Raw genomic sequence first — 57,671 nt, forward strand, 5'->3', positions numbered from 1 at the left:
CAACGAAAAATAAATCGGCCCTCAAAAAACAATCAAGGACAATTATCTAAAAATATCAGGTCTAACCCTAGATGAGACTTGACTTTACGTAGAAAAAAAGACGGTTTATAAAAACCGTCTTTTCTTTATTTCCAATTAGTCAATCACACGCTTAGCTGCTGATGGGTAAAAGTATGAGCTGATAGCTTGCTTTCTTACACCTTGACTTGGTGTTGCAGCATGAACGTATTGACCATTACCAACGTAGATACCTACGTGGTATGGAGCTGAGCTTGAACCCCAGAATAACAAGTCGCCCTTCTTAAGATGTCTCATTGAAACGCGCTTACCTCTGTTAACTTGGCTGTAAGTAGTTCTAGGCAATGACTTGTTAGCTGCGTTTTTATAAACGTATTGAGTTAAGCCAGAGCAGTCAAACGCAGATGGACCGGTAGCACCGTAAACGTAACGCTTACCAACTTGCTTTTTAGCAAGTTCAGCAACTGCTTCACGTTTTTCTGTTTTACTTTTGCTGGCTGCTTGCACAGTTTGTGTTTGGTTAGGAACATTAATAAAAGAAATTCCTGTGAAAAATACTGATAAAACTGCGGCAAACTTAACTAAACTACGTCTAAAACTCAATTGATATTTCTCCTTAATTAATTTTCGTCTTTCAATGTCTTATATATTACCGGAGAAATATTACAGTTCTGTTTTAAAACAAATACTATTAAATTAATCAAAATTACAGAAAATATCTTCTTTTGTAATCTTAATCAACTTGAAAAATTTTTCAGTTTTCTATATGCTTAGAACATTGATTACAGGAGTTGAACACAAATTATGGATAAAATAGATAGTTATGTACGACATTTTTTAATACTCATCGCTTTAATTCTAGGGCTTTCTCTAGTCTCAGAATTTCGTGACTTAATGTCTTACGCCCCATCAATGATCAATTTAGCTTGTCTATCTATTGCAACAGTTTGTACTTTTGCTTCAGGAATCACCGTCCAGTTTAAAAAGCTAAATATAGTAACAATCATCTTAGCAAGCCTTTTAATCTTGGTATCCATCTTCTTTTGGATTCGATTTTCTTCACTTGCTTTAATCATCAGCATTTTCATCGTTTACGGCATTATTACAATGCTAGTGTGTTTAACCAATTTAATCTATTACAAAAAAAGAGAGGTCGATTAAAACCTCTCTTTTTTATTCATGTATCTTATTTTTCTTCTTTTGTTTTGGCGTTAAGTTTAAAGCCATTGCAGCTAATACTACTAATGCTGAGCCTACCCAATCCATTGGCATCATCACTAAGCCAAAGCAAAGAACTGATCCAATCGTTGCAGAAAATGGTTCAAACGCATCAAGTAAACTTGCAGTTGAAGGAACAACATAACGCAAGGCATTAGCCATAATCTGAAACGGAATAATTGTTCCAATTATAATTACGGCACTAGTATAAAGCCATACTTGCGGCTTATTAGGAATAGCTTGAAATTGCGGATGAATGATTACCAAACTGATTCCAGCAAAGAGCATCCCCCAGCCCGTTACAACCATGCTGGATACCCTTTTAACAATATTAACAGGAATCAAAGTATAAGTAGCTTCTCCTACTGCCGAAAGCAAGCCCCAGAATAATGCAACTGGCGTAATAGCTAAATGATCAAATTGCCCATGTGTCGACAGTAAAAAAACGCCGATAAAGGCTGCAATTGCGGCCATGATATCTAATCTACGCATAATTTGCTTATGCGTAAAAGCTAAATATCCTAATACAAAGAATGGTCCAATAAATTGTAAAATTGTGGCAATTGAGGCGTTAGCTACCTGAATACACATGAAGTAGAACAATTGCACAGGTAATAATCCAAAGATCCCGTAGGCAAAAATCACTAGTGCATCATGCTTATTCTTTAATGTAGCAATTGGCTTTTGTTTAAGTGCCCCTGCCAAAATTAGTAGTGCAATTCCTGAAACGATTAATCTGATTTGTGTTAACCACATTGGCGTGATTTTAGGGCTAATATTGAACAAACCCTTAGCAAAAAGTCCTGAGATGCCCCACATTACAGCAGCTAATGCAGCTAGAAACGTCCACAATCTGCGCGTTTTTGGATCAACCATTTTTTAACTCCTCTTTTTCTTTTTGGGAGAAAGATTCAAAGCCATTGCGGCCAAAACTACCAAAATTGAACCAATCCAGTCCATTGACGTCATTACTAAGCCAAAGCAGAGTACTGAACCCACTGTTGCAGAAAATGGCTCAAAAGCATCAAGCAAGCTTGCAGTGGACGCCTTGATGAAACGCAATGAATTAGTCATCAATTGGAATGGAATCAAAGTTCCGATCACGATAACGGCAGCTACATCAAGCCAAACATGTGGCGTATTAGGAATATGTGGCATTTGTGGGTGAACCAAGATCAAGCAAATTCCTGCAGATAAAAGTCCCCAGCCGGTAACAACTAAACTTGAAACGCGCTTTAAAACGCTGATCGGAATCAAAGTATTGGTTGCAACACCGACAGCTGAAAGAAGACCCCAGAATAAAACGCTAGGTGTAATTGCAAAGTGGTTAAATCTACCGTGCGTTGCAAGAAGAACAACGCCGATAAAAGCAAAAATAGCAGCGATCACATCAATACGGCGCATCACTTGTTTATGCGTAATGGCAAGATAGCCCATTACAAAAAATGGCCCAATAAACTGCAAAATAGTGGCAATTGAAGCGTTAGCTTGTTGAACCACGATAAAATAAAATAATTGCACGGGTAATAACCCAAAAATACCATAGGCAATTATTACCCAGGCATCATGTTTATTCTTCATTGTAGCAATTGGTTTTTGCTTCAAAAAACCTGCTACGATGAGCAGGATAACACCAGATGTAACCATTCTAATTTGTGAAAGCCACATTGGCGTAATTTCTGAACTAACATTAAATAAACTTTTGGCAAATAAGCCTGAAATGCCCCACATCACACAGGCTAATCCGGCCAAAAATGCCCAAAGACGACGTTGTTTTTGTGTAACCATTCTTCTTAAATCCCCATCATTTAAACTAGCAACTTATATCATAACAAAAACGGACTAGCTTGAACTAGTCCGTTAATTTTTTATTCATTTTTTACCATATCTTTAGTTGGCATCAGCTGCATAAATGTTGCAACGATGATTAACACGCCACCCAGCATATCCATTAGGCCAAAGTCTGCGTGTAATAAAGTAACCGATAATATTGTAGCAATCAGTGGCTCGAATGCTCCTAGCATCCCTACCGTACTTGGCTCGATATATTGCACACTTGATAAGTACATTGTATAAGCAAGTAGCGTACCACCAATGATAATATACACAATTACTGAAATATCAACTGGTGTAAGTTTAGGCATTGGCTGAGTAAAGTAAATTGGTATGAAGGCAATTCCTGCTATTAGCATTGCTGCGCCAACTACTGGAATAGTGCCATACTTTTTAAACAAGTTTCCTGGCATTATTGTATTTACCGCTTCAGATAACGCTGCAATCAAGCCCCATAGACACGCCATTGGCGACAAGGCTAATTGATCAAAGCGTCCACCAGTTGCCAAAATAAACGTTCCACCTACCGCAACAAAGATAGAAATTATATCAATTCGTCTTGGTAGCATCTTACTTCTAATTGAAGAAAAAATGATAATAAAAACCGGTGCTAAAAACTGAATTACGGTAGCAGTTGGAGCATTGCTATATTTAACGGCTACAAAGTATGAAAGTTGAGAACTTCCCATTCCTAAAAAAGCAAATAATATAAGCATAATCACTGCTTTTTTATCATGTAGCATTGCCTTAACTTTATCTAAGTATTTATAGCAAGCATAGGCCATTAGTAATAAGCCTGAAAAAATCAATCTTAATCCAACTAGCCATGGTGTTTCTACATTAGTATTAGAAAACAAAAATTCTACGGCTGTTCCTGATGCTCCCCAAAAGCATGCACCAACTACAGCTAAAGTAATCCCGCGATAGCGCTGATTCACATTGTCACATCCCTTTAAATTTAATGTGACCAATTCTAACATAGCCCTAAGTGAAACTTCAATAGAAGTTAGAGCTTAGGTTGAAATGATAAAGCAAATGTTCCGGCGCAACCAAGAATCCCAATGATGACTGGCACCAACATTTCAATTCGAGCAGCTACAATAATCAAAAGTACAACAGCAGCTACTACACTGAAAATTCTCATTTGCTTTTTGTAGGTTAATACAATTCCAATTGCAGCAAGTCCTAAACAAAGAATTGCAAAGAACTCACCATAAAGAGCAATATTTTCACTCCAATTATTAAATCTTAAAAATTGCCCTGGCTCAAAAAGGTCATTTCCTAATTGAAAACAGAATGAAACTGCCACACCAATCGTTGCGCTGAAGGCAAGTGTTTCAAATACACGAATGAAAAACAATCTATTAAATTTAATACTAGTTATGGTCTCCCATAAAGTATCACGTTTTTTAAATTTAACAGTTGTATCGCCTTTATCAAAAATCCAACCAATTACAAAATATGCAAATATTACTATCCCTTGAATAACAACCATGTGCATGAAGACAGGAAAATCGTAAATTAAGGCCATTAATAGTGCGAAGACGTAAATTAATTCTCCAATTAAAATCTTATTTCTCCATCTACGCATACGTAACCAGTGAGCTAATTCCTTGTCATTCATATGGTCATCTACATGTCCATTCATACTCTCAACCTCCCTTTATCGTTGATTTGATTAAAATTATATTATGTTTTTTTGATATGTCTAGCCTTTTTTAATAAAAAAAGCAGAACTTTTAACAGTCCTGCTTTAAGCGTTTTTCTATTAATTTTCTTTTCTAAAAAATGGGCTTAACAGTGAAACTAATAGGCCGTAAATGAAGTACCAGCGGTAAATATTCGCTAAGTCTTGGTTTTGCATCCATAGAATTAATGCAATCACTGCAAGTAGTGCACCTAAGAAGATGGTTGAGCCCAAGTTTTTATCAGTAAAAAAGCTGGCCCCTGCACCTAAGGAAATTAAAGCAATTAAACCATAAACCACAACAATAACTGGTCCCTTAGTCAGCACATCAACATCAAGTAGCGTTGCATCAGTAAACATTTGCCAAACAAGAAAACCTGCTAAAGCAATTCCAGCTAGTAACACGATTAATCTAACAATAAACGAAACAAATTTATTCATAAATTTTCCCCTCTAACATGTTCCCATTGTATCAAAAAAGCGTTTGGATTTTCTCCAAACGCCTTTATTTTTAGGTAGATATTCTAGTCTAAACCACACTTTTTGAAAATATCGTCAACATGACGCAAGTGATAGTGATAATCAAATGCATCATCGATATCTTCTTTTGAAAGGTAGTTCATAATTTCGCTATTTTCTACTAATGGCTTAAATTGCTTTTGTTCATTCCATGATTTAGCAGTCAATTTTTGTACCATATCGTAAGCTTTTTCACGAGAAAGGCCTGCTTCATCAATCAACTTAAGAAGAACACGTTGTGAGTAAATTAAACCGTAAGTACGATCCATATTCTTAAGCATAGTTTCTGGGAATACATCCAAGTTACTCAAAATACGGTTGAAGCGGTGCAACATGTAATCAATACCGATAGTTGTGTCAGGCAAAATTACACGTTCAGCACTTGAGTGAGAAATGTCACGTTCATGCCACAATGCAACGTCTTCATAAGCAGTAACAATATGACCACGCATTACCCGGGCCATACCACAGAGGTTTTCTGAACCAATTGGGTTACGCTTGTGTGGCATTGCGGAAGAACCCTTTTGACCAGCACGGAAGTGTTCTTCAACTTCGTGAATTTCACTTCTTTGAAGGCCACGGATTTCAGTAGCCCAATTTTCAATACTAGTTTCAATAAGAGCAAGCATAGCAATGTATTCTGCGTGTAAATCACGTGGCAAAACTTGGCTAGTAATTGGTTGTTGCGTTAAGCCAAGTTGCTTCATAACGCTAGTTTCAATCTCAGGTGGAACGTTAGCAAAAGTACCAACGGCACCAGAAATTTTACCTGATTCTACCCCTTTGGCTGCATGTTCAAAGCGTTCAATATCACGGTTGATTTCGGCATACCAACGAGCAAGCTTTAAACCAAAAGTAGTAGGTTCAGCTTGTACGCCGTGAGTACGACCCATTTCAACAGTGTACTTGTACTTTCTAGCCTTTTCAGCAATGGTTTCTTTTAATTCATGCAAATCTTTTCTGATAATGTCATCAGCTTGCTTAAGCAAAAGTCCTTGTGCAGTATCTACTACATCAGTAGAAGTAAGGCCAAAGTGAACCCATTTCTTTTCAGGACCAAGGCTTTCAGAAACCGTACGAGTGAACGCTACAACGTCGTGATGCGTTACTTGTTCAAGTTCCGCAACGCGTTCTGCAGTAAATGATGCGTTCTTAGCGATCTTTTCTGCATCTTCTTCTGGCACTTCACCTTGTTCAGCCCAAGCCTTAGTAGCTGCGATTTCTACTTCAAGCCAAGCTGCGTATTTATTTTCATCAGTCCAAATTTTTCCCATTTCGGGACGAGTATAACGTTCAAGCATATATTACATTTCCCATGGATTCTTTAATACGATAGTTTGTTCACGGTCAGGACCAACTGAAACAGTTACCAATGGAACACCAGTAACTCTTTCAACTTCCTTTAAGAACTTCTTAGCGTTTTCTGGAAGATCTTCATAGTTCTTAACTTGGGTAATATCTTCATCCCATGCTGGAAGTTCTTCATAAACAGGCTTACATCTGAAGAGTTCCTTCAAACTTGCTGGGTAATAATCAATCTTCTTACCATCAAGTTCGTAAGCAGTAGCAATCTTGATCTTGTCAAAGCCTGAGAAGACATCAAGCAAGTTCAAACTTAAGCCGTTAATGCCTGATACACGCTTAGCATGACGAAGAGCAACTGAGTCAAACCAACCAACACGACGTGGACGACCAGTAACAGTACCGTATTCATGAGCAGTGTCACGAATTCTGTCACCAACTTCATCAAGAAGTTCAGTTGGGAATGGACCTTCACCAACACGAGTGGTGTAAGCCTTGCAGACACCGATTACAGTGTTCAAACGGTTAGCACCCATACCGATACCTGAGCAGATACCGCCTGAGATAGTGTTTGAAGAAGTTACGTATGGGTAAGTACCTTCATCAATATCAAGCATAGTACCTTGTGCACCTTCAAAGAGGACCTTTTCGCCATTATCAAGTGCGTCGTTAACTAATACTGAAGTATCAGTAACGTACTTCTTCATCTTTTGACCATATTCATAGTACTTGTCAAAAATGTCTTCAAATTTAAGTGCAGGTTTACCGTAAACCTTAGTAAATAATTCGTTCTTTTCTTTTAAGTTAGCGCGTAACTTTTCTTCGAAAGTATCTTTTTCAAGTAAATCACAAACGCGAATACCAATTCTTGAAGCCTTGTCCATGTAAGTTGGTCCAATACCATTCTTAGTAGTACCAATCTTGTTAGCACCCTTTGATTCTTCTTGGTATTCATCTTGCTTAATGTCGTAAGGCATGATGATGTGAGCACGGTTAGAAATTCTTAACTTGCTGGTATCAATACCATTCTTTTCCAAGTTTTCAAGTTCACCGAACATAACTTCTGGGTTGATAACTACACCGTTACCAATTACTGCACCCTTAGAAGCAGCAAAGATACCGGAAGGAATTAAACGCATCTTGAATTCTTTACCATCAATATCAATTGTGTGGCCTGCGTTGTTACCACCATTTGAGCGAACTGCCATTGTGGCATCTTTACTCAAAAAGTCAGTAATCTTTCCTTTACCTTCATCGCCCCATTGACTACCTACGACTGCAACTGCTGTCATTTGAAATTCACCTCATAAAAAAATCTCTATAAATATTACGTATGATAGTCTAGCAATTTAATAATTATTAGTCAATGTGAAATCCGAATTATTTTATTTTTATTTTTAGTCATAGTTCGATTTCTATATTGACAAAAACGTTTTTATCAAATATAGTATTTCTCGTTTGGTAAGCAAAAAATAAAGGGAGCAAATCAAATTGAGTAATTATTTTAGTATGGAAGCCTTTGATTATGATGATATCCAACTTATTCCTAATAAAGGTATCATCAAAAGCCGTCGTGACGCGGATACTAGCGTTAAGTTCGGAAGCCGAACATTTAAGATACCAGTTGTGCCAGCTAACATGGAAAGCGTCATTAACGATGATTTAGCTATTTGGTTAGCTCAAAATGGTTATTATTATGTAATGCACCGCTTTGAACCAGAAAAGCGTATCCCCTTCATTAAGATGATGCATGCAAAAGGCCTTTTTGCTTCTATTTCAGTTGGAATTAAAGATAGCGAATACGACTTTATCGATGAATTAGTTAAGCAAAATCTTAAACCTGAATACATTACAATCGACGTAGCTCACGGTCATTCAGTTTATGTAATTAAAATGATCAAGTATATTAAGGAAAAATTACCTGACTCATTCTTAACTGCTGGTAACATTGCTACACCAGAAGCTGTACGTGATCTTGAAAATGCTGGTGCAGATGCTACTAAAGTTGGTGTTGGCCCAGGTCGTGCTTGCATCACTAAGCTCAAGACTGGTTTTGGTACAGGTGGCTGGCAACTTGCTGCACTTCGTATGTGTAGTAAGGTTGCTTCAAAGCCTCTTATTGCTGATGGTGGTATTCGTCATAACGGTGATATTGCTAAGTCCGTTCGTTTCGGCGCTACAATGGTAATGATCGGCTCAATGCTCGCAGGACACCAAGAGTCCCCAGGCCATATTATTAAAATCAACGGTAAAAACTACAAACAATATTGGGGCTCAGCTTCTGAAGTACAAAAGGGAGCTTACAGAAACGTAGAAGGTAAGCAAATGTTAGTACCATTCCGCGGCTCAATTAAAGATACTTTGCGTGAAATGCAAGAAGACTTACAATCTTCAATTTCTTACGCAGGTGGTCGTGATCTTAATTCCATTAAGTTAGTCGACTACGTAATTGTAAAAGACAATATTTTTGACGGTGACAAATAATAGCGGACATTAATCGAATAGATTACATTTTCGTTATTTTCCTGTTAATATTTTTAAGATAGTATAGTTTTATTGTCATTTTTTCGATAGAATAGTATAGGTCTAGTTACTGGAGGGTAGACAGTAACTAGGCTTTTTTTATTATTTTTACCAGTTATTCCTTATTTTTCAAAAAATATAAAAAATATTGGACATCATCTATATTTATGTTATACTAATTGAGTTGATAGACGCGCCCATAGCGCAACTGGATAGAGTGTCTGACTACGAATCAGAAGGTTGAAGGTTCAAATCCTTCAGGGTGCACACTTCGGGAAGTGGCTCAGTTTGGTAGAGCACCTGGTTTGGGACCAGGGGGTCGCAGGTTCGAATCCTGTTTTCCCGATATATATTAAAAGAAGCATTTCCTAGGAAATGCTTCTTTTGTTTTATTCTTGTTTATTATTTGCTTTTCTAAAAATCACACGCGTATCTGAGCCAATGTAATCAAGTAAAGCTAAATCATACGTTTTAACTTGTCCTAAAACATTAACCTTTTGGTCACATGGCAAATCTCGTTTAGTAATTTCGATTTCGCCTTCATAATGTTGATACAAGTTATTATCGATCGTCACACTACCCTTTGGCCGTGCATAAATATTATCTTGTGGCTCAGTAGGCAGACTTCTCTTTTCCCTACTTTCTTTAAGTCTTACGACATCACGTGCAACATCTGGTCTATTATGCCAATCATTTTCAAATAATTCTGGAATCTCGGTATCAAGGTGCAACGTAATCGCATCTTCTTTTTCATAATTAGTAATAGTCTCAATTGCATCCCTAGTTAGTTGTGGATCCCCTACAAAGATGTAATCACAGTCATACTTTTTCAATTCCAAAATCGCAGCTAATGGATTTTCATATCTTTGCTTCTCTAGTGTTGGCAATCCTGCAAAAATTGGCCCACGCAATTTGCCATTACCTGCAATAAAAGCAGCTGTCTTCAAATTATACTTGTGTAGCCACTTATTTTTCTCATGCATCCAATGCGCTTCAAGTCCTGTTTCAGGCCGTGGGTAGAAATTATGACCTGCAGTAAGCTTTTCAAAGTTAGCATTGCTGTATTTCAAATTATCGATGTCATCTTGCGTAATCGTGCTGGCATTAAGAACTACCGGCATCTCCTTAGATAACTTGGCAATCAATTCAACTGAAAAGCCTTCGTCTACTCTAATACCAGTTAAATTCAAGCTCTTGATTTGTTGAACACTGTTAGCATTAATATCCAAATTTTGCAGGATAGTTTCTGACACATCCGCAATAATTTTTAAGTCTAAATTTTTACACCAATCAGTTAAGTTGGCTAATCTTTTTAAAATAGTTTCACCATCGGTATCTGCTGCCTCAAGTTGAGTAAATACACATGTAAAACCACTGTTTCTCATCGCTAATAAATAATTGTAATCCTCAGACGTTAAGTCATGTCCAAGATAAACTGAAAAACCTAACATTCTTATCCTCTAAATTCTTTTAAGTCTATATGTAAAACGCTTTCTAAATTATCATAGCACAAATTTTTCTTGCTTTTTTGTTCAAAATATTGTTAAATACATATAAATAAATTAAAAAGCTATGAAAAAGACGAGTAAATAATCTAATTCTTTACAGTGAATTAGTGCTAGTGCGAAACTAATAGACCCTGGATTATTGAAAAACACTTTTAGCAGCTCACCGAAATAATAATTCTTATAGTAGGTTGAGACGTCTCCGGTACGTTACCACGCCGGTGGAGCATGATAGTGCTTCATGAGGAGGTCTATTATAGACAACATGGGTGGTACCGCGGAAAAAGCCTTTCGTCCCTAGCAATTAGGGAGCGAAGGGCTTTTTCTTTACTCTCAACTAAAAACAAAAATTATTTTTAGAAAGAGGATTTTTATGGAACTTATTTTACCTGAAGATTACCGTCCAACTTTAACTGTTCGTGATACCGAAGCTGCAATTGTCTACATTCGAGAGACTTTCCAAGATAAGCTTGCTTCTATTTTGGGTGTACAAAGAATGTCTGCACCAATGTTTGTTGAAAAAAACACCGGTTTAAACGATAACTTAAACGGTGTTGAACGTCCTGTTGCCTTTGACATGAAGGCTATGCCAAAAGACGACACAATCGAAGTTGTTCACTCACTTGCTAAATGGAAGAGATTAGCTCTTAAGAGATACGGCTTTGGTATGCATGAAGGCCTCTACACTAACATGAACGCTATTCGCCGCGACGAAGATTTAGACAACTTCCACTCCATTTACGTTGACCAATGGGACTGGGAAAAGATCATCCGTAAAGAAGAACGTAACACAGATACTTTGGAAATTACCGTTAACAAGATTTTTAAAGCAATTAAAGAAACTGAAAAATTAGTTTCAGCTCGCTACCCTGGTTCTACTTACCGCTTAGGCGACCACGTTTCATTCATTACTACCCAAGAATTGGAAGACCGCTGGCCTGACCTTACTCCAGAAGAGCGTGAAGACAGAATCGCTAAGGAAGAAAAGGCAGTCTTCATTATGAAGATCGGTGACAAATTAAAGCGTAGCGGTAAGCCACATGATGGTCGTGCACCTGACTACGATGACTGGCAATTAAACGGTGACTTAGTCTTCTGGTATGAACCATTACAAAAGAAATTGGAAATTTCTTCAATGGGTATCCGTGTTAGCGAGGAAAGCCTGCGTGAACAACTTAAGAAGGCTCACTGCGAAGATCGTGCTAAATTACCATTCCACCAAATGCTTTTAAAGGGTGAATTACCATACACTATCGGTGGTGGTATCGGACAATCACGTTTGTGCATGCTTTTACTTGGTAAAGCTCACATCGGTGAAGTTCAAGCCAGCATCTGGCCTAAAGAAATGGTTGAAGCTTGCGAAGCAGACCATATTCATTTGCTATAATAACCGCACAAAAAAAGTGCATTAGCTATCAATTAGCTGATGCACTTTTTTATTTGTCTATTTTACTTACGTTCTCTTCTTGAAATCCAAGACATAATCAATGGCAAAATTACAAAGCCAAAAATCATCATTGCGATAGCGTACCAGTTAACGCCAATAACTTTACCTGCCGCATTGGTTACACCAAATTGTGCTTGCCAGTTATATTCAACTAGTAAGAAGACCACAATAATGATTGATAAAATTGGCACAACAACGTCAGTCCAAACGTTCTTATCAGCCTTTAAAACTTCTTCCTTGGTCTTGCCACGATAGAACTGAATAACCGCAATAGGTACGACAATAAAGCCTAAGAATCTAACCATCGCACTTAAAGTGATCAAGTTTACCATATTATATTCAAATGCCATTGGAATTAAGATTGCTAACCCTACTGAGATGAAGAAGGTTCTAATTGGAAAGTTATTCTTCGTTCTCTTAGTAAGTGCCTCAGACATTTGACCTTCGCGAGCCATCGCTTCCAAAATACGTGGTGCGTTAAAGCTGGATGCAACGTTGATACCAAACATAGATATAAGTGCACCTACCAAGATAACGTCACGCAAAATTTCATTATTAAAAATAGCAGCTACAGCAACAACCTGCTTGGTGGTCATAAGAGCCTTAGGATTGAGCACCATGGCAACTGCTACAACGCCGATATATACAAGCGCAATAATCAAGATAGCTAAAGGAATCGCACGTGGCAAATTCTTTTCAGGATCCTTCATATCATCTGAACCTGAAGCAACTGATTCAAAGCCGGTAAATGCATAAAAGGCTGACACAATAGCCATTACAAAAGTAGTTGTAGTCAAAGTAGGTACAATCTTTTGGCCGTTTTGAGTAATTTGATCAACTTCTGACAAATTACTTGAAGCACCTGTGGTAATCAATAATATTACCCCGGCAATAATAATTAAAACTAAGGCTGCAAGTTTGCCAATAGTAGCTAAGTTCATAACCCACTTCACTACACGTTGACCAAATAAATTGATAATCGTAATGATTGCCATTAAAATTAAGAAACCAATCGTTACATTCAATGCTTTATTTGGATCGCCACCAAAAATAGAAATTGTTGACTTGATAACTCCGACAGCCATTACGCCCCATGCAACGCTGGCAGAGAAGTAACGAAGCACGCCCATATAAAAACCAACCTTATCACCAAAGGCAGCTTTTGAGTAGGCATATGCAGCACCTGATTTAGTTACATATTTTGATGCGGCCGCAAATGAAATCGCCAAAATAGAAGCAAAAATTGCGGCAATAAAATAAACGATTAAAGCTTTTGAACCAGCTTGTTGAACTACGCTACCTGGTGTTAGGAAAATTCCTGAACCAATGATTGCGTTAATAGCAAGCAAGACAATGGACCAAAAACCTAATTTATCCCCTGTTTTCTCATTCATTGTTTAAACTCTCTTTTTTATTTTGCGTTATCAACTACAAATTTGAATAAATTATTCATGAAAGCAACGTCAGGATTACGGTGCAGCATTTCTGGATGCCATTGAACCGCAATCACGTTGCCTTTTTTGTTTTCTAATCCTTCAACTACGCCATCTGGAGCAGTGGCAGAAGCAATAAGATCTGGAGCAACATCCTTAATCAATTGATGGTGGAATGAATTAACTCTGAATTCTGTTTTACCTAAAATTTCAGCTAATTTACTGCCTGGATCTACCTTCATCCCGTGAGTTGGCAAACTAGGAGTATGTCCTTGCATATGCTTTAAAGTTAAGCCATCACGGTATGACAAGTCTTGATAAAGCGTGCCACCATGTGCAACATTGATGATTTGAGCACCGCGACAGATACCTAGTACAGGAATTCCATTTTCTTCTGCTAGTTTTAATAAACACATATCAAAGTGATCACGTTCAGGCCAAGTTGCGCCAATCTTTTGCAAAGGCTCTTCTCCATAAAAGCGTGGATCGACGTCGTGTCCACCTGAAAGAATCAAGCCTTGAACATTGTTGAGCTGCTCTCTAATTACCTCGTCATCTTCAGTAAACGGAATGATGTATGGTACACCTCCATTTTGAACAACTGAATCAACGTAATCCTCATTCACATAACTACGACGATACCCGGGAAATATTCCGCCATTGTCGATAATTACTGAGCCAGAAATACCAATAATTGGTTTATTCATACATGCTCCTCCTCACTTACTTTTTGTATGGGACTATTATACCTATTTAATATGCAATTGTACACTTAAAATATTCTATTCTACTATACAAACTTTTTAAGCTAGATTTAAAAATTATTTGCCCAGCTACTTACTTATCCCACGTTGACTATTAAAAACAGGGGGGTAAAATTAACATAATATTAAAATATTTTTAAACTACTTTGGAGGAAAATCTATGACAACAAAGGAGCTATTGAAAACAAACATCCCGCGCTCTATTTGGATTTTGTTTGTATATGTGCTCTACGCAATTGTGGGAACGCTTGGAACCTACCTTTTTAAGTATTCCTTAAATGCCCTTACAACCAAAAACCTAAATAGTTTTATTTTCTGGGAAATATTAACAACTGCAACAGAATTAGCTACTGCTCTATTATTGCCAATTGCAACTGTTGCCTTTACTCGCCAGATTCAAGACTATTTGCATGAAATTAGAAAAGATATCATGCATTATTACTACAACGGCGATGATGAAAAAGTATCTACAATGCAAAATGATCTGACCAGCAATTTAAAAATTCTATCAACAGACTTTGCTACGCCATTGATCACAATCTTTAGTGGCTTACTTTCAATTATTTTTTCAATTGGCATCTTGATCAGCATGAGCTGGATTTTGATTGTAACTACGGCAGTTTTGGCAGTAATTACCTTATCTTTACCTAAACTCCTTGAGAAAAAGATGTCTCAAGCAAATGCAGTAGTTAACCAAAAAAATGAGTATCTGCTTAATGCAATTGCCCACTGGCTCGGTGGACTTCAAGAATTGCGTCGCTACAACGCTTTTGTTCGCTTAAATAAAAAACTAAAAGAAGCAAGTAATCAATACGTTGAAGCTAACAAAAATAATATATTGTACCGTAATTTGTCCGATGTCATTAACGGTCTGGGCAATACTATTGCTCAATTAGGCATGGTTTTAATTGCCGCCATTTTATTTTTTAACCACACTATTTCTTTTGGTGATTTTGGGGTAGCTTCTAGCTTTGCCTTTACCATTTTTGGTGGTATTTGGGACATCACGGATTCTCTTACTAAAATCAAATCTACTAAGACTTTACGTGAAGAAACAGCTAAGTTGCGTCAAGCAAAGTCCGTTACTACTCCTACTCCAGCCTACGGAGTTACCGCTACTAATTTAGTTGCTAAATACGACAACGGTGAAACAATTTCTTACCCTGACTTCACAATTAAGCCTGGTCAAAAAGTCCTGCTCACTGGTGATTCAGGTACAGGAAAATCCACCTTGTTTAAGCTCCTACTTAATAAGTTATCTCCTAAAAATGGTCAAATCGTCTTTTTAGATAAAGACGGAAAATCTATTAAAACACCTGCTCAAGTTGGCAATCTTCCTCAAGATCCCGTTGTCTTTCCCGCTTCAATTCAAGACAACATCACAATGTTTAATCAAAAATTGAAAGACCAAGTTAAAACTGCAGTTGATCAAGTTCAACTGACTAGTGATTTAGCTAAAATGCCTGCCGGCCTTGATACTCAAGTTAATTTGAAAACTGAGAATCTATCGGGTGGGCAACGGCAGAAGGTCGTACTGGCTCGCAGTCTGCTTCATGATCAGCCATTTGTTTTGATGGATGAAGTTACTAGTGCAATCGATCAAGCAGGTACCGAGAAGATTTTGGACAATTTACTCAAAACTAAAAAGACGATCTTAATGATCGCCCACAACTTTACGCCTGAAATGAAAGCAAAATTTGATCAAGAAATTAAGTTAACAGCAGTAAGAAAGGAGGCAGCCGAATGAATTTCAAGGAATATGTAAAAGTTAATCCATTTAGATTTGTTGTCTTTGCGCTTTCCACATTTCTAATGGCAGTTATAATCATTGGAATGTGTTACTTTACTCAATTAGTAGCTGATATTGTTTTGACTAGGAATTGGCGCAGCTTTTTAATCATTCTTATACTTGACGGAATTTGCGGTATATTAGCTTATGCACTTCAGGGTCTTGCACTATATTCAAACACTATTCAAGAACAAGAACTTAACGACAAAGTTCGTCAGCAACTCGTTCAAAACTACTACAATGATGGCAAAATGCATAAAGTTAGCGAAATGCAAAACCGCTTAACCAACGACCTTCAGTTAATCAACAATAGTTACTATGAAATGCTGTTTAATCTGATCTACGGTATTGGACTAGTTATCTCAACTATTGTCTATTTAATCTTATTAAACTGGCAATTATTGCTCGCTATCTTGATCTTAGTAGCAATCACACTATTTTTACCTAAGCTTACTGAAAAGCCACTACAAAAGGCAACAGAATTTATTTCAGACAGCAACAAAGTATATTTAGACAGTTTAAACGATTGGTTATCAGGTCTAGATCAAATTCGCCAATTTTTAGCTGGAGCAAAATTATTCTCAGTCACAGAAAATGCTTCAAAGAAGCTAGAAGACGCTACCGTTAAACAAACTACTTATACTCAATTACTAAAAGCAGTTAACGGTATCGTAACTGCAATTTTCGGATTACTGCTCTTCATTTTAACTGGTTATCTCATTGTTAATGGTCAAGCATCAATTGGTGTGCTTTTAATTATTGGTAACTTTAGATTCTACTTAAATCAAGGTATCCAATTGATCACCGTTTCTCGCGGCCAGATGAAAGGAACTGAAAAATTAATTAATGAAGTTGATCAAGAACTTGTTCCAGTTTCTTCTAAGCAAAAATTAGATTTGGCAACTCCTACGGCTTTTTCAACTCAAGATTTGCAACTACAGTTCCCTAATGGTGAAAAGCTCACTTACCCAGATTTACAAGTTAAAACCGGCGAAAAAATTCTTTTAACTGGTGACTCAGGCGCTGGTAAGTCTACTCTCTTTAAATTGATCTTAGGCGAATTAAAGCCAAGTTCTGGAGAAGTTGATTTTCAAGATAAAAATGGGAAAACTATCATTCCTGATTTAAGTAAAATCGGCTACATCCCTCAAGATCCTGTTGTTTTCCCTGCCTCTATTAAAGACAACATCACAATGTTCAACAAAAAACTTGATTCTAAGGTAAATGATGTCATTTCTTCTGTTAACTTCAGCGATGATATTGCCAAATTCAAAGATGGCGTCAACGAGCAATTAAACCTGGACAAACTCAATATTTCGGGTGGACAAAGACAAAAGATCGTTTTGGCGAGAGCAAAAATTCATAATAGTGAGATCATTTTAATCGACGAAGGTACAAGCGCAATTGATCAAAAAGCCACAATGAATATCTTGCATAATTTAGTTAAAACACCAGCCACCATCGTCTTTATCGCCCATAACTTCAACGAAGAAATGCGACAATTATTTGATCGTGAAATTCATTTAGTCAAAAATTAGGTCAAACAAAAACAGCACCACTGTGCTGTTTTTTTGTTTATTATGCTTTTTTTCGATGCTTAATCACATAAGCTAATGCTGCCACAATCAAAACAATTGCTCCGACTGTTACTGATAAACGAGTCTCAGGGTTAATGAACATGAAGACTACAATTAAAGTCAACATGAACAATGCAAAGTAATTTGAATATGGATATAGTGGCAACTTAAATGGGTGATTTTCCATCAAATGTGGATTTTTACGTCTGAATCGGAGTTCTGCAAGCAAGATAACGAACCAAGCTACCATCCCTGGTAAAACTGATGAACTATATACCACAACAAAGACATTAGCTAAGGATTTGTTAAAGAACTGAATTAACACATTAAGCATGAAGCCAATGAAAATACCACCAGTAATTCCGATAATTGCGTGACTTGGCACAATTCTCTTAGATACATATTTGAATGTCTTAGGAGCTTCACCTTCGTGAGCTAGCTTATAAAGCATACGACTTGATGAATAAATACCAGAGTTAGCACCTGACAAAGCAGCAGTTAAAACAACGAAGTTAATGACTGATGCGGCTGCAGTAATTCCGACTTTGGCAAAAGTATTAACAAATGGTGAACCGATATTGCCTAGTTCATTCCATGGATAAATCGTTACGATAACGAAAATGGCACCGACATAGAAGATTAAGATTCGCCATAAAACGGATTTAACACTTTTAACAACAGCTTCTTGTGGGTTGGCTACTTCACCTGCAGAAATACCAATTAATTCAATTCCTTGATATGAACCAGCGATAATTGCCATGGAGAACAAGAAGCCCTTTACACCACCAGTGAAGAAACCGCCATTTTTCCATAAATTAGAAAAACCAACTGGGTGTCCACCATTACCAAAGCCAAACAAGATGACCATAAAGCCCAAAACAATCATCAAAATAATTGTGACTACCTTGATCATTGCAAACCAGAATTCTAGTGTTGCATAAGCCTGGGCACTAGCTAAGTTAGCTAAAAGCAAGAATAGAATGATGACTACACCGGCGATCCAGTCGCTTGTTCCCGGCCACCAGAAGCGCAAATATTCAGTCGTCGCAACAACTTCTGAAATACCAACAACAATATATTGGAAAACGTTAGCCCATTCTGCTAAATATCCTGCAATTGGATGAACGTGCGTTGAAGCATAATCCGCAAAAGAACCTGTACCTGGATCAACGTATAACATTTCCCCAAGTGCACGCATTACGATATATAAGATCAGCCCTACAAACATGTAAGCAAGTAATACTGATGGACCAGTCCATTTAATAGTTGAAGCTGACCCCATGAACAACCCAACACCGATCGCTCCCCCGAGCGAGATCATTTCCATTTGTCCGGCCGTCATCGACCGCTTTAATTCAGGCGCTTTTTTCGCCATACACAACTCCCTTTCTTAGTATTTCATTCCCTAGGAAATACTTTTATTTTTTCGTACAAAGCTATAACTAATTGCCAAAATCACTACAAAAATAATCGAAATAATTAATGCCAATCTTGTCGATTCAATGAAGAATAGCAAGATTAAAATTGCTACATAAAAGGCTATTGTAAGCCAGCTAGTAAAAGGATATCCAGGCATTCTAAATTCACCAAGATTATCCTTATTTTGCTTACGGTACACAACATGCGCAGCCATAATCATGATCCACACGATAATGAAACAAATCGTTGATACAGTCGATACCACATCAAAAATCTTGGCTGGCATGACATAGTTCAATATTACCACTACAAACAAAATTGCTGATGAGGTCATCAGTGCATTCATTGGAATGGCCTTTTTAGTCAGGTTGCCCAAATATTTTGGAGCATGACCATTACGAGCCAGTGAATATAATGAGCGACTAGTTGAAAAAATCGCACTGTTAGTAGCAGACATAGCAGCAGTTAAAACAACAAAGTTCAAAATTCCAGCTGCAGCTGTAATGCCGATCCCTGTAAATACTTGTACGAATGGACTAGACGTAGTTTTAATTTGATTCCATGGATAAACTGACATGATAGCCAGCATTGATCCCACATAGAAAAGTCCAATTCTTACTGGCAAAGTATTAATTGCTTTAGGAATATCTTTATGAGGATCAGCCGTTTCACTAGCAGTTTGACCCACAATTTCAACGCCAACAAAGGCAAAGACTACCATTTGAAATGAAAGTAAGAATCCCCAGATACCTGTTGGGAAAAAGCCACCATGACTAACTAAATTAGTTAATGAAACGGTACCGCCTTTAACCTTAGTCTGTAAAACGATCATTACAGCACCTGTAACGATCAACGCAACGATGGCAATTACTTTGATCATCGAGAACCAGCTTTCTAGTTCTCCAAATAATCCTACGTTTACCATGTTAATTAACATTAATAAAACGACGATTACCAATGGTCCTACCCATTGAGGCAACCATGGAAACCAATAACGCAAGTAAATTCCTGTAGCGGTTAAATCGGCCATAGCTAAGCTAAGCCAACAAGCCCAGTAAGCCCAGCCCGCTACAAATTCGGCGCGCTTACCTAAGTATCTTTTAATTGATTCTAAAAACGAGTGACTATCAGGATCAGCTAAGATCAATTCACCTAGCGCACGCATCATAAAGAACGTAATAACCCCAACGATTAAATACGACAAAATAATTGAAGGGCCAGCACTATGAATGGCTGATCCTGAACCTAAGAATAGGCCTGTACCAATGGCGCCCCCTATTGCGATCATTGTAACGTGTCGACTCTTCAAGCCCCGTTTTAGTTTTTTATTCTCGTCCACAGTGTCACCTTCCCTAAGTAGAAAAAAAGAGCGGCCGGTAATGAAACGGACGCTCCATCAAAATTCTTTTTGTTTTGAATTATAAAGCCAACTTACTTTTTGTGCAATTCTTTTCTATCATAATTATTCAAGTAAGCGGTAAAAATTAAAATTGCAATCGCGATTAGCATGAAAATAATTACGCTTATTTCCTGCATCCCCAAAATTGGGAAACAAGCAATTATCTCAATTACCATCAAGCCTGTGGTAATCCAAGTTACTTTTCCGCGATAAAACTTAAGCCAATTGATCACTGCGTAAACAACATCCAAAACAGCCAATAGCAAAATGCCATAGACAAATAAATATTGTCCCCAAAGTGGTAGCGACCAGATCAATGCGCCATTTGTTTCTAGTATGATAATCAACATAAATGAAATAATGCCGATTTCAAAACTAAGAATGATGCGCATGAATACTAAGAGCAGTTCCATGTTGCTATGATTCGCATCTAAATTAAAGTAAATTAGCCCCAAAACAGCAGGTGAAGCTAGCAAAACTAGAAGTAGTGAAAACAATGTTCCATTTCCCTGATTTACGCCAAGCGGCTCCCCTGACAAAGCCTGCGAAATTGTAAATACAATTGTCACTGTTAAAGCCGCAAGCATCACTACACGTAGCCAGTACTTTTTATCAGCTAGCCAAAATGAAACAGCAGCTATTAAATACGTAATCCCATAGATAGTTGCACCAACAGTTGAATGACTAGGCCAGTTTAAAGTGAATGCTAATACGCCCGAAGCCAAAGCTAAAATTGTCAAAACTATCTTGATAATTAAATCAAATGTTTTCTTGTTCATATTCCTATCTCTTTACTCGAATTGTATTAGTTTCATTATAACAAAAAGGATATTTCCGAAGAAACATCCTTTTTTCCTAGTACACTTTAAACTCGTTAAGTGGCCAATATCTTAATTTAACTACAGCCACAATATTCTTCCTCTTAATCGTTCCGATATAACGACTATCCTTTGAAACGCTGCGGTGGTCACCCATTACAAAATATGTTCCTTTAGGAATTCGGTTATATTGATTAATGTATTTCAATTGTGACTTGGTGTAATATTGCTGGAATTGTCGCGACTTAGCAAGTGAAGCCATCGTGAAATTCTGTGTAGCAGCAAAGCTAGTATCTGTTGCGGAATCTTCCATCTTTCTGCCTTGAGTCAGCCATGGTTGATTTAGCTTTTTACCATTGATATAAATCTGGTTGTTCTTGCTGACAATTTTTTCACCAGGAAGACCAATAACTCGCTTAATGTATAAAGCGCCCGGTTCATCTGGTGCCTTAACGATTACTACTTCGCCTCGCTTAATTGCGGCATGACGAACGGAAATCAAACGTTGTCCATTTTCAAAACTTGGTTGCATTGATGGACCGGAAACTGTATCGTTGCTCAATACAAAACGGAAGAGCAAGAAAAAGATCCCCATCAAAACAGCCCAAATAATTACTATATCAAGGACAAATCTGCCCCATGATTCATTTTCTTCTTTTTCTTTAGCCATAAAATTCTCCAATAGTTTTTGTACTTAGAATACTGCTAATCACAGAATTTAGCAAAAGATGATACCAAAAAAAGGATATTCCCGAGGGAATATCCTTTTTATTAATTAACTAATCAAATTAGTCTTCTTTTTTGTCTTCAGCTTTAGCTTCGTCTTCCTTAACCTTTTCTTCAATCTTTGGAGAAATGTCGTAGATTGATTTGCCGTTCAAGTACAAGTGCTTGTCATCAGCAGTAAATTCAATCTTCTTAGTGTCAGGTTCTCTTAAGATCAACTTAGCAGCTGGAGTTTCAAGGTTTTGTTCAACAACTCTTCTAAGTGGACGAGCACCGAACTTCTTGTCGTAACCTTTTTCTGCCAAGAATGCCTTAGCTTCGTCTGAAACTTCAACAGTTACACCCTTCTTAGCAAGTACGTGTGACATGTTCTTCAAGTAAATGTTGATGATCTTGCCCATGTCTTGTTCAGTAAGTGAGTTGAATGGAACGATTGCGTCCAAACGGTTCAAGAATTCAGGTCTGAAGTAGTTTTCAAGAGCTGAGATTAACTTGTCTTGGTCAACCTTGCCGTCTTCAAGAAGCTTGTCTGAGAAGCCTGCGTTTGAAGTCATGATCAAGATAGTGTCCTTGAATGAAACGGTTCTACCTTGTGCGTCAGTCAAACGACCATCATCCATAATTTGGAGAAGTGCGTTGAAGACTTGTGGGTTAGCCTTTTCAATTTCATCGAACAAAATCAATGAGTATGGTTGGTGACGAACTTTTTCAGTTAATTGTCCACCTTCACCGTAGCCAACATAACCAGGTGCTGAACCGATTAACTTGTTAACAGCCATTTCGTCTTGGTATTCACTCATGTCCAAACGGATTAAGTGTTCCTTGTTACCAAATAATTGGATAGCTAATTGCTTAGCAAGTTCAGTCTTACCAACACCAGTAGGACCAGTAAGTAAGAATGAACCAGTAGGACGATCGCTGTCTTTGAAGATTTGCTTACGAGCAATAGCGTCAGTAATTACATCGATTGCTCTGTCTTGGTCAATAACGTTCTTCTTTAACTTCTTAGCAAGGTCTAAGTTCTTTTGAGCTTCGTCAGCGTGGAGTTCACTCATAGGAATCTTAGTCTTTTGTTCAATAATTTCGTAGATATCTTTTTCAGTTACTTCTGGAGTATTCTTGCTGTCTACGTTCTTAAGTTGCTTTTGAAGGTCAGCAATCTTGTCTTTAATTTCGCTAGCCTTGCTGTAGTCTTCAGCTTTAGCAGCTTCTGACTTCTTAGCTTCAAGAGCACTAATTTGGTTCTTCAAGCTCTTTTCGTCAGTTGGTTGTACAAGCAATGCCTTCTTAGCACCAGCTTCATCCATCAAGTCGATGGCCTTGTCTGGTAAGTAACGACCTTGAATGTATCTTTCTGATAATTCAACAGCTAATTTAAGACTGTCATCAGTGTATTTTACGTGGTGGTAGTCTTCGTATTTCTTCTTCAAGCCTTCCAAGATCTTGATAGCTACATCAGTACTTGGTTCTGGAACTTGAACTGCTTGGAATCTACGTGAAAGAGCTGGGTCTTTTTCAATTCTTTGGAATTCACTTGTAGTAGTAGCACCGATTAACTTCAATTCACCGCTTGCAAGAGCTGGCTTCAAGATGTTAGCAGCGTCACCATTGTTGTTTTCAGAATCAGTTGAACCTGCACCAACAATGTTGTGTAATTCGTCGATGAATAAAACGATGTTTGGATCGCTCTTAGCCTTGTCGATAACTTTCTTTAATCTTTCTTCAAAGCTACCACGAAGACTTGAACCAGCAACCATGTCGTTAATGTTTACTGAAATAACGTGCATGTTAGCCATCTTAGCTGGAACATTGCCAGAAGCAATTCTTTCAGCCAAACCTTCTACGATAGAGGTTTTACCAACACCAGCAGGTCCGATTAAAACAGGATTGTTCTTCTTACGTCTTGATAAGATTTCAATGACGTTATCAATTTGTTCATCACGACCAATAACTGGGTCAAATTTGTTGTTCTTTGCTTCTTCAACTAAATCTACACCAATTGGCTTTTCATTTGGGTTTTGTGGATTTTGTTGAATAGTTTGTGGAGCAGATCCCATATTACTTGAGTAGTTGATTGGAATAGAACCTGCGTTGCCATTCCCGTTGCCGCTTCTTCTAGTGCCGAAGTCGTCATTAAAGAATGAGCTGTTCAATTCGTTAAATAAGTTGTCAAAATCATTGTCAAAGTATGCCATCTATGCAAACACTCCCTATAAATAAATTTAAGTCTTTTAGCACTCGATGCTCTTGAGTGCTAACTCATTACATTTATTAGTATAGCAGGTTATCCACAGAATGCAAGCTTTTTTCTAAAAGTTTTCCACATTTTCTTTATTTTTTGTGATGTACAAAAATAAAAGTACAATAATCGCTGGTATATCAACGTTTATTGCACTTCACAAATTATAAAGAATTTCTTAAGATAATCAGTTTTTTACTAATTTATGTTGAGTTTTCAAGACAGTTATCCACAGATAATAAATATAAACTTTACCTTATGGCACCTACATTATTGCTTTTTTTGATTATCTTGTCTAGGGTTTTGGGTGTTATTAAATCTTCTTTTTTCTAGCAAATATTGTTTGATTACTTGGACAACTTGTTCGTTCTGCGGCAAGTCTGAGTGATCGGCTTTTGAACCAGTTACTGTCATTGCAGTATAGCTTTTTACCTGATTTTGGAAAATGTATTTACCTGCTGCAACACTGGCTTCTGGCACAATACCATCTGACTCATAATTTTTACCACCAGAAAGTGAATAGACTACTAAGCTCTTAGGTAATCTCCGTTTATTTTTGATAAAGTCTTCTAGCATCTGCGTTCTATAATTTAGATTATTTTCACTAAAGTTGTACGGCGTACCAAGCGTCATAAGGCGCTTCATTTTGATTTCATCAGAATAGCTTGAATAGTAATGCTCTAGCCAATAAGTCCAAATTAATCCACCATTTGAGTGACCGAACGCCTTAAAATTATTGAAATTATAATTTTGAATCAAGGCATAAAAAGCCTGATCAAGCCACCCCGCCTGTTTTTTGATATTGCTGTAACCATCATGATTATTTTGAAAACCAATAATGATAAAGGGTTCATTATCATTTCTATCAATTGAACCAGAATATGACAGCTCACCTTTTGTGGAAACTTGAATTTTTAAAACACTGTGTTTATTTGGCGTATTGCTATTTAATTGTTTAACCAGTTGATTAAAGCGCTGAATTGTCGCACTAGAGCCCGGTACCATAATTACTGGTGACAAAGCTGACTTTTGTCTCTGCGCTCTTGCACGGTTATCTTCTTTCATCCAATTGTAGCCAGGAATCGATAAGACAATCACAACTAACAAAATAAATGCTAGCCATTTTAAGTTGGGATTTTTTAGCAATCTACTTATTCTTTTGTTCATAAACCTTTAGCCCTTTCTCAATTCTCTGACTCAATCTCAGAATAGGAACTAGCATCAACACATCAAGGATAAATAAAACAATTGAAAAGATCAGATTCATCCAATTACCATTTGAGCCAAAAAAGGCTACTAGAATTCCCGGGGTTCCCTTTAACACTGGGTAAACACACGGGGAAATAAGATGTAGCCAAATCGCTAAAGCCGCAAGAGAAATGTTGATCACTGGAATAATTAAAAATGGTAAAAAGAAAATTGGATTTAAGATAACTGGCATCCCAATTGATAAGCCCCAATTAGAATTAAACATTACTGGCAACAAATTTATTTTAGCAAGATTTTCATCTTCTTTATTCTTGCGCTCTGTTAAAAGAATAATCACAATCAAGGCCAAAACAATGCTGGCGCCACCCATTGTTGCATATGGATAAACAAGTGAACTACCTAAAAATCTGTGTGGCACGTTCCATGCTTCACCATGCTTTAAGGCGTAATTCAAGTTAGCAGTAGCTGCTGGAGTCATTGCTGATCTAGATATAGAAGCTAAAGGATAACCTATTCCCAGCCAGCTCAACAACATAACTGCTATTAATAAAGGAATAATTTCTAACAAATTATTTGATCTTTGTACTTGTGCAACCAATGATTTAAACGTATCTGAGCTTAAAATCTTGATCTGCAATTCATAGATAGCTACACCTAAAATCATGCCGCACAAAATAGAAACACTAGCTGGCAAAAGTGCATTCCACGCTCTATGCTTTATGCGCCGCGTATGTTCATACTCTATTGGCTCATGATCTTTACCTAGCCAGTGGAAAATTTGTCCAACACCATAACCGACTAATAAAGCTAACAATAGGGCATTAACTTTAAGTAAATTCGACGAAAATGGTGAATGATCTTCTATATTATTTCCTATATTACTAGCGTAAGCACAAAACATAATCACAATTACAGCTGTCATCCCTGCCAGTGTTGAGTCTTTTTTATATAAACGTGCTGTATAACGCGCAGAAAAATAAGCAGCATAGAGTCCGAACAAACCAAAAGTTACTCGAGTAAAGCCACTGCTGATAAATGCACCCGCATACCAAATGTGATCAGACATTGTTTCATCAAAATTGAAGATATTATAGATAAAACTATCTGGTGAAAATACTGCATCTTGAAGCAACTTAAAATATGCCCCGATAACAGCAATCGGCATCAACATGACCAATGTTCTTTGAAACACTCTAAATATTGATAATCTTCTTATTTTTAGTAGTAAATTTGCTAGCTTATCTACCATAGTATTTTCCTTTATTTCGCTATCGCAATTATGATTTAATTAAGTTAATTAAAGACATTATACAATTATGCTAGAAAGTTGCTAATCATGGCTTACATAGAAATTAAAAACAATACTAAAACTTATCAATCTGGCGATACAACTATCTATGCTAACAAGGATATTTCTTTCTCTGTTGATAAAGGTGAACTAGTCATTATCCTTGGCTCATCTGGTGCAGGAAAGTCTACTTTGCTTAATATTTTGGGCGGAATGGAGCCTAATACGAGCGGAGATGTAATTGTAGCTGGGCAAAATATCGCTGGTTATAACGCCAAACAATTGACCACATATCGGCGAAACGATATCGGCTTTGTTTTCCAATTCTACAACTTAATTCCTAACCTAACTGCTAAAGAAAATGTGGAACTTGCCGCACAAATCGTACCTGACGCAATGAGTGCTGATGAGGCTCTAAAGCAAGTCGATTTATCAGATCGAACCAATAATTTTCCAGCGCAGTTATCTGGTGGTGAACAGCAGCGTGTCGCAATTGCACGTGCGATCGCCAAGAAGCCTGCCCTTCTTTTATGCGATGAACCAACTGGTGCTTTGGACTACCAAACAGGTAAAAGAATTTTAAAAATCCTGCAAAACATGAGCCGCAAGCATGGCTCAACCGTTTTAATCGTTACTCACAATGCCGCTATTGCGCCAATCGCTGACAAGGTAATTCGTATCCACGACGGTAGCATTAAAGACATTCACATTAATAAAAAGCCTGCTGATATTAGTACGATCGAATGGTAGGTGATCACAATGCGTAAAACTATTTTGTGGAAAGATGCTTTTCAAGCTATAACGCATTCGCTTGGCCGTTATATCGCGATCATCTTGCTTATGGGGCTGGGAACTTTTGCCTTCATCGGATTAAAGATGACTGGGCCTGACATGCGAGCAACTGGTAGCGACTTTTTTGCCAAGCATAATCTTGCCGACGTTACAGTTACTTCTAACTACGGAATTAATTCAACCGACCGGATGACGATCAGAAATTTACCTGAAGTTAAGCAAGCAAGTTTTGGCTATTTCCAAGATGTAAAAAATAAACGCAATAATGATACGTTACGCGTTTTTTCTGAATCAAACAATATTTCCAGCTATGAATTAATTAAGGGAAAGTTTCCAGCTAATAAAAGTGAAATCGCCCTATCTTATTTGCTTAATAAGAAATACCGTATCGGACAAAAAATCACTTTTACTAAACCTGGTATTTTGAAAAACAAAACCTATAAGATAGTAGGATTTGTTAAATCAAGCGAGTTTTTGGACAAGAATCAGATTGGACAAACCAACATCGGCAATGGTCGTCTGACTGGAATTGCAGTTACGACACACAATGCATTTGCGTCTCCTGTTTATCAAGTTTCACGTGTAACTTTTAAAAACACTCAAAATTTGAGTCCATTTAGCGTGACCTACCGTAATCGTGTTTACCGCGATCAAAACAAATTGCAGGATGCTTTAAATAAGAATCGTGCTGATAAATACCAAAAGTACGTCCAGCTTTATCAAAATCAGTACCGTAAAAAAGCAGCTGAACAAATGATGAAGCGTGGCATCCCTGTTAATCCGGCTATGATTAAAGTGCCTAAAAATAAGATCAAAATTTCTTACCCTAGTTACACTATTAACAGCCGTGAAGAAAGCCAAGGTTATGCATCTTACAGAGCCGATTCCGAGCGTGTTGAAGTCTTAGCTAATGTCTTCCCTGTCTTCTTATTCGCAGTTGCCGCATTGGTCAGTTTGACCACTATGATGCGCTTTGTAGAAGAAGAGAGAACAAATATTGGTACGCTAAAAGCACTTGGTTACGGCAATGGTGCTATCGCAATTAAGTTTTTGCTCTACAGTACGTCAGCAGCTATTATCGGCGTCGCACTTGGTGCCAGCCTAGGTTACACATTTTCGCCTAACCTAATCATTAAGGCTTACTTAGCAAGTTCAACTCTGGGTACCGGCTATCAACTAAACTTTGCTTGGAGTCCACTACTTATTTCGTTAGCTATTGCGCTTATTTCAACTACTGTAGTGTCAATGTTTACGCTCCAAAAGACTTTAAGAGAAAAGCCTTCAGCATTGCTTTTACCTAAGCCACCTAAAAATGGCTCAAGAATCTTGCTTGAACGCATCCCTTGGATTTGGAAGCACATGAACTTTTCATCCAAGGTTACTGCCCGCAATATTTTCCGCTACAAGAGCAGAATGCTGATGACAATCTTCGGCGTTGCAGGTTGTACGGGGCTTTTGGTAATGGGCTTCGGTATCCGCGATTCTCTTCAAGGTATTGGCGGCATTCAATACTCCACCATTCAAAAAAATGATGTGATTGCCTTAAAGAATTCAAATGTTACCAAAAAAGATCAGCAAAAATTAGACAAACTTTTTAAAGAAAAAGATATCAAGCAGACAAATGAAGTTCAGTACCAGCAACTGACAAAGCATATTAAATCATCTGGTTCAACTGAAAACGTAATGTTGATTGCACCAAAATCAACAAAAGAATTCCGTAAATCAATCAATTTAAGAGAACGTCAAAGCAAAAAGAAAATATCTTTGCCAAATGATGGTGTAGTTATCTCCGAAAAATTAGCCAATATTTTGCATGCTAAAAAAGGTTCAACAATTACGCTAACTAACAGTCACGGTAAAAATTATCGCTTCAAAGTCAGTGCAATCTGTGAAATGTACTTAGGTCACTACATTTTCATGAATCAAAAAGAGTACCGCAAGACGATTGGAAGCTATCATGTTAACGCCTACCTAGTCACAATGCGCAAACGCAGTTTGATTAACAAAGTTAGTCGCCAACTAGTCAAAACTGCCGCAATTGAAACGGTAGTTTCTAACTCATCAAACAAGAATCTTTTAGGCAGCTTCACTGGCAGTTTAAACGAAGTTATCTTTATCTTGATTTTGATTTCGGGGATGCTGGCTATCGTCGTAATTTACAACTTAACTAACATCAATGTAGCAGAAAGAATTCGTGAGCTTTCTACAATTAAAGTGCTGGGCTTCTACGATAACGAAACCACGATGTACATTTACCGCGAGACAATCATTTTATCTGCAATTGGTATTATCGTGGGCTTTGGCTTCGGTTGGTGGCTACATCACTTCATTATTACTAATTTGCCGCCAGATATTGCCATGTTCGACCCGAACATGTACCCACTTAATTTTGCAATCTCTGCACTAATTCCAGCAGTTATTACTGCGGCTTTAGCAATTGTAGTCCATCACAAAATTAAGAGCATTAATATGCTTGATGCCTTGTCATCAATTGATTAATGATATAATACCCCTATAGAAAAGGTGAATGAAAAATGGCAAGAAAACACTTTGAGTTAAACAACGATGTCAGTAAATTAATTAACAAATACGAAGAAATCAATGATGTTGATTTCAGCGAATTAGTCAACAAGGCTTTGAAATTTTATCTTGTTAACCAAATGAACTATAAAGATGTCAAAGATGCTTTGCGGGATGCAGACGATGAAGTATCTAAGTACATCGATGAAACCATGCGCTCAAGTATGGGAGATATAAATGGAAGATTTTAAATCTAGCCTAAATAAAAATGCATTGCGTTTGCAATGCATTTTTTGTTTCTATTGATAATGCTTGTAGCGGTAATAACGATAGCCAATCTTTTTACCAAATATTGTCTCTGACGTTCCCATCATATTGGCCAATAAAACGTAGATTCCTAAGAATACTACACCGAAGATTGCTAAGTAGATAAAGCTTCCCATTCGGCCTAAATTATTGAAGCGGTTGCCGATGAAGATCTGGTAAATAAATAATAAAACTAGATAAATTTCATTAGATACGATAATTGGCAATAGACTCCGCAATTTAACACCATAGGTTTTATCCAGTTTGTGGTAACTAAGTAAAATTACGATTAAGAATGCAATATCGGTAGAAAGAATTGCCCCATCTGCACTCATCATGAATGTCATTGGCACCTGTAAAACGACTTTAACTAAAATGCCCCATATCATGTAGATCACAGCCAATTTATTCATGTTTAAAGCCAAGAGTAAAGTCAACGAGTTCATGACCAAACCAGCTAACAAACTTTGAACAATGTTTTCTACCAAGTAATATGCACCAAGGCTATCATGTGAAAATAGCACTGAATAAACTGGCGATGAAGCAAATGCACCAAGTGCTACTACTGGAAGCAAAACAAATAGAAGCAGTCTGTAGTTCTCTAGGAGCAGTTTTCTAATGCTTTCTACGCTATCCTTAGATTTATACTTAAGCCCTGCTAAAAGCGGCAGACTCGTCTCAGAAACGGCTGTAGCAAGTGAAATAATCACCGTAGTGATCTTACTTGGGTTGGCTGAAAAAATTGTGTACAAATAGCTAACATAGTTAGTACTCATGTGGTTGAAGTTAATCAAAATTTGTTTGAACAAAAGTTGGTCAACTAATTGCGTTACCGTAATAAAAGAACCAAGCAAGACAAATGGAATTGAAGCATACCATAAATTAAGCAAACTCCGTGAAACGTTGTTTAAAGCGCGTGGTTTGCTTTTTTCGATTAGGTCCCTATAATGATCCCATTGCTTACGTGTGTACGCAAATAGGTACAAATAACTGGCAATAGCGCCAACACAAGCACCGAATACACTAAAGTAAACGGCAGTTACGTAATCATGGTGGAAGACTTCAATAATTAAAAACGTAGATAAAAGAATAAAAAGGATTCTGGCAAATTGTTCCCATAATTGAGAAATACCATATGGCTTCATATCATTATTTCCCTGGAACCACCCTCTTACCATACTCATTGATGGCAAGATTACTACTGCTGGAACCAATACTCGAATAGAGATAGTAGCACTAGCTACAGAATCTACCGGACTATTTTTGGCAATGATTGGTGCTGTCACATAAAGCAAAATACCACAGCCCAGTCCCATAATCAGCATGATAATCAAGCCCAGTTTTGTAATATACAAACTATCCTTGTATCTATTTTGAGAATTTAATTGTGATACTTCCCGGGCAATAACTGATGGCAGTCCTGCAGTACCAATAGACAAAAAAAGTGCATACGGCGTGTATGACGAATTAAAAAGAGCCTGTGCATTTAATTGATTATGATAGCTGCCTAGCATAATCAGCCATGGAATTAAATAAACGACACCTAGAATTCTCGATACGATACTACCGAAAGATAGCCAGAAAGAGCCGGATAAGATTTTTTTATTCAAGAGAAAAGCCTCAAATCTACGTTAGTTTCATATTGCCTTCTTATTATACGTGGAATTTTATTTTTTGGGGAATAAAGTGAACAAAAGCCGAACTTTTTTAGAAAAATTTAGCTTTATTTCGAGTTCAAATAATACAAATTGATTACATTATTTACTATAGTGTTACTTCTAGTTTAATTTACCGTTAGTTCTATTGACCCATTACGTTATTATTATTATCCTTAAAATGTTTCTATAAAGATAAGCTATTGAATTAAAAATATTTATAAAAAATATTCGGGGGAATAAAGTTGTCATTAAAGAAGAGATTTATTACAAAATTAGCACTTGTTGCTGCATTATCAACTACTTCAGTTGCTGCAGTTAACACCATGAATGCGCCAAAGGCTGTTAAAGCTTCAACTACTTCAGTTGCTGCACGTTCACTTGGTATTGATGTTGCTAGTTACCAAAGCGCTGATTTGTCAGCACACGCAAGATCAGGTGCTAAGTTTGCCGTAGTTAAGGTAAGTGAAGGTACCAGCTACAGAAACCCAAAGGCAAGCAGCCAAATTGCTAGTGCACGTGCACAAAACATGATGCCTATGGGTTACCACTTCGCTACTTTCAGTGCTAACAGCGCTGCCGCTAAGCGCGAAGCTAACTACGCTATCGCTTCAGCTAAGGCTGTTGGTCTTGCACCAGGTTCATACCTTGCTTGTGACTACGAATCAGGCGACGGCAACAACATCAACATGGGTAAAGGCGTTACTGCTAACGCAATCATTGCCTTCATGCAACAAGTTAAATCAGCTGGCTACAAGCCACTTTTGTACGCTAGTTCATCAGTTTTGAGAAACAACATTAATACTAACGCTGTTGTTAACCAATTCCCTAACTGTTTATGGGTTGCTTCATACGCAATCTCAGGTCGTATCGACAAGCCAAACTTCAGCTACTTCCCATCAATGAAGGGCGTTTCAATTTGGCAATTCACTGATAACTGGCGTGGTCTTAACGTAGATGGTAACATCAATATTTTACCACTTACTTCATCAGGTAATGCCGTTTCACAGGCTCCTAAGAAGAGCACCACTAAGGCTCGTGTATTAAAGCACACAGCTCACGTTTACGATAAGAATGGTAACCGTAAGGCAAACCGTAAATCTTTAAAGAAGAACACTACTGTTACTACTTACGGCAAGAAGAAGACCATCAACGGTGTTAAGTACTACCGTATTGGTAAGAATGCTTACGTTAAGGCAGCTAACCTCTACTAATAATTAATACCTATAAAAAAGACACCAGGTAAGAAATTTACCTGGTGTTTTTTGCGCTCAATTTTATTTCAAGAATCTGTCGCCAGCTAATTTGCGATAGAAGTTAGCCTTAGCAGTTTGGTAATATGGGATAACCCATAATAAACCGATACCGGCAGGAATACTACCTAAGATGAACCAACCAATGAAGCTTAAATCAAAGATGAACAAATCCATCTTATGGCCATTCATTAGTTCCTTGCTGGCATTAATACCATCTGTAGCACCAACTGACTTGCCGCTAGCTACCATATCGTTAACGATGTATGACGTCATTGAGTATGAGTAGCTCTTAACGATTCCTGGAATGATCAACAACAAAGTCCACAAGAATGTGAAAATACTGGTCATTACGAAGTTGATGCATTCTGGGCCAAAACGATTACCAGTGAAAACTGAAAAAGCAGCAGTATAAGGCTTTTCTTCAGTTGTATCTTCATTATCTATTAAGTGTAAAAATGAAAGTCCCACACTTATTGCGATGAAATCAGCAACCCAACCTAAGATGCCACCTAATGGACTAATCAATTGAAAAAATACGTTGTTTCCGCTGTAGTCAATATACATGCCGTCGACCTTGTGACCAGCTGCAGACAAAATCCATACAACTAATTCATTAATCAAAACGATAATAACTGCCCAAGTCCAGTTACCACGAAGAGTAGCTTTGGCATTATCCTTTAATTCTTTTCGTGTAGTAGTCATTATTTTTCTCTCCACCTTTTTATAAAAACTCTTATTCAAGTATATACGATTATTAATAAAAAGAGCATCAAAAAAAGCCTAATTCCACCAACAACGGAACTAGGCTCACACAGTGTTGACCGCCACCTCTGACCACATATAGAAGATAACATTTTCGCTACCGGAGAAAATGACTACTACCAGTGGCGGTACATGAAGATTTTAGCATTCAAAAAAATAAAAAACAAGCGATATGGCAATAACAAAATTATTTAAATTATTGTGCATACTCCAGATATCAAAGCAGCCGCCATAATTACATATGTAGCAATCAATTGCCAAGAACTATTTGCTGGTTTATTTTTCTGCTTTCTCATTTTTTCAGCTCTAAGCCAGCTGGCAATTGCTGCAATCCAGAACAAGATGCTGCCAATGATTGATATTATGCGGCCAGTACTACCCATATTACTTAGATCACCAAATAAATTAATGATTGGAACAATAATAAAGACTGCACCAATAAAAACTCCGCTCCACATAGCAAGTGGTGCTGTTGCTGGTTGATATTTTAATTTCTTAATATCTTGTGAGTATCTATAAGTCAAATATAATTCCAATATCCCTAAGCCAACAAAAACTACAGCAATAATTATATCTTCCATTTTCTTTGCACTTTCTATTTTTGTAACCTCTTTCATTCCCCCCATTATAGTCTTTTTTGGCCTTAGTGATATATATAACTATAATTTTTTACTAAAAAAAGCCTGACCCCGAATCGAATCGGAATCGGAATCAGACCTCTTTTTATTGATACTGCAAACCTTGCACGTCAGCTAGTTCAAATGAATTTCTTTATCAAACATGCCACGCATTTTTTCATTAAAATTGTGTGCAATGAAAATAATAGTAGCTTTACTTTTTACCAATTTTTCCAAAATATCAATTGTACTCTTCTGATCAATTGCGCTAGTTCCTTCATCAATGAGCATAATATCACTATCATGAATTTTAGCACGGGCTAAAACTATCTTTTGTCTTTGACCGCCAGAAACATTAAGATGATCCAAATTAATTTTTTCTTCTAGCCCTTTATCAAATTTCTTAATGTCCTCACCTAAACTTATATCTTGGACAGTTTGCTCTACTCTATTTCGTAGTCCATCGTCAAACATAGTAATATTATCAGAAATAGTAGCAGGGAAAAGCCTTGGCGTTTGCGCAATATAACCTATTTTAGATAAATTAGGAGTAATTTCTTTTTGATTCTTATCAAAGTACAAAATCTTACCAGTTGTAGGTTTTAATTCACCTAAAATCAACTTAAAGAGAGTGGACTTACCTGTGCCTGAATCACCTATTAAAAGTGCCTTTTCTCCTGTTTTAACAGAAAAATCAGGGAAAGAAATTTTCTCACCATTTGAAAAGGCAATGCTTAGATCTTTACTACTAATAGCTGTTGCTAAACCTAAATTATCTTCTTCTTTCTTAGGGATCACTTTACTATCATTTTTAATCTTTTCGTTAAGAGGCTCAGTTGATTTCATTTGTCCTCTGTTATTGCCTAAATATTGTAATCCTGTTGCCATGTAGAACTGCAAATTACCAACTGTGGTAATTGTCCCAAAAACTACTAATTTATTAGCAATTAATACAGCAGTAAAAGCAAAAAGAGCAAGCATTAGCAAACTAGAAATCACGCCATTCATTACGGCTAATTCTTGATTAATTTTAGTTTGCTGAACTTTAGCATTCTGAACTTTCTTTGCAGCTTCATTCATCACTTTAAATAAGTGACCACCAGCCATATATCTTTGTAAAGTATTCAGTCCACTTAGCCATTTTTCGGCAACATCCAAGTATTTCTTATTTGAATTTGAAATATTTGAAAATGCTGCTTGAATTGGTCTTTCAATTAATTGAGGTAAATAAATAGAAATACCTACTAGGACCACAGTTACTAATAATAGACTCCAATGTATCAACAACAGAACAATAATTGCAAATAAGATGTAACAACTCATTTGAATACTACTAAAGAATTTCTTTAGGTAGTTCTCATTAGTATTTTTCAAATCAGTAGTTAACCTATTTTGCATCCCAGATACAGTGTGATTTTGATTATCAAAATAGTAATGCTTAATAGTGTTAGCCCGAACCTGGTGATTATATCTTTGAATTTGCTTAGTTGCTAAATAACTACTACTTGACTGACTAATGCCACTAATTAATAGAAGAATAAATTCTCCTAAAGTTAGCCAAAGCCATAGAGCTAAATTTTTATTAGCCAGAGCCGTTACCTCATACATCAATAAATAAGATTGTCCAATAGCTGTTAAGGGAATTAGAACATTAAAAATTATCGTTAAGATAAAACCAAAAGGATTGATTTTATATAATTCCTTAATTGTCATTGTTCTTTTCCCCCTTTTCTCAAGTGAATTTCACGATCAAACATTGCACGTAAACTTGGATCAAAATTATGTGCAATCAAAATTAAAGTAATATCTGATTTTAAAAGCTCATCTAAAATTTTCTTAGTAGCTTTACTATCAATTGCACTTGTAGCTTCATCCATTAAAACAAATTGACTCTTGTGAATTTGAGTTCTTGCCAAAACAATCTTTTGTTTTTGACCACCTGATAAATTATCATTATCCAAATCGACTACAGTGTCCAAACCATCAGCGAATTTAAGTACATCATTGTTTAATTGAACTTTTTCAACGAAATTCTTAACTTTATTATTTAAAGTTGAGTCAAACATAGTGATATTGTTCTTAATCGTATCTGGAAAAAGAGTTGAATCTTGAGCAATATAGCCTATTTTACTTAGGTCTGGATTAATTTCTTTACCAGCCGAATCCCTAAAAATTACAGCTCCAGAGTTTGGCTTCAATTGTCCTAAAACCAACTTAAAGAGAGTTGATTTACCTGCCCCACTATCTCCTGTTAGTAAGACTTTTTCTCCATGCTTAACTTTGATGTCAGGATATTGAATCAATTCACCGTGTTCATATTTGACTGATGCATCTTTGACTTCTAATTCTGCTAAGTCATCATCAAGCTTTGCAGTATTTTTAACTACGTCTTTTTCTAAATCTTTAGTTTCTTGGTTAATTGATTTAATTGAATTAAATTGAGTTATTGATTGTTCATAAACCCAAATAGCGTTAAAAATTTGACTAACGAAATCCCCTACTACTAGAGCAGCACCTATTGTTATTTTTCCTTGGAAGAACAAAACGCCTGCCCATAATGAAATGGAAATTTGAGACAATGTATTGGCAAGATTACTAATAAAAAATGAGAGTGAATTAATTTTCGCACTATGAATGTTACTATCTTCAAAATTCTTATCAGCTTTATTCATAGTTTTAAAAAGTGAAGTAAAAGAATTGTATCGTCTCAATTCTTGAATTCCACCTAGCCAATAATTAATCGTCTTCAATAATTTGCTATTTTCAATGGAAATTTCTTCATTAGCCTTATCAGTGGCTTTTTCCATAATTCGTGGAGTAAGCAGATTAATCACTGCTAAGATGACTGTCAAGATTACTAAAGTCCAGTTTAATTGAAACAAGATACCAATAGTAAAAATTAAAGTAAGACTATTACTGATAATAGTCAGGATTGGAGTAGCATAATTATCTGTTAAGATATCAAAATTATTTCCTAGTTCATTTTGCATTTCATCCAAGGTTTGATCATTCTGATTATAGAAATGAGCTACAATTTTTTGTCTAATAATTCCAATGTAATTCTGAACTTGACGTGAATACATTGTTTGAGTAGCAGAATCTAAAACAACACTAATAATGCCTGCTGAGATCATTATTACAAAGAAAATCAACGATGACTTCAAATTGCCTTTTACCAAATAATCTGTTGCTGGCTTAAACAAATAACTAGCTGCAGTATTCAATGCTGCTACCAAAATTAATAGTATAAAGGTTAGTAATGCCCTCCCTTTATTACTTTTAATTAACCCACTTAGTGTCATTCTTCTACCTCCCCCGCAAATATGAATCACACATATTTTCATAAAAAAAATCGAAGTTTTTAACTTCGATTATTTAAATATTAATTGTTGATAGTGCACTTGTAACTGAACCAAGGTCCACCGTCTACAACATCTTCTACTTCAGCCATTTCTTGTAATTCGTTTAATTCTTCCATGATAATACCTCCATAAAATAAAATATTTTTTTAGAAATATTAACTTGGTAGCTTAGATAGGTAAGTTGCTTAATTAATATTTGATTTTATTATATGAGGATTTTATAATAAGTCAACATTTTTTTCATAAAGAAATTATTGATTTGTAATTTAAATTATAGTATTTTAAGTAAAAGTTCAGCTTATATAAGGAGGAAACAGTATGACATTAGCTATGTTTAATGATATAAACTTATTAAATTTACAAAATGATGTTTTTCCTACAGATATATTGCCAGATAACCCTATTTCATCTTCTTTATCTCATATTACTCGTGATGCAAAACATTATTATCTTCAATTTAATTTCTCTAATAAACAATTGCCTCATCAAGGTTTTAAAATACATGTTTCTTGTACTGAGCAAAACTTTCAAAATATATTGAATATGGTTTATCAATTTTGTATTCAACACAAAGTAACCTTCAAATATATCTCTAATTATAGAAATTTACTTACCAATCTCTCTGGTAAAAGTTCTATTTGGAGTAGTGGAAAGTTTATTACTATCTATCCTAAAGACGTTCATACTTTCAAAAAGATAATTGCTAAGCTTTATTCATTATTTGCTTTGCATGAAATACATGAAGGAATTGCAATCTTATCTGATAGACGTTTTAAGGATTCAAATGTTTTATTCTATCGCTATGGAGTAATTACAGGTCCAGATACAAATATTTACAAATTGAATTCCAAAGATGTTGAATATAAAGACTATGTCCATAGTAAATACAGATTACCTGAAGGTCTGAAAGAACCCTTTCCTAACAACATAGATGACAAAAAGGAAAGTAAATTGCTATTTAAGACAATCATTCCTTTAAAAGCTGTGCATTCACGGGCATCCGGTTCAACCTTTATAGCTATTGATAAAACAAATAATCAAAAATTTATTCTCAAAGACTCTAAACCTGGATTTTCAGAAGGAGGAATTAGTGCTATTGCTTCTTTAAAACAAGAAAAGCAAAATTTAAAGAAACTGGCAAAATTTAAATTTATTCCAAATTACATTACTTCTTTTAAAGAAGATGAAGATTTTCTGCTTTGTGAGCAAAAAATGAGTGGAGTAGATGTAGATGCATTTAGAGCGAGTGGAGATAAGAATTTTCTAAGTTCTACTAAAAGAAAAGAATTATTCAAACTTTACCAAAATACAATTATTAATTTAATATCTAACCTTCACGAGCTACATCAAAACAATATTTTCTTAGGTGATATTTCTAGTACAAATATATTAATTGATGAAAATACTCAAAGCTCTAGTTTTATTGATATAAGTCAAAGCTTCAATGTATTAGAAAATAAAGGAAAGACACTTTCATCCTTTAGGACACCTGGATTTTACAACCAAAATATATCTAACCTTCCTCCTCTTGAGCAGGATAATCAGCAATTAGGTTACCTGATAATTTCTATGTTTTGTCGAGCAAATATGTTTTTATTAGTAGATAAAACCGGTGAAATGACCTTTAACTTTTTTAAGGAATATGCTTCTATAAATAAAATCCCACGTCTTTTTGTAGAAACTGCAAATAAACTTATTAAGAATCCAAGTCTGAACTTATCGAAATTAATCGATAGCCTACAACATGGAAATGATACACCGTTTATTACCGAAAAAACTTTATCAACTCAACATATAAAAGATTTCGAGTCTAGCCTACAAAAGACAATATATTTATCTCAAATAAATAAAATACCTTTCAAAGAAATAGTGCCAGTGGAACTTTCTTCAAGTGATGATTTTATTTTTGGCGATAAATTATTGGCATTAAGAATCAAAATCTTGCAAAATAAGGACGTAATCCTTCCTGATAAAGTAAAAAGTAAAGTATTTGCCTCAGTAAATCGTCTAAATTACTTGTTAACTAATGATACAAATAATACATTTATCAAAAAGTTAGATATTGCAAAGATATTTTCTTTACTTCTTTGTGCTATTTCACAAGCAACTACTAATGACGAACCAGATATAAGTAAATTAATTGATAATATTAATAATTTATACCAGTATAAGTCACCTACGGAAGGGATCTTTTACAGACCTAATTTACTTTCTAATCATTTATCACCATATTTATCTAATGGTTCAGCGGGTATGCTAGTAATCCTTCTTAGTTTTAAACGTAGATTTCACAAAAATATTTATGATGATCAAATACATGATATTATCAATACCCTAACTGAAAACTTTATGCCCCAAAATGCTTCATTAATGCGGGGATTAAGTGGAATAATATTTTCGCTCTTACAATACGCAGATATTTGTCACGATAAGCAATATAACAATTTTATAAAAGAAAATATTGAAACATTGCCATATTACTCTTGTAAATGGAACGATCAAACTTTGATTGTTAATCCTTCTTTTCGAAATTTAGATATTTGTTTCGAAGATGGAAACAAGGGGATTATCTATATCATTAATCTAGCTAAAAAATTACATATTATAGAGTAGTATCCATACCAAAAAAAGGCCTGACCCCGAATTGAATCGGAATCAGACCTCTTTTTTAAAATTCCAACATCATTGCCATGATGCGGTTAACTTTTTTCTTAGCTTTACTAAACTCACCAGGAGCAGTGTGATTATCTTGGATAATAATCATATTCTTCCCGTCTTTAGTACTACGCATGAAGGTGTAATAACCTTCGCCTGCACCATTAGCTGACTTGTAATTCTTCAAGTTATACAAGCCACCATTATAGAATGTAGGAGCTTTACCCTTAAACAGGATTTGCTTGCTATGTTTAGTTAACATATTGCCATGCAAAATATATTCAATTGTCTTAGCCAAATCATGGTTTGACATCACAATTGATCCAGCACCTAATTCATTATGTGCATCCCTTACTGCAGTCTTATGATTTACCTTAACGTATTGGCCATCCTTCATCTCATAGCCAGGCACCCATTTAGCGGCGCGCAATTTAGCTTTATCTGACCACAAGAATTCGGTTTGCTTTAAGCCAAGCGGCTTGATATAAGTCTCACGGAACAATTGCTCATAAGTCTTATGCTCAAGCTTAGATAAAATACCACAGAGGTAAATGTAGTTAACTGAAGTGTAGTGCCATTTACCAAGTTTTTTTGCATCAAACACAGTATATTTCTGATCATGTTCAATATTCTTTTTATCAGAAATAAATACTTTTGTGCCTAACTCATGACCCCTCTGTAAATCAAGTCCTGAAGTCATATCTAGCAAATTGCTAATCTTGACTAAAGCCGCACCATCAACATTTGGATAATACTTAGAAAGCTTATCATTTAATTTAAGCTTACCTTTCTGCACCTCACGCATCAGCATTGCAGCCGTCATGGACTTTTGAACAGAATTTATTAAGTAGCTAGTGTCAGTACTATTGTTTGTTGCATAGTTCAGCACAGGCTTCATATTGCTTGTTACTAATACGGAGCCCTTAACGCCTAATCTATTAATAGCCCGTCGCACTACTTCACTTTTAAACGGTCTTTATTAGATAAGTTAACTCTCTTAACGTTGTCTTTATTCTGCCACTTCTTTGAGTAGTAGTAGTTAGACATATCGTAGTTGTAACGCTCGTTAGGCAACTTCATAAATGGTCTAACGGCTTGATCAACTGCTACCCAACCTTTCCAACCAAGGTGAATAGTATCTTCCATGAAGTACTTTTCATTGCCACGTCTAGAAAGATCAGCAATATTTTCAAAGCCTTGACTAGTCAATTGTTTTTCCATCTTAGCAACTGATTCTTGGTACATCTTTGATGACAAACCAGTGTACTTCATCCACTTACCATTGATTGGTGGAATGATGAACAAAACATTAGTATGTTGCTTAGCAAATTGTTCAAGCATTAATTGGAAGTCAGCGTATTCAACAGACTTGACGTAGTCAAAGTTACGTTGACTACCCTTAAGGTTCTTCAATACTTTCTTAGGTAAACGAGTTCTATAGAAAGTATTGTCGATTCCCAAGTTGTTTGAAGTAGTATGTGCCGCAGCTTGTTCTTCAGCTACCTTATTCAAAGCAGCAACAGAATAAGCACTAGGTAAAACTTTAGTCTTATTGTGGATCTTATTTACACGATCACGCAATTGGAATGAACTAAAGAAATTGTCTTCGTTACGCAACATTCTGCGACGATTTTCTAAGTAAAATCTTTGGAAGCCAGTTAACTTTTTACCTGCAGCAATTTGCTTAAGACTATTTCTGATTTCACCCTTTACGTCTGGCATATCAAGCAGACGCGTAGCGGCGTAACGATCAGTCTTATTATTCTTAGCATTTAACAAGAAGTTACATGCTTGAAGTGGTGAATAATACAAAGCAAAGGCATTAGGATCTTGGCCCTTCTTAGTAAACCATTGTGGTGAAATGATTACTACAGCCTTCTTGTTCTTAAGCTGTTTAGCTGTACCTTGCATCCCTAAGAATTGTGCCAATGATTGACTACCTGGTCCACCAAGTAAGAATGGACGATAATTTCTGTGGTACTTTTCTGCGATTACACTAGGGTGAAGTGGATCGAATCTAGACAATTCACTTGAACCATAGAAAGGTACATAACCATCGTCAAAAGCTTCTTGCTTCATTGTGCTGCCTTTAAAGACAGTAGTGTTTTGTGAAGCTGCAGCTTCATAAATGGTTTGCTTAGAAAAAGTTCTTTCCCAGGGAATAAGAAATACAACTATTAAAAGGATAAAAGCGCAAAGGACTGGGCCAAAGATTTGCCACAGCCGGCGTTTATTACTCATTTTCTAAGCTTTCCACCTTTGCAACAATCTTGTTAGGAGTGTCCCATTCAGCACGGTTAAATTCTGATACAGGAACATCGATGTCAAACTTTTCTTGTAAGCTCAAAAGCATTTGTACACTTGCCATTGAGTCCATCAAACCATTTTCAAAGATGTTTTCATCCATTTGGTCTGATAAATCTTCACCAGTTAAATCATTTAAAATGTCTAATACGCCTTGTTTAGTGTCCATAATTAATACCTCTCAAAAAAATCTACGCTATTCTTTACTTCCAGCCAAACCATAATTGGCTAAGGAATCCTGAGAAAATCAAGAAACTGAAACATACCACGTTGAAAGTTAAGAAAATGGCGAACCACTTAGTGAACTTGTTATGTGGAATTTGCTTCTTGTGTTTTCTCTTAAATCTTAGCCACATATCGTTGACACAGATAGCAGTGGCATGGAATATACCATAAACAATATAATACCATGTTAAACCATGCCAGAATCCCATTATCAAGAATAATAGGAAATATGATACCTGTGACAATCTAATACGATTCTTAAACAATTTTTTCTTCATTGCAAAGAAAGTAAATCGCATGTAGATGTAGTCACGGAACCAGAATGAAAGCGTCATGTGCCAACGATTCCAGAAGTCTTTGATGTTCTTAGAAATAAATGGCTTGTTGAAGTTCATTGGGGTATGAATACCCATGAAGTATGAAATTGATACCGCAAATAATGAATAACCTGCAAAGTCAAAGAACAAATACATACTGTAGCAGTACATATAAGCAAGGAGCCACCAGGATAACTTCAATCCACCATTTGCGTTACCTACTGCTAAAGCAGCAGCACTGATCTTTGGAAGCCAATAAGTACCAAAGAACCAACCGATTACAAACTTATATAAAAATCCTTGGAACAAATATCTTACAGCATATTGTAAATCTGTAATATATGCGTCTCTTGTAGGAACCTTGTCGTAATCTTTCTTAAATCTACGGTAACGATCAATAGGACCTGATGAGATTGTTGGGAAGAAGAGTAAGAATCTTGCATAAGTTACAGGATCTACCTTCTTAATTGCCCCATCACGCATTTCCATGATAACTTGCACTGTTTTGAAAGTTACGTATGAAATACCTAAGAATCCAATGACAAATCCAATTGAATTATCAGGGAATGCTGTCAAATACTTAACTGCAGCTAGTGGGATAATTGCCAAAATTACAGCTAAGCAAAAGACCCAAGTCTTATTTTTACCATGATGACGATAATACTGATAAGCAAACGTCAAAATAAATTCATAAACCAGCCAGATCAGCAGGTTTACACCTTGCTCCCAGTGACTACCATCAAAAATCAAGAACAAGAAGACAATTGAGAAAATTGCTTCATATGTCTTAAGACGATGACCATAGTAAAGTCCAATAATAATTGGAATTAATGCGATCATCAAATAGACAAAGTATTGCGGATTTGAATAAGGCTGTAAGTTAATGAAATTAAAATTCACTACTTATTAACCTCCTTAATAACCGCCTTGATGTCTACCTTACCGTTTTGAGAAATTGGTAATTTATCTTGGTAGACAAAGCGTTGTGGAAGCATGTAAGGCATAACGTTCTTAGCTAAGTCTTCACGAATTGCCTTAGTTAAAGCAGCTTCAGAGTGTTGACGCGCTACACCATCTTTTAATTCGATTTCTGCAACGATTTGCTTAACGGTGTGGTCTTTATTGTATTTTGGAGCTGCAACGCCATAACGGACATACTTGTTCTTAGTTAAGTAGAAGTTGATTTCTTCAAGTTCGATTCTGTAACCATTGAACTTGATTTGGAAGTCAATTCTACCGCGATAAAATAGTATATCGCCATCGAAGAATCCTGCATCCCCACTACGGTAGCTGCGGTATTTGTCGCCATCCTCTTGGAAGAAGGCAGCTTCAGTTTTTTCAGGGTTGTTCATATAACCCTTTGAAACGCTAGGACCACTAATAATAATTTCACCTTCGCCAGGTTTGTCACCCTTTGAAGTATCAATAGTAATCTTAGTGTCTTCTTTAACCTTACCGATTGGCAAACGGTCGTACTTTTTAAGCACTTCATCAGTAATTTCAACTTGCGTTACGGCAACTGTAGTTTCAGTTGGACCATAAGTGTTGAAGATATGACTGTCAGGAAATCTCTTCTTAAGCATATCTACTTCACTGTGTGGCAATTCCTCGCCGCAGAATAAGAAGTGACTTAAGTCTGGGTGATGTTCGCTATCAAAGGTCTTATCCAAGAAGCACATTTGTGCAAATGATGGAGTTGATACCCAAACATTAAATTGCATCTTTGGCAAAGTTTGGAACAATTGACCAAAGTTTTGGGTAACATCATGTGGCAAGACCACAAGCTTACCTGCTGAAACAAGTGCAGGGTAAAGACTCATGACTGACAAGTCGAATGAGTAAGGAGCTTGAGCCAAAAAGCTTGGGTGCTCTGGCAAGTTGAAGTCTGACAATTCCCAGTTTACAAAACTAAGCAAGTTATCATGACTGATTTGTACACCCTTAGGCTTACCAGTAGTACCTGAAGTGAAGATGATGTAGTAGTTTTCATCGCCTTCAACGAAGTTGTTTTCATCAACTGTGAAGTCGCCGTCTTCAACTTCGCTAGCTTTAAGCACCTTAACGCTGTCTAAGTTAACGTTTGGCAATGGGTCAATTTCCAAAACCAATGGTGACTTTGAAACGTCTTGAATCATTGTTAAACGTTCAGCGTTTGAGTAACTAGCAATTGGAATATAAGCGTGACCTGTTTTAACACAGCCTAAGAAGCTAGCGATCATTTCAAACGTTTGGCCACCCCAGATCATGATTGGAGCATGTTCTGGGATATCCATACTAGCAATCTTGTGTGCCCAAGCGTTTGAACGCTTCTTGAGGTCACCATATGTATTAATTTCGCCAAGATAATCGTAAACTACACGATCTGGTTCGTTTTCGGCTATCTCGTCAATCTTTTTAATAACGTTTTGAATCATCTGACAGCACCTACCTTAAAATTCGTTGTAAATGAAATGGACCGATGTAAGTCCACTGTATTCATACAAATAAATAAGGGCCATCAGGATTGCAAAATAAACAATTGTCTTTAGGACAAATTTACCTATTGATTTGCCCCGAGAGTCAATTTTCGTTTTCTTATCCATTTTCTCTCCCTCAAGTAATATATTTTTTTACTTTGCCTTATATTACTACAAATAGTAATAATCAACGCACTATCGCCATACATTTTAACAAATTTAAACTTTTTTGGGAATTTAATCTATACAATGAAAAATCAAAAACCGTTTTCTTGCATTTTCTTACAATCTCGGTATGCAAAATATAATGGAATAAAAATTATAACGGCTACAAATATAAGAGCAAAAAGCATTAAACGCATTACATTTTGTGGTTTAGTCCAGCGCTCACTTTTAGCTGTAGTTAACAAATACACAGCGAAAAGTACGATAATAATTAATTCACCTAAACAAAATAAAGAATGGGTTACTTGATACAAATATAAGTAAGTCGACGCTGGAAATAAGCAGAACCAGCCAGAAAAGCGCAAAAGGAAGAGCTCTTTTTTTCGATAATCTACGTTCATTATTTTTCCTTTCAAAACTAGCTGCCAAACAAGGCATTAATATTCATCGATAGTATTCTATCCATTACTGTAATGCCTGGTCTAGCATAAATGCTTGAAGCAGATTCAAATACACAAAGTAGTTGTCCTTTATAAGCAGTAATTTGCTCTAAATATGGCGGCATTTCTACAACTAATTCCGCATTCTTTTCATCAAGCGCATTTAGTGCTGAGGTTGGGAAAACATACAACTTAGAATTATCGCTACCATAAGACTGACTTAAAAAGATCTTATCTTGATAAATAGCGATCCCTTGAATCTGCTTGTCCATTGATGTTTCACCAGTTGGATCAGACCACTGCAAAGTACCAGTAACTGACTTTACTTCATTATTAGTAATTGAACCCTTGTTTTTTCCGCTACGCGCAATTGAATATGCGGCAACTTTGCCGCGACCATACATGTTAAAAAAGCCGACGAACAGTTGACCGTCATAATAAGTAACAGTAGATGCTTTTTCAACAGCAGGAATAGCAATTTGGTGATTATACTTAATCGGGATTCGGCTGCCGTCTTTATAGGCTTCCATTTCCTTTAGTGAAAATGATGCTAAAGCCGATGACTTACCCATTTTGCTTGTTACCCAAATATTTTTTGCAACAGGATCATAAGCAATTCCACCTAAGTGAGGTCTGCCAGAAATCTGAATTGTCTTGATGTATTTGCCCGTCTTTTTGTCTAATACATAAACTACTGAGGCATGTTGGTGGTCACCATCATATGCTGTAAGCAAAATATACTTGCTAGCAACAGCGATCCCCTGCGGCGTCATTGCAGTTGCTGTATCATATTTTTTCTTAGAAAAATCATAGCTCTTAGTTGAAATTAAGCCGGGAATAACGAAGTCTTTACCATCCCACGTTCTTGGCGGAACATAATTTGAGACCTTATTAATGAAAGAATAATTTTGACGCAAGGCTTTTTGGTAATTATCAAAATTGTGCCAAGCCGCACTCGTACTAGTGCCATCCTTTGCTTTAACCACTTTTGGTCTTTCTTTAAGCATCTGCTGTTTTTGCCACCATTGATAGCCAAAATAGCCACCTGTGCCAACTCCAGCTAACAAAAGGAATACTAAAAACAGACGCAAGATAAATCTGCCTATTCTCTTCAAAAAACTACACCCTTCTACTTTTCTTTTTGATCATGCTTTCCATTATAACTAAAAAATATTATTTTTCCGGAAAAGCGCATGAAATCAGGCTTTTTTAAAGAAAATATAGACTTTTTTATAAATAAAGTGCATTTCGTCACACTTTTTTCACAATTTCAGGTTATACTACTAAATGTAGTGAGGTAGAAAACATCTATCCATTACAACTCAACTTTTTTGTTTTTCATTCATACTCCTCCAAGTAAATAATGAAAATAAAAAGAATTGACTTACTCCAATTAGTCAATTTCATATCTATCCCTTTCGGCTCACGTGCGTTGCGTGGGCTTTTCTTATGCCTAAAAAAGCCTTCTTAAATAGTTCGCAAGCAAATCTTTACCTTTTCATAATAATTTGAACATTTTTAATTCACATTTACTCTGTAGTATATAAATCGTAGCAAGGCGGTAGAAACTTGCTACAATACTCCCACTTTTTTATTTCATTCATTCTTACTCCTCCAAAGTAGATGAAACTAATAAGGTTCGCAAAATTTTGCGAGCCTTTTCCTTTTTTCTAGTATAATTTTAGGTAGAAAAGAGGCGCTTTCATGTTTTCACCATCCATCAAACATTTAATTGAAGAAAAATCAGGATCGTTTTTGATTCCTGCTAGTCGGATTGCCTTTGTGCAAGACGACAACCCGCTCTACCACGCGTTTTTAATTCTAACCAAAGTAAAATATTCCAAAATTCCGGTTTTAGACAAAGATAGAAAAGTAGTCGGTTTGCTTAGCTTATCTATGATTACAGACAAGATGCTGACAAACGACGCAATTTCTACCGCACCACTTGATACTTTAAAGGTAAAAGATGTGATGCAAACAGACTTTGATAAAATAAATTATATTGAGACTACGCTTGAAACTCAGCTGCATTTATTGATTAACAATGCCTTTTTACCGGTTGTTGATGATCGCGGCGTCTTCCAAGGACTTCTCACTAGACGTGAATGGATCAAGGCCTTTAACTATGTAGTTCACACTTATGATAAGCACTACGAATCTAAAAAAATAAAATAACGAAAAACGGCTTGAATAAAGGGTTCAAGCCGTTTTCATTTGTGAAACATCATAAAACTGTTCCATATTTCAAAAGAATGTTACAATGTGCTGAGTAGAGTATTATTACAAGCTTTTTTGGAGGTTTGAACTATGAAACGTCAATGGAAATTTATTGTCGTTTTAATTGCCGGGGTAATAAGTTTAATCCTAGAATTTGGCATGCACGCTTCAACATTGTTCACCACGCCACTTTTGGGTTTAAAGATGAATCCTCAAGCAATTATTATCGATATCCTTGGTATTTGGATTTCCGTTCTTCTTTTAATGGAGATATTCGAAGATTGGAAATCCGGTCGTTATGGTGTTGATATCCTTGGTATTTGGATTTCCGTTCTTCTTTTAATGGAGATATTCGAAGATTGGAAATCCGGTCGTTATGGTGTTGATATCCTTGCTGTTATCGCAATTGTTTCTACCATTCTAATTAATAATTACTGGGCTGAATGGATGATCTTGGTAATGTCCACTGGTGGCGAAACACTTGAGGACTATGCTACAGGTCAAGCCAGCAAGGAATTGCGTTCACTTTTGAACAACACTCCTCGTATCGCTAACAAACTCATTAACGGCAAAATTACTGAAGTTAACGTTGATGAATTAAAAGTCGGCGATACCGTTTTGATCAAACCTGGCCAACAAGTCCCTGTTGATGGGGAAATTGTTAAAGGTGTTTCAAGTTTTGACCAATCATCACTTACTGGTGAATCCGTTCCTGTATCTAAAAAGCCTGGCGACAACTTAATGTCAGGTTCAGTCAACGGGGATGCCGCAGTAGAAATGAAAGTAACTAAGGAAGCTAAGGACTCTGAATATCAGTCTATTGTTGCTTTAGTTAAGTCTTCTCAAGCTCAACCTGCTAAGTTTGTTAAGATGGCTGACCGTTATGCCGTACCATTTACAATTATTTCATTGATTATTGGTGGTGTTGCATGGGCCGTTTCTGGGGATGCAACAAGATTCGCAGAAGTTATGGTTGTTGCTTCACCTTGTCCACTTTTGATTGCTGCACCTGTTGCCTTAGTCAGTGGTATGAGTTCAATGTCAGCTCACCACATTATTGTTAAGTCAGGTCCAACTCTTGAAAAGTTGGCTCGTGCTAAGACTTTTGCCTTTGATAAGACTGGTACTTTAACTGAAAATCAACTGGTTGTTGATCAAATTGTTCCTGCAAATGATTCTATTTCTAAGGATGAATTGCAAAGCCTTGCAGCTAGTGTTGAACAACAATCTAGTCACGTTATCGCTAGTTCACTTGTTAAGGCAACTAACAAAGACTTAATCAAGCCTGTAACCAATTTAAAGGAAACTACCGCTCAAGGTGTTGAAGGCGATGTTGATGGCAAGCACGTTATGGTCGGTAAACTTAAATTCGTTGCACCTGATCATGAAAAACTCAATGTTAACTCCACTGCAGTTTATGTATCAATCAACAATGAATTCGCTGGCTACATTACCTTGATGGACAAGATGCGTCCAGAAACTCCTGATACTATTGCTAAGCTTCGTAAGCAAGGCGCTGAAGATATCATGATGCTTACTGGTGACCACGAACAAGTTGCCAAGAAGGTTGGTAAAGAAGCTGGCATTACCGATGTTCGTGCTGATCTTTTGCCATCAGAAAAAATTAAGGCTATTAAAGAAGTGCCAAAAGACTTGCGTCCTGTCGTTATGACTGGTGACGGTGTTAACGACGCACCAAGTTTAACTGCTGCTGACGTTGGTATCGCTATGGGTGCTAAGGGTGCAACCGCTGCTAGTGAAAGTGCTGACGCCGTTATCATGGTTAACGATTTGTCCAAGATTAACGATGCTGTTGCTATTTCTAAGCACACCATGAAGGTTGCCAACATCGACGTTTTAACTGCTATCGGTATTGTTATCATCATCGAATTGATTGCCTTTACTGGTGTCATCCCTGCCTTTTGGGGTGCTATCTTACAGGAAGTTGTCGACATGATTACTATCAGTTTGGGACTTCTTGCTAAGACTACACCAAGCAAAAAACAATTTGGACTTGAAGAATAGTAAGATTTACTACTTAGATTTGCATCAAGTTTAAAAAACAATTAAAATTAAACTCAACTAAATATTTACTTAGTGGTTGGGTTTTTATCACAATAAAAACTTTCAAGATTTGCTTCTTTGGGTCAAGAAGCGCTTGAAAGTTTTTTTGCTTTCATAAGGGGGATTGATCTATGCATTTTCTAGGAGAACTTATTTTAATTCTTTTAACGACAGTATTGCTTGGGCAATTATTTGCTCGTTTTAACATGCCTGCAGTTATCGGACAGCTTTTGTCCGGAATTTTACTCGGACCCGCTATTTTAAATTGGATTCATCCAAATGAAATCATTAGTTTATTTTCTGAGTTTGGCGTCATCTTATTGATGTTTTTAGCCGGGCTTGAAAGTGACTTAGACCTACTGAAGAAATACTTCAAATTAAGCTTCACTGTTGCAAGTGTCGGCGTCATTTTACCAGTTGTATTTATGGGACTTGCCAGCTATTTCTTTGGCATGAAGCCACTTGAATCACTCTTTATCGGAATTGTCTTTGCGGCAACTAGTGTTTCCATTTCGGTTGTAGTACTTCAAGAAGCACATCAGCTACATACGCGTGCCGGTACAGCCATTTTAGGAGCCGCTGTGGTTGATGATATCTTAGCTGTGGTAGTTTTAAGTTTGTTCACTACATTCAGCCACGAAGGCGGCAAGAGCGGTTTAACCAACAACTTCTTTATCAACATCTTAATCGAGATCGTTTACTTCGTCGTTGTATGGGTAATCTTCAAATTTGTTGCGCCATACTTCATGAAGGTTTCTGAAAAGATTTCAGTTGATTATTCAGTCGTTATCGGCTCTCTCGTTTTGGCATTAACTATGGCCTGGGCTGCAGACTTTGTTGGTTTATCAGCTGTTGTGGGTGCCTTCTTTGGCGGTTTAGCAATTAGACAAACACCGCAACACAAAGAAGTTCAATCTTCAGTTTCCGCAATTGGTTACTCAATTTTCATCCCTGTATTTTTCGCTGATATTGGTCTTTCAATGACTTTTGCCAGTTTCTTCAAAGATATCTGGTTCATCATTGCAATGACTGTCTTGGCCGTTTTATCTAAGTTCTGGGCTGGTAAATACTCCAGTGAGGTATTCGGCTTCACCAAAAACGAAGGTAACATCGTAGGTGCCGGAATGGTCTCACGTGGTGAAGTAGCCTTGATTGTTGCGCAAATCGGTATTACGCACCATCTATTCCCAGAAGATATTTACTCAAGTTTAATTCTAGTAATTATCGTGACAACGGTGATCTCACCATTTATCTTGAACCACTTCATTAAGAAGAGCACACAAGATACCGAATTTATGTAGAAAAAGCTGAGCAATGCTCAGCTTTTTTAATTTACTGCAATATTTCCGTTTGAAGTATCAATGCTTAAAGTGTTATCTGCTTCAGCATTCTTTTCAAAATCTTGGGACTCATTCTTTCCTCCAAAAGTTACATGACCATTTGAAGTAGATAAATCAAATCCTTCCGCATTACTTTTTCCGACCCTGATTGAGCCATTAGAAGAATCAATTTCAAAACCATTTTTAGTAGTTAATTTATTTAGATTGACCCTGCCGTTCGAAGTATCAATTGACCCTTTTTGTACCTTCAAATTATCAATCGAGACATTGCCATTTGAAGTGTCTATCGATACAGACTTATATTCTTTTGCCGGCATTTCAATGATTAATTCCTGCTTTAGACTTTTTATATTAAAAAGACTGCCGTTAATTACTACTGACTTTTCTGGTGACTTAACAGTTAAAACATGATTTTCTACCTTTACTGATGGCTTTAACTTCTTTTGACCAATGTAACGTACACTGCAATATTTGCCCGTTACGATTCTTATATTGTCTGCAGAACTATCAACTTCTAATTGATTAAATGGTTCTATTGGATACTCTTTGGTAATTGCTTCATCTACATTATTTTGCTTAAACATATAGTACCCACCTGCAAGCAGTACACAAATAATTACTAAAACCCACATTTTCTTCATTCCCTTCTCCTATGCTCTTCCTAAATCGATCACATCGTCGTAACGTTGTAATTCACTTGGTTCGTAGTGGTGAATAACTTCCACAAAAGTTAAATTAGAACTGATTAAGTAGTCATGAATCAAGTCTGAAGTCTTTTTATCAAGGGATGCATTAATTTCATCAAGCAACAATACTGGACGTTTAGCCAAGATTGCTCTAGCAAGTTCAATTCTTGCAAGTTGTCCGCCTGATAATTGATCCGCATTATTACCCAGGGAATAATCGAAACCTTTCTCTTGAACAATCTGCGTTAAACCAAGCTTTTCGCATACTTCTTCTACTTCATTTTTATCAATATCAGCACCCAAAGTAAGGTTGAACCACAAGGTATCTGCAAAAATTACGGGTGCTTGGCTTACGTAAGCAAAAAGATTTTCAAATGTACCAGCCTTTGCTTTTTGACCATTTAATAGAATCTCTTCAGTTTCGCCATACTTACCCTTTAACAAAAATTGCAATAAGGTTGATTTACCCGTACCTGATGGGCCGATAATTGCTTGTTTGGTGCCCTTTTTAATTGCAAAAGTAAGGTTTTCTGCTAATTGCTTGCTTTTTCTATTTAATGAAACATTCTTTAAAACAAGATCTTTGAATTTATCTACAGCTTTTTCTTCTTTTTGATCGGCTAATGCCAAGTATTTCTTAGTTTTTTCGACAATCTTTTTAGTAGTTGATAATTCATTACGGTCGTTCAAGATAGTCAAGATTGGATTTACAAAAGAGTTAGCTAACTGCACGATTGCAAATAAAGAACCTAAAGTCGTCATGCCGTGAATTACCATGTAGATCCCTGTTAAAAACGGAACTAAGAATGTAACCAGATTGCCGATTAAAGTAATCCATGTATTGGTATCTAAGCTTGCCAAGTTCATCTTTCTTAATGCTGCTTCAAGTTTTTGTACTCTTTCATAATTCTTTTGAGCAGCTTTTTCTTGACCGTTGTATAAATGCAACGTTTCGCTGCCGGCTAAGAAATTCTTGGTTTGATTTACGTATTTTCCGTTAGTCTTAGTCCAATTTTCTGAAGCAGTTTGGATTGATTTTTGAAATAAATTAGACACAAGCATTGGAACAAACGAACCAATTAAAAATAAGATCGTAATTAGCCAGTTAACCATCAAGGCATAACCCAGTGCTAATGCTAAAGTACACGCCTGCATAATAATTTCAACTTGAGCATCGAAGCGATTAGTCTCTAACAACTTAAAATCGTTGGTTAGAAAACTTAAGCCTTCAGTACTCTCATCTTTATCAAGGTTGAGCATCCCGCTAAAAATGCCAGTTCTTAATGTGGTATTAGCTTCTTGAATCACTGAAGTTTTCATCCGATTAAAAATTAAACCTGCTATAAAAGTAATCACAAATCCCGCAATGACAATAGCTAAAAAACTAGCAACTTGATTCCAATCTTTTTGAATCGCAATATTGGTCAGAGTTTGCACCATATATGCGGATACAACTGTGGTAAAACTGGCGATAAAGCCTGTAAAAATCATTGAGATAAATTTGAAGTGATTGGAGTATTTGTAAAGCATATGAATCGTTCCCCTTTCGATGTTGGAAACATTATTACATGCTTTTTCTCGCTAAAAATGATAAATTGCATATATGCAATATTAATGTGAGGCAAAAATGAAATGACTTCAATTGGCGAAAAATATCAAAAACTAAGAAAAGAACAATCTATCACGCTAAAGCAAGCTGCACACGGTATTTGTGCAACTTCTACTCTTTCTCGCTGGGAAAACGGCAAAATTGCACTTGAATTCAACAAGGTATTAGCCTTGTTAAGTCGCATCAATGTTAGTCCAACAGAATTCATTGGTTATGCCGGAATTAAGCAAGAACACGATTTTCCAAAGGAATTAATTAAACCGCTAGAAGATGAAGATACCCAGAAAATTGAACAATTAATTCACACATATCTAGATAAATATCACCAAAAGAGAAACAATTACGATTTGCATATCGTCGTTATTTTGTGTAATCAATATTTATTGATTACTGGCAAAAATCTGTTGCCTTTTTCTGATCAAATGCATCTATATACTTATCTATCCAAAATCACTCTTTGGAGCACATACGACTTGGGCTTTTTTGGCAACTGCGTTTTCATGATTAAAACTGACAAGGTCTATGCGATCGCGATGAATATTTTGAATAATCAGGAGTTAATTGAAAAAAATACCAGCTCTATGGGACTGATTTCAATGATGGGTGTCTTAGGGGATGCGACTATTTCGTTAATTTTTAGAAAAGACATAACTCGTGCACAAAAATTATTAATAGCCTTAAAAAGGGTGAAATTGCCACAATACTTAGAATTTTTCAGTGTGACTCTTACGTTTTTAGAGAAGACAATCCAATTTCTAAAAACTAAGGATGAAAGTATTGTTTTAAGTTTTATAGATAATGTTCAAAATATTGGAATGAGCGAGACTGCCGCAACATTTAAGGATGTTTTTCAAAAAGTGAAAGTACTGAATTAAAAAAAGCTGGACCACTGTCCAGCTTTTTTGATTTCGATTTAAATAAATCCCATCGCGTTATAACACATGTGCACTAGCATTGAGTACCGCAAATCGCGGGTCTTCAAATATACCCAAGCCAAAATAATACCTAACACCCAGTAAACCAAAATATATTTACTTAACATTGGATCATGCATATAACCGAATAAAAATCCACTAGCTATTATTCCTAACCACTTGTTTAATCGTGTAGGTCTAGTGAAGAAAATGTTGAAGAACATCCCTCTAAAAATTGTCTCTTCACAAAACGGCGCAATAAAGACTACCAAAATTCTGAATAGTCCTGCATTATTTTGCTCTACTCTATTTAAGCTCTGTTGGTTTTCAGATACACCGCCGCCAACTAAATTAAGCATTACAATTGAGCTAATTACAATTAATACAAAGCCCATGGCTGCAATCCCTAATCTGCGTGCATCCCAGTGCGGCTCTTCATTAAAATCCCACGGATTCTCTTCTTTTAACTGCTGGCGATATAAATAAGCAATTACGAACAAAATCACCACAGTTAATAACGCTGTCACAAACACGCGCATGTTACCTAAATGGACTCTTTGCGGCGCAAAATAAAATACCTCTAGCAACATATACAAAGCAAACGCTAGGATTGCCCCCGCAATATTTCCCAGGTAATGCCAAAATTTTCTCATTTTCCCATTCACACCTTGATTCTTTAATCCTTTACGTATTGTATCCATTATAATGGATATAGCTCAAAAAGCATAAGGAGGAGCACACCATATGATCAACGAGATCATCGCTTTTTTAGGGAGACGCGGTGAATTTTTTTACATTTCAGTTTTCATGTTACTGATCTTTTTAATTTTTCTGATTTCATGGCTAATTGAACCACGCCGCCTAATTAACGGCGTTTTATTTACAATCTTTTTAATCTCGATGTTTTCTTGGATCACCGTCATGATTCATAAAAGCACTAGTCGAGGTTTACAGCGAGCCTATGGCTTGTTAGTTTTAGCTGTCCTTTTTGGAATTGCACTTTTACTAATTTTTGCTTGGATTTTTCTCTTCTGGAACGCCTATTTCGTTTGGAAATATGAAAGCCACACATTGCCTAACCTGTTAACACTTTTCTCTGGTTTTGTAGCCTTAATTTTCAGCCTAATCTTCATCTTCGGACCAGGTAGATACTTACCTCACTGGTTAAGCGCATTACTTGCTTCAATCCCTGCAATTGCAATCTATTTAGGATTAGTTTTATACAACTTTTTAGTAAACTTGCTTCTGTATCAAATTTATCCTCGCCGCTACAAGCAAGACTATTTAATCGTCTTAGGCGCCGGCTTAATTAACGGGGATCAAGTTTCAAAGCTATTAGCCGCACGAATCAATCGCGCAATTCAATTTTCCAATCGCCAATATCAAAAAGGCAGAAAGCGTCCTATTCTTATCATGTCAGGCGGACAAGGCGCAGATGAAAAAATCCCAGAGGCACTTGCCATAGCCAAATTTGCCCAGCATCGCGGCGTTTCACCTGATCATATTTTGATCGAAGATCAATCTAAAAATACTTATCAAAACATGCTCTTCTCTAAACGAGTCGCAACTAATGACTTTGGTAGCTCAAAATTTAAAGCAACCTTCTTTAGCAACAACTACCACATCTTTAGAGCTGCACTTTTAGCTAAAGAAGTCGGCTTAAAAGCCAATGGCGTTGGTGCTTTCACACGACTTTACTATTTGCCTAATGCCATTATCCGTGAATTTGCTGGTGTATTTGTCATGCATAAACGGCGCCATTTCGTTATCATGGGAGTAATAGTTTTATTCTTTATCTTGCAAGCTATTTTAGCTGCAGTAGGTTTCGTTAAGCTTAACGTTATCTAGTCTAGAAACGAGGGAAAAATGCTACAACTAAAACATATTTTTAAATCATATAAAGTTGGAGATAATATTACTCACACTTTAAATGACGTTAACATTTCATTTCGTGATCAAGAATTTGTCGCAATTTTAGGACCTAGTGGTTCTGGTAAGACAACAATGTTAAACGTTATCGGTGGCCTTGATCGCTACGATAAAGGTGATTTGATCATCAATGGGAAATCAACTAAGAACTTTAAGGAAACAGATTGGGATGCCTACCGTAACAATACTGTCGGCTTTATTTTTCAAAACTATAATCTGATTCCTCACCTCTCAATTATTGCTAACGTTGAATTGGGGATGAACTTATCAGGTGTTCCAAGCAAAGAAAGACACGGAAAAGCCGTTAAAGCTTTGACTGAAGTTGGCTTAAAAGAGCACTTAAATAAACGCCCTAACCAACTGTCTG

Annotated in this window: 50 protein-coding genes, 2 tRNA genes and 2 other annotated features (1 of these 54 running past the window's edge); of the genes, 17 read left to right on the forward strand and 35 right to left on the reverse strand. The window is 36.5% G+C overall.

The features are described 5' to 3' along the window. Positions 1–135: 135 nt before the first annotated feature. The 9 genes from RDN22_RS01185 to RDN22_RS01225 all read right to left on the reverse strand — a co-directional run bounded on the left by RDN22_RS01185 (position 136) and on the right by RDN22_RS01225 (position 7,869). Positions 136–621: a C40 family peptidase gene (locus RDN22_RS01185; protein WP_308555095.1), complete on the reverse strand. Its 486-nt coding sequence runs from the start codon at positions 619–621 to the stop codon at positions 136–138. Positions 622–917: 296 nt separating this feature from the next. Then, positions 918–1,094: a hypothetical protein gene (locus RDN22_RS01190; protein ID WP_308555097.1), complete on the reverse strand. Its 177-nt coding sequence runs from the start codon at positions 1,092–1,094 to the stop codon at positions 918–920. A gap of 97 nt (positions 1,095–1,191) precedes the next feature. Continuing rightward, positions 1,192–2,112, reverse strand: coding sequence for a DMT family transporter (locus RDN22_RS01195; RefSeq protein ID WP_308555099.1), 921 nt, complete (start codon positions 2,110–2,112; stop codon positions 1,192–1,194). Between the two features lie 3 nt (positions 2,113–2,115). Next, positions 2,116–3,024, reverse strand: coding sequence for a DMT family transporter (locus tag RDN22_RS01200; protein WP_308555101.1), 909 nt, complete (start codon positions 3,022–3,024; stop codon positions 2,116–2,118). 80 nt (positions 3,025–3,104) lie between these two features. Then, positions 3,105–4,007, reverse strand: coding sequence for an EamA family transporter (locus tag RDN22_RS01205; RefSeq protein ID WP_308555102.1), 903 nt, complete (start codon positions 4,005–4,007; stop codon positions 3,105–3,107). 68 nt (positions 4,008–4,075) lie between these two features. Further along, positions 4,076–4,717 carry a hypothetical protein gene (locus RDN22_RS01210; RefSeq protein WP_308555104.1) on the reverse strand — a complete coding sequence of 214 codons (642 nt, stop codon included), beginning with the start codon at positions 4,715–4,717 and terminating at the stop codon, positions 4,076–4,078. Between the two features lie 120 nt (positions 4,718–4,837). Beyond that, on the reverse strand, positions 4,838–5,197 hold the full coding sequence (locus RDN22_RS01215; protein WP_308555106.1) for a hypothetical protein: 360 nt from the start codon (positions 5,195–5,197) through the stop codon (positions 4,838–4,840). An 83-nt stretch (positions 5,198–5,280) separates the two neighbouring features. Next, positions 5,281–6,576: an adenylosuccinate lyase gene (gene purB / locus RDN22_RS01220; RefSeq protein WP_308555108.1), complete on the reverse strand. Its 1,296-nt coding sequence runs from the start codon at positions 6,574–6,576 to the stop codon at positions 5,281–5,283. A 3-nt stretch (positions 6,577–6,579) separates the two neighbouring features. Beyond that, positions 6,580–7,869 carry an adenylosuccinate synthase gene (locus tag RDN22_RS01225; protein ID WP_308555109.1) on the reverse strand — a complete coding sequence of 430 codons (1,290 nt, stop codon included), beginning with the start codon at positions 7,867–7,869 and terminating at the stop codon, positions 6,580–6,582. Positions 7,870–8,068: 199 nt separating this feature from the next. Here RDN22_RS01225 and RDN22_RS01230 point away from each other — a divergent pair, with 199 nt between their 5' ends. The 3 genes from RDN22_RS01230 (at position 8,069) to RDN22_RS01240 (ending at position 9,446) form a co-directional block, all read left to right on the forward strand. Continuing rightward, positions 8,069–9,061 carry a GMP reductase gene (locus RDN22_RS01230; RefSeq protein WP_308555111.1) on the forward strand — a complete coding sequence of 331 codons (993 nt, stop codon included), beginning with the start codon at positions 8,069–8,071 and terminating at the stop codon, positions 9,059–9,061. A 232-nt stretch (positions 9,062–9,293) separates the two neighbouring features. Further along, a tRNA-Arg gene (locus RDN22_RS01235) sits at positions 9,294–9,367 on the forward strand. Positions 9,368–9,372: 5 nt separating this feature from the next. Further along, positions 9,373–9,446 (forward strand) — tRNA-Pro (locus RDN22_RS01240). A 43-nt stretch (positions 9,447–9,489) separates the two neighbouring features. Here RDN22_RS01240 and RDN22_RS01245 read toward each other — a convergent pair. Continuing rightward, positions 9,490–10,551 carry a MupG family TIM beta-alpha barrel fold protein gene (locus RDN22_RS01245; RefSeq protein ID WP_308555112.1) on the reverse strand — a complete coding sequence of 354 codons (1,062 nt, stop codon included), beginning with the start codon at positions 10,549–10,551 and terminating at the stop codon, positions 9,490–9,492. Between the two features lie 112 nt (positions 10,552–10,663). Continuing rightward, positions 10,664–10,907, forward strand: a binding site (T-box leader). Between the two features lie 71 nt (positions 10,908–10,978). On the opposite strand from RDN22_RS01245, the gene asnA reads away from it, so the two are divergent. Then, positions 10,979–11,992, forward strand: coding sequence for an aspartate--ammonia ligase (gene asnA / locus RDN22_RS01250; protein WP_308555114.1), 1,014 nt, complete (start codon positions 10,979–10,981; stop codon positions 11,990–11,992). Between the two features lie 62 nt (positions 11,993–12,054). Here asnA and RDN22_RS01255 read toward each other — a convergent pair whose 3' ends face one another. Both RDN22_RS01255 and RDN22_RS01260 read right to left on the reverse strand, forming a co-directional pair. Continuing rightward, positions 12,055–13,446 (reverse strand): APC family permease, encoded by a 1,392-nt coding sequence (locus RDN22_RS01255; RefSeq protein WP_308555116.1) that lies wholly within the window; start codon positions 13,444–13,446, stop codon positions 12,055–12,057. 17 nt (positions 13,447–13,463) lie between these two features. Beyond that, complete coding sequence (locus RDN22_RS01260) at positions 13,464–14,192, reverse strand: gamma-glutamyl-gamma-aminobutyrate hydrolase family protein (RefSeq protein ID WP_308555118.1); 729 nt, start codon at positions 14,190–14,192, stop codon at positions 13,464–13,466. 217 nt (positions 14,193–14,409) lie between these two features. Here RDN22_RS01260 and RDN22_RS01265 point away from each other — a divergent pair, with 217 nt between their 5' ends. Next, positions 14,410–15,996 carry an ABC transporter ATP-binding protein gene (locus RDN22_RS01265; protein ID WP_308555120.1) on the forward strand — a complete coding sequence of 529 codons (1,587 nt, stop codon included), beginning with the start codon at positions 14,410–14,412 and terminating at the stop codon, positions 15,994–15,996. Continuing rightward, positions 15,993–17,576 carry an ABC transporter ATP-binding protein gene (locus RDN22_RS01270; RefSeq protein ID WP_308555122.1) on the forward strand — a complete coding sequence of 528 codons (1,584 nt, stop codon included), beginning with the start codon at positions 15,993–15,995 and terminating at the stop codon, positions 17,574–17,576. Before RDN22_RS01265 ends, RDN22_RS01270 begins: the two co-directional genes overlap by 4 nt. Positions 17,577–17,616: 40 nt before the next feature. On the opposite strand, the gene RDN22_RS01275 is transcribed toward RDN22_RS01270, so the two are convergent. The 7 genes from RDN22_RS01275 to RDN22_RS01305 all read right to left on the reverse strand — a co-directional run bounded on the left by RDN22_RS01275 (position 17,617) and on the right by RDN22_RS01305 (position 26,674). Beyond that, positions 17,617–18,990 carry an amino acid permease gene (locus RDN22_RS01275; RefSeq protein ID WP_308555124.1) on the reverse strand — a complete coding sequence of 458 codons (1,374 nt, stop codon included), beginning with the start codon at positions 18,988–18,990 and terminating at the stop codon, positions 17,617–17,619. A 30-nt stretch (positions 18,991–19,020) separates the two neighbouring features. Next, positions 19,021–20,373, reverse strand: a complete 1,353-nt coding sequence (locus tag RDN22_RS01280) for an amino acid permease (RefSeq protein WP_308555126.1) — start codon at positions 20,371–20,373, stop codon at positions 19,021–19,023. A gap of 92 nt (positions 20,374–20,465) precedes the next feature. Then, positions 20,466–21,212 (reverse strand): hypothetical protein, encoded by a 747-nt coding sequence (locus RDN22_RS01285; RefSeq protein WP_308555128.1) that lies wholly within the window; start codon positions 21,210–21,212, stop codon positions 20,466–20,468. A gap of 76 nt (positions 21,213–21,288) precedes the next feature. Then, positions 21,289–21,921: a signal peptidase I gene (lepB, locus tag RDN22_RS01290; RefSeq protein ID WP_308555130.1), complete on the reverse strand. Its 633-nt coding sequence runs from the start codon at positions 21,919–21,921 to the stop codon at positions 21,289–21,291. A gap of 118 nt (positions 21,922–22,039) precedes the next feature. Further along, the gene (locus RDN22_RS01295) at positions 22,040–24,172 is read right to left on the reverse strand and encodes an ATP-dependent Clp protease ATP-binding subunit (protein ID WP_308555132.1); all 2,133 of its coding nucleotides are present in this window, start codon (positions 24,170–24,172) and stop codon (positions 22,040–22,042) included. Between the two features lie 314 nt (positions 24,173–24,486). Beyond that, positions 24,487–25,383, reverse strand: a complete 897-nt coding sequence (locus tag RDN22_RS01300; RefSeq protein ID WP_308555134.1) for an alpha/beta hydrolase — start codon at positions 25,381–25,383, stop codon at positions 24,487–24,489. Continuing rightward, a complete protein-coding gene (locus RDN22_RS01305) occupies positions 25,364–26,674 on the reverse strand; it encodes a PTS sugar transporter subunit IIC (RefSeq protein ID WP_308555136.1) in 1,311 nt (436 codons plus the stop codon). The genes RDN22_RS01300 and RDN22_RS01305 overlap by 20 nt, the downstream gene beginning before the upstream one ends. Before the next feature lie 87 nt (positions 26,675–26,761). Between RDN22_RS01305 and RDN22_RS01310 the strand changes: the two genes are divergently transcribed. From RDN22_RS01310 to RDN22_RS01320, 3 genes are read left to right on the forward strand one after another with little or no spacing between them, the layout of a single operon-like run. Then, positions 26,762–27,463 carry an ABC transporter ATP-binding protein gene (locus RDN22_RS01310; protein WP_308555137.1) on the forward strand — a complete coding sequence of 234 codons (702 nt, stop codon included), beginning with the start codon at positions 26,762–26,764 and terminating at the stop codon, positions 27,461–27,463. 9 nt (positions 27,464–27,472) lie between these two features. After that, complete coding sequence (locus RDN22_RS01315) at positions 27,473–30,004, forward strand: FtsX-like permease family protein (RefSeq protein ID WP_308555139.1); 2,532 nt, start codon at positions 27,473–27,475, stop codon at positions 30,002–30,004. A 35-nt stretch (positions 30,005–30,039) separates the two neighbouring features. Then, positions 30,040–30,276, forward strand: coding sequence for a hypothetical protein (locus RDN22_RS01320; RefSeq protein ID WP_308555141.1), 237 nt, complete (start codon positions 30,040–30,042; stop codon positions 30,274–30,276). Positions 30,277–30,324: 48 nt separating this feature from the next. Here the strand turns inward: RDN22_RS01320 and RDN22_RS01325 are convergent, their stop codons facing one another. Continuing rightward, positions 30,325–31,941: a polysaccharide biosynthesis protein gene (locus tag RDN22_RS01325; protein WP_308555143.1), complete on the reverse strand. Its 1,617-nt coding sequence runs from the start codon at positions 31,939–31,941 to the stop codon at positions 30,325–30,327. Positions 31,942–32,231: 290 nt separating this feature from the next. Between RDN22_RS01325 and RDN22_RS01330 the strand changes: the two genes are divergently transcribed. Continuing rightward, positions 32,232–33,200 (forward strand): GH25 family lysozyme, encoded by a 969-nt coding sequence (locus RDN22_RS01330; protein ID WP_308555145.1) that lies wholly within the window; start codon positions 32,232–32,234, stop codon positions 33,198–33,200. A gap of 63 nt (positions 33,201–33,263) precedes the next feature. Here the strand turns inward: RDN22_RS01330 and RDN22_RS01335 are convergent, their stop codons facing one another. From RDN22_RS01335 to RDN22_RS01350, 4 genes are all read right to left on the reverse strand, one after another. Further along, positions 33,264–33,944: a DUF975 family protein gene (locus RDN22_RS01335; protein WP_308555147.1), complete on the reverse strand. Its 681-nt coding sequence runs from the start codon at positions 33,942–33,944 to the stop codon at positions 33,264–33,266. Positions 33,945–34,195: 251 nt separating this feature from the next. Then, entirely contained in the window at positions 34,196–34,621 is a 426-nt protein-coding gene (locus RDN22_RS01340; RefSeq protein WP_308555149.1) for a hypothetical protein, read from the reverse strand. 135 nt (positions 34,622–34,756) lie between these two features. Beyond that, positions 34,757–36,334, reverse strand: coding sequence for an ABC transporter ATP-binding protein (locus tag RDN22_RS01345; RefSeq protein ID WP_308555151.1), 1,578 nt, complete (start codon positions 36,332–36,334; stop codon positions 34,757–34,759). Continuing rightward, positions 36,331–37,923: an ABC transporter ATP-binding protein gene (locus RDN22_RS01350; RefSeq protein ID WP_308555153.1), complete on the reverse strand. Its 1,593-nt coding sequence runs from the start codon at positions 37,921–37,923 to the stop codon at positions 36,331–36,333. Before RDN22_RS01350 ends, RDN22_RS01345 begins: the two co-directional genes overlap by 4 nt. A 378-nt stretch (positions 37,924–38,301) precedes the next feature. On the opposite strand from RDN22_RS01350, the gene RDN22_RS01355 reads away from it, so the two are divergent. Continuing rightward, positions 38,302–40,596, forward strand: a complete 2,295-nt coding sequence (locus RDN22_RS01355; protein ID WP_308555155.1) for a serine/threonine protein kinase — start codon at positions 38,302–38,304, stop codon at positions 40,594–40,596. Positions 40,597–40,651: 55 nt separating this feature from the next. Here RDN22_RS01355 and RDN22_RS01360 read toward each other — a convergent pair whose 3' ends face one another. The 8 genes from RDN22_RS01360 to RDN22_RS01395 form a co-directional block, all read right to left on the reverse strand. Beyond that, positions 40,652–41,593: a serine hydrolase gene (locus RDN22_RS01360; protein WP_308555157.1), complete on the reverse strand. Its 942-nt coding sequence runs from the start codon at positions 41,591–41,593 to the stop codon at positions 40,652–40,654. Further along, positions 41,593–42,879: a D-alanyl-lipoteichoic acid biosynthesis protein DltD gene (gene dltD, locus RDN22_RS01365; RefSeq protein WP_308555159.1), complete on the reverse strand. Its 1,287-nt coding sequence runs from the start codon at positions 42,877–42,879 to the stop codon at positions 41,593–41,595. Before dltD ends, RDN22_RS01360 begins: the two co-directional genes overlap by 1 nt. Beyond that, complete coding sequence (dltC, locus tag RDN22_RS01370; RefSeq protein ID WP_013855040.1) at positions 42,872–43,111, reverse strand: D-alanine--poly(phosphoribitol) ligase subunit DltC; 240 nt, start codon at positions 43,109–43,111, stop codon at positions 42,872–42,874. The genes dltD and dltC overlap by 8 nt, the downstream gene beginning before the upstream one ends. A gap of 34 nt (positions 43,112–43,145) precedes the next feature. Further along, positions 43,146–44,384, reverse strand: a complete 1,239-nt coding sequence (gene dltB / locus RDN22_RS01375; RefSeq protein WP_308555161.1) for a D-alanyl-lipoteichoic acid biosynthesis protein DltB — start codon at positions 44,382–44,384, stop codon at positions 43,146–43,148. Continuing rightward, positions 44,384–45,898 (reverse strand): D-alanine--poly(phosphoribitol) ligase subunit DltA, encoded by a 1,515-nt coding sequence (gene dltA / locus RDN22_RS01380; protein WP_308555164.1) that lies wholly within the window; start codon positions 45,896–45,898, stop codon positions 44,384–44,386. The genes dltB and dltA overlap by 1 nt, the downstream gene beginning before the upstream one ends. 15 nt (positions 45,899–45,913) lie before the next feature. Continuing rightward, on the reverse strand, positions 45,914–46,066 hold the full coding sequence (locus RDN22_RS01385) for a teichoic acid D-Ala incorporation-associated protein DltX (protein ID WP_308555166.1): 153 nt from the start codon (positions 46,064–46,066) through the stop codon (positions 45,914–45,916). A 131-nt stretch (positions 46,067–46,197) separates the two neighbouring features. Then, positions 46,198–46,506 (reverse strand): hypothetical protein, encoded by a 309-nt coding sequence (locus RDN22_RS01390; RefSeq protein ID WP_308555168.1) that lies wholly within the window; start codon positions 46,504–46,506, stop codon positions 46,198–46,200. A 17-nt stretch (positions 46,507–46,523) separates the two neighbouring features. Next, positions 46,524–47,660, reverse strand: a complete 1,137-nt coding sequence (locus tag RDN22_RS01395) for a hypothetical protein (RefSeq protein ID WP_308555170.1) — start codon at positions 47,658–47,660, stop codon at positions 46,524–46,526. A 589-nt stretch (positions 47,661–48,249) separates the two neighbouring features. Here RDN22_RS01395 and cbpB point away from each other — a divergent pair. The 3 genes from cbpB (at position 48,250) to RDN22_RS01410 (ending at position 52,127) form a co-directional block, all read left to right on the forward strand. Then, complete coding sequence (gene cbpB, locus RDN22_RS01400; RefSeq protein WP_308555172.1) at positions 48,250–48,720, forward strand: cyclic-di-AMP-binding protein CbpB; 471 nt, start codon at positions 48,250–48,252, stop codon at positions 48,718–48,720. 132 nt (positions 48,721–48,852) lie between these two features. Then, the gene (locus tag RDN22_RS01405) at positions 48,853–50,787 is read left to right on the forward strand and encodes a heavy metal translocating P-type ATPase (protein WP_308555174.1); all 1,935 of its coding nucleotides are present in this window, start codon (positions 48,853–48,855) and stop codon (positions 50,785–50,787) included. A 74-nt stretch (positions 50,788–50,861) separates the two neighbouring features. Continuing rightward, positions 50,862–50,918: a sequence feature (sodium ion sensor (DUF1646 type); this cis-regulatory element may regulate processes involved in with the transportation of sodium ions), on the forward strand. Positions 50,919–50,957: 39 nt separating this feature from the next. After that, positions 50,958–52,127, forward strand: coding sequence for a cation:proton antiporter (locus RDN22_RS01410; protein ID WP_308555176.1), 1,170 nt, complete (start codon positions 50,958–50,960; stop codon positions 52,125–52,127). Positions 52,128–52,153: 26 nt separating this feature from the next. On the opposite strand, the gene RDN22_RS01415 is transcribed toward RDN22_RS01410, so the two are convergent. Both RDN22_RS01415 and RDN22_RS01420 read right to left on the reverse strand, forming a co-directional pair. Then, positions 52,154–52,807, reverse strand: a complete 654-nt coding sequence (locus RDN22_RS01415) for a DUF4097 family beta strand repeat-containing protein (RefSeq protein WP_308555179.1) — start codon at positions 52,805–52,807, stop codon at positions 52,154–52,156. Positions 52,808–52,816: 9 nt separating this feature from the next. Next, on the reverse strand, positions 52,817–54,382 hold the full coding sequence (locus RDN22_RS01420) for an ABC transporter ATP-binding protein (RefSeq protein ID WP_308555181.1): 1,566 nt from the start codon (positions 54,380–54,382) through the stop codon (positions 52,817–52,819). Positions 54,383–54,484: 102 nt separating this feature from the next. Between RDN22_RS01420 and RDN22_RS01425 the strand changes: the two genes are divergently transcribed. Next, the gene (locus tag RDN22_RS01425) at positions 54,485–55,336 is read left to right on the forward strand and encodes a helix-turn-helix domain-containing protein (protein ID WP_308555183.1); all 852 of its coding nucleotides are present in this window, start codon (positions 54,485–54,487) and stop codon (positions 55,334–55,336) included. Between the two features lie 38 nt (positions 55,337–55,374). Here RDN22_RS01425 and RDN22_RS01430 read toward each other — a convergent pair whose 3' ends face one another. Continuing rightward, positions 55,375–56,028, reverse strand: a complete 654-nt coding sequence (locus tag RDN22_RS01430) for a type II CAAX endopeptidase family protein (RefSeq protein WP_308555185.1) — start codon at positions 56,026–56,028, stop codon at positions 55,375–55,377. Between the two features lie 91 nt (positions 56,029–56,119). Here RDN22_RS01430 and RDN22_RS01435 point away from each other — a divergent pair, with 91 nt between their 5' ends. Continuing rightward, the gene (locus RDN22_RS01435) at positions 56,120–57,223 is read left to right on the forward strand and encodes a YdcF family protein (RefSeq protein ID WP_308555187.1); all 1,104 of its coding nucleotides are present in this window, start codon (positions 56,120–56,122) and stop codon (positions 57,221–57,223) included. Between the two features lie 18 nt (positions 57,224–57,241). After that, on the forward strand, positions 57,242–57,671 hold the start of the coding sequence (locus RDN22_RS01440) for an ATP-binding cassette domain-containing protein (protein WP_308555189.1). It continues 1,910 nt past the right edge of the window; 430 of the gene's 2,340 nt are visible here — the first part of the coding sequence; the start codon lies at positions 57,242–57,244; its stop codon lies off the right edge, out of view.

Origin of the sequence: uncultured Lactobacillus sp. (assembly GCF_902491705.1) — a bacterium.
In the GTDB taxonomy this organism is placed as follows: domain Bacteria; phylum Bacillota; class Bacilli; order Lactobacillales; family Lactobacillaceae; genus Lactobacillus.

Coding starts and splice junctions, on each gene's coding strand:
- RDN22_RS01190 (WP_308555097.1), bottom strand. CDS start 1,094: ATGATTAAAGCAAGTGAAGAAAATCGAATCCAAAAGAAGATGGATACC.
- RDN22_RS01195 (WP_308555099.1), bottom strand. CDS start 2,112: ATGGTTGATCCAAAAACGCGCAGATTGTGGACGTTTCTAGCTGCATTA.
- RDN22_RS01200 (WP_308555101.1), bottom strand. CDS start 3,024: ATGGTTACACAAAAACAACGTCGTCTTTGGGCATTTTTGGCCGGATTA.
- RDN22_RS01210 (WP_308555104.1), bottom strand. CDS start 4,717: ATGAATGGACATGTAGATGACCATATGAATGACAAGGAATTAGCTCAC.
- RDN22_RS01215 (WP_308555106.1), bottom strand. CDS start 5,197: ATGAATAAATTTGTTTCGTTTATTGTTAGATTAATCGTGTTACTAGCT.
- purB (WP_308555108.1), bottom strand. CDS start 6,576: ATGCTTGAACGTTATACTCGTCCCGAAATGGGAAAAATTTGGACTGAT.
- RDN22_RS01225 (WP_308555109.1), bottom strand. CDS start 7,869: ATGACAGCAGTTGCAGTCGTAGGTAGTCAATGGGGCGATGAAGGTAAA.
- RDN22_RS01245 (WP_308555112.1), bottom strand. CDS start 10,551: ATGTTAGGTTTTTCAGTTTATCTTGGACATGACTTAACGTCTGAGGAT.
- asnA (WP_308555114.1), top strand. CDS start 10,979: ATGGAACTTATTTTACCTGAAGATTACCGTCCAACTTTAACTGTTCGT.
- RDN22_RS01255 (WP_308555116.1), bottom strand. CDS start 13,446: ATGAATGAGAAAACAGGGGATAAATTAGGTTTTTGGTCCATTGTCTTG.
- RDN22_RS01260 (WP_308555118.1), bottom strand. CDS start 14,192: ATGAATAAACCAATTATTGGTATTTCTGGCTCAGTAATTATCGACAAT.
- RDN22_RS01265 (WP_308555120.1), top strand. CDS start 14,410: ATGACAACAAAGGAGCTATTGAAAACAAACATCCCGCGCTCTATTTGG.
- RDN22_RS01270 (WP_308555122.1), top strand. CDS start 15,993: ATGAATTTCAAGGAATATGTAAAAGTTAATCCATTTAGATTTGTTGTC.
- RDN22_RS01275 (WP_308555124.1), bottom strand. CDS start 18,990: ATGGCGAAAAAAGCGCCTGAATTAAAGCGGTCGATGACGGCCGGACAA.
- RDN22_RS01285 (WP_308555128.1), bottom strand. CDS start 21,212: ATGAACAAGAAAACATTTGATTTAATTATCAAGATAGTTTTGACAATT.
- lepB (WP_308555130.1), bottom strand. CDS start 21,921: ATGGCTAAAGAAAAAGAAGAAAATGAATCATGGGGCAGATTTGTCCTT.
- RDN22_RS01295 (WP_308555132.1), bottom strand. CDS start 24,172: ATGGCATACTTTGACAATGATTTTGACAACTTATTTAACGAATTGAAC.
- RDN22_RS01300 (WP_308555134.1), bottom strand. CDS start 25,383: ATGAACAAAAGAATAAGTAGATTGCTAAAAAATCCCAACTTAAAATGG.
- RDN22_RS01305 (WP_308555136.1), bottom strand. CDS start 26,674: ATGGTAGATAAGCTAGCAAATTTACTACTAAAAATAAGAAGATTATCA.
- RDN22_RS01310 (WP_308555137.1), top strand. CDS start 26,762: ATGGCTTACATAGAAATTAAAAACAATACTAAAACTTATCAATCTGGC.
- RDN22_RS01315 (WP_308555139.1), top strand. CDS start 27,473: ATGCGTAAAACTATTTTGTGGAAAGATGCTTTTCAAGCTATAACGCAT.
- RDN22_RS01320 (WP_308555141.1), top strand. CDS start 30,040: ATGGCAAGAAAACACTTTGAGTTAAACAACGATGTCAGTAAATTAATT.
- RDN22_RS01335 (WP_308555147.1), bottom strand. CDS start 33,944: ATGACTACTACACGAAAAGAATTAAAGGATAATGCCAAAGCTACTCTT.
- RDN22_RS01340 (WP_308555149.1), bottom strand. CDS start 34,621: ATGAAAGAGGTTACAAAAATAGAAAGTGCAAAGAAAATGGAAGATATA.
- RDN22_RS01345 (WP_308555151.1), bottom strand. CDS start 36,334: ATGACAATTAAGGAATTATATAAAATCAATCCTTTTGGTTTTATCTTA.
- RDN22_RS01350 (WP_308555153.1), bottom strand. CDS start 37,923: ATGACACTAAGTGGGTTAATTAAAAGTAATAAAGGGAGGGCATTACTA.
- RDN22_RS01355 (WP_308555155.1), top strand. CDS start 38,302: ATGACATTAGCTATGTTTAATGATATAAACTTATTAAATTTACAAAAT.
- dltD (WP_308555159.1), bottom strand. CDS start 42,879: ATGAGTAATAAACGCCGGCTGTGGCAAATCTTTGGCCCAGTCCTTTGC.
- dltC (WP_013855040.1), bottom strand. CDS start 43,111: ATGGACACTAAACAAGGCGTATTAGACATTTTAAATGATTTAACTGGT.
- dltA (WP_308555164.1), bottom strand. CDS start 45,898: ATGATTCAAAACGTTATTAAAAAGATTGACGAGATAGCCGAAAACGAA.
- RDN22_RS01385 (WP_308555166.1), bottom strand. CDS start 46,066: ATGGATAAGAAAACGAAAATTGACTCTCGGGGCAAATCAATAGGTAAA.
- RDN22_RS01390 (WP_308555168.1), bottom strand. CDS start 46,506: ATGAACGTAGATTATCGAAAAAAAGAGCTCTTCCTTTTGCGCTTTTCT.
- cbpB (WP_308555172.1), top strand. CDS start 48,250: ATGTTTTCACCATCCATCAAACATTTAATTGAAGAAAAATCAGGATCG.
- RDN22_RS01405 (WP_308555174.1), top strand. CDS start 48,853: ATGAAACGTCAATGGAAATTTATTGTCGTTTTAATTGCCGGGGTAATA.
- RDN22_RS01410 (WP_308555176.1), top strand. CDS start 50,958: ATGCATTTTCTAGGAGAACTTATTTTAATTCTTTTAACGACAGTATTG.
- RDN22_RS01415 (WP_308555179.1), bottom strand. CDS start 52,807: ATGAAGAAAATGTGGGTTTTAGTAATTATTTGTGTACTGCTTGCAGGT.
- RDN22_RS01420 (WP_308555181.1), bottom strand. CDS start 54,382: ATGCTTTACAAATACTCCAATCACTTCAAATTTATCTCAATGATTTTT.
- RDN22_RS01425 (WP_308555183.1), top strand. CDS start 54,485: ATGACTTCAATTGGCGAAAAATATCAAAAACTAAGAAAAGAACAATCT.
- RDN22_RS01430 (WP_308555185.1), bottom strand. CDS start 56,028: ATGAGAAAATTTTGGCATTACCTGGGAAATATTGCGGGGGCAATCCTA.
- RDN22_RS01435 (WP_308555187.1), top strand. CDS start 56,120: ATGATCAACGAGATCATCGCTTTTTTAGGGAGACGCGGTGAATTTTTT.